This window comes from Mucilaginibacter sp. SMC90 (genome assembly GCF_022811725.1).
Taxonomy (GTDB): domain Bacteria; phylum Bacteroidota; class Bacteroidia; order Sphingobacteriales; family Sphingobacteriaceae; genus Mucilaginibacter.
On record NZ_CP094527.1, the window covers coordinates 2,997,561 to 3,055,231 of the forward strand.

The 57,671-nt window shown below is 41.6% G+C and carries 51 protein-coding genes (2 of these 51 cut by a window edge); 35 read left to right on the plus strand and 16 right to left on the minus strand.

Translation table 11 applies throughout. The features are described 5' to 3' along the window. Together MTO98_RS12765 and MTO98_RS12770 are read right to left on the minus strand one after the other, a co-directional pair. Positions 1-2: a 2-nt sliver of a M56 family metallopeptidase gene (locus tag MTO98_RS12765; RefSeq protein WP_243487039.1), read on the minus strand. It extends 1,972 nt beyond the left edge of the window; only 2 of the gene's 1,974 nt are visible here; only part of the start codon is in view: it crosses the left edge, with 2 bases visible at positions 1-2; its stop codon lies beyond the left edge, outside the window. Positions 3-13: 11 nt separating this feature from the next. Then, positions 14-370 carry a BlaI/MecI/CopY family transcriptional regulator gene (locus MTO98_RS12770; protein WP_243487040.1) on the minus strand — a complete coding sequence of 119 codons (357 nt, stop codon included), beginning with the start codon at positions 368-370 and terminating at the stop codon, positions 14-16. A gap of 218 nt (positions 371-588) precedes the next feature. On the opposite strand from MTO98_RS12770, the gene MTO98_RS12775 reads away from it, so the two are divergent. The 3 genes from MTO98_RS12775 (at position 589) to accC (ending at position 4,147) form a co-directional block, all read left to right on the plus strand. Next, entirely contained in the window at positions 589-1,431 is an 843-nt protein-coding gene (locus tag MTO98_RS12775) for an SDR family oxidoreductase (protein ID WP_243487041.1), read from the plus strand. Between the two features lie 115 nt (positions 1,432-1,546). Continuing rightward, positions 1,547-2,059 carry a c-type cytochrome gene (locus tag MTO98_RS12780; protein WP_243487042.1) on the plus strand — a complete coding sequence of 171 codons (513 nt, stop codon included), beginning with the start codon at positions 1,547-1,549 and terminating at the stop codon, positions 2,057-2,059. A 603-nt stretch (positions 2,060-2,662) separates the two neighbouring features. Beyond that, positions 2,663-4,147: an acetyl-CoA carboxylase biotin carboxylase subunit gene (gene accC, locus MTO98_RS12785; protein WP_243487043.1), complete on the plus strand. Its 1,485-nt coding sequence runs from the start codon at positions 2,663-2,665 to the stop codon at positions 4,145-4,147. Here the strand turns inward: accC and MTO98_RS12790 are convergent. Further along, positions 4,144-4,605 carry an NUDIX domain-containing protein gene (locus tag MTO98_RS12790; protein WP_243487044.1) on the minus strand — a complete coding sequence of 154 codons (462 nt, stop codon included), beginning with the start codon at positions 4,603-4,605 and terminating at the stop codon, positions 4,144-4,146. The genes accC and MTO98_RS12790 overlap by 4 nt on opposite strands. A gap of 85 nt (positions 4,606-4,690) precedes the next feature. On the opposite strand from MTO98_RS12790, the gene MTO98_RS12795 reads away from it, so the two are divergent. Together MTO98_RS12795 and MTO98_RS12800 are read left to right on the plus strand one after the other, a co-directional pair. Next, complete coding sequence (locus tag MTO98_RS12795) at positions 4,691-5,188, plus strand: SRPBCC domain-containing protein (protein ID WP_243487045.1); 498 nt, start codon at positions 4,691-4,693, stop codon at positions 5,186-5,188. A gap of 86 nt (positions 5,189-5,274) precedes the next feature. Continuing rightward, complete coding sequence (locus MTO98_RS12800; protein ID WP_243487046.1) at positions 5,275-5,859, plus strand: riboflavin synthase; 585 nt, start codon at positions 5,275-5,277, stop codon at positions 5,857-5,859. On the opposite strand, the gene MTO98_RS12805 is transcribed toward MTO98_RS12800, so the two are convergent. Beyond that, a complete protein-coding gene (locus MTO98_RS12805; protein WP_243487047.1) occupies positions 5,856-6,998 on the minus strand; it encodes a hypothetical protein in 1,143 nt (380 codons plus the stop codon). The two genes, MTO98_RS12800 and MTO98_RS12805, sit on opposite strands and share 4 nt — an antisense overlap. Before the next feature lie 112 nt (positions 6,999-7,110). On the opposite strand from MTO98_RS12805, the gene MTO98_RS12810 reads away from it, so the two are divergent. Beyond that, a complete protein-coding gene (locus MTO98_RS12810; protein WP_243487048.1) occupies positions 7,111-7,398 on the plus strand; it encodes a hypothetical protein in 288 nt (95 codons plus the stop codon). A gap of 127 nt (positions 7,399-7,525) precedes the next feature. Here the strand turns inward: MTO98_RS12810 and MTO98_RS12815 are convergent, their stop codons facing one another. Together MTO98_RS12815 and hscA are read right to left on the minus strand one after the other, a co-directional pair. Further along, the gene (locus tag MTO98_RS12815; RefSeq protein ID WP_243487049.1) at positions 7,526-8,518 is read right to left on the minus strand and encodes a hypothetical protein; all 993 of its coding nucleotides are present in this window, start codon (positions 8,516-8,518) and stop codon (positions 7,526-7,528) included. Positions 8,519-8,555: 37 nt separating this feature from the next. Beyond that, a complete protein-coding gene (hscA, locus tag MTO98_RS12820; protein WP_243487050.1) occupies positions 8,556-10,412 on the minus strand; it encodes a Fe-S protein assembly chaperone HscA in 1,857 nt (618 codons plus the stop codon). Positions 10,413-10,564: 152 nt separating this feature from the next. Here hscA and MTO98_RS12825 point away from each other — a divergent pair, with 152 nt between their 5' ends. The 5 genes from MTO98_RS12825 to MTO98_RS12845 all read left to right on the plus strand — a co-directional run bounded on the left by MTO98_RS12825 (position 10,565) and on the right by MTO98_RS12845 (position 15,248). Beyond that, on the plus strand, positions 10,565-11,515 hold the full coding sequence (locus MTO98_RS12825; RefSeq protein ID WP_243487051.1) for an aldo/keto reductase: 951 nt from the start codon (positions 10,565-10,567) through the stop codon (positions 11,513-11,515). A 267-nt stretch (positions 11,516-11,782) separates the two neighbouring features. Continuing rightward, positions 11,783-13,540, plus strand: coding sequence for an ATP-binding protein (locus MTO98_RS12830; protein WP_243487052.1), 1,758 nt, complete (start codon positions 11,783-11,785; stop codon positions 13,538-13,540). A 92-nt stretch (positions 13,541-13,632) separates the two neighbouring features. After that, positions 13,633-14,517, plus strand: coding sequence for a helix-turn-helix domain-containing protein (locus MTO98_RS12835; protein ID WP_243487053.1), 885 nt, complete (start codon positions 13,633-13,635; stop codon positions 14,515-14,517). A 4-nt stretch (positions 14,518-14,521) separates the two neighbouring features. Further along, positions 14,522-14,929: a DUF983 domain-containing protein gene (locus tag MTO98_RS12840; RefSeq protein WP_243487054.1), complete on the plus strand. Its 408-nt coding sequence runs from the start codon at positions 14,522-14,524 to the stop codon at positions 14,927-14,929. Between the two features lie 166 nt (positions 14,930-15,095). Next, positions 15,096-15,248: a hypothetical protein gene (locus MTO98_RS12845; protein ID WP_243487055.1), complete on the plus strand. Its 153-nt coding sequence runs from the start codon at positions 15,096-15,098 to the stop codon at positions 15,246-15,248. Positions 15,249-15,326: 78 nt separating this feature from the next. On the opposite strand, the gene MTO98_RS12850 is transcribed toward MTO98_RS12845, so the two are convergent. Next, positions 15,327-15,638 (minus strand): hypothetical protein, encoded by a 312-nt coding sequence (locus MTO98_RS12850; RefSeq protein ID WP_243487056.1) that lies wholly within the window; start codon positions 15,636-15,638, stop codon positions 15,327-15,329. Between the two features lie 369 nt (positions 15,639-16,007). Between MTO98_RS12850 and MTO98_RS12855 the strand changes: the two genes are divergently transcribed. The 6 genes from MTO98_RS12855 (at position 16,008) to MTO98_RS12880 (ending at position 20,541) form a co-directional block, all read left to right on the plus strand. Next, the gene (locus MTO98_RS12855) at positions 16,008-16,652 is read left to right on the plus strand and encodes an HAD family hydrolase (protein ID WP_243487057.1); all 645 of its coding nucleotides are present in this window, start codon (positions 16,008-16,010) and stop codon (positions 16,650-16,652) included. Positions 16,653-16,806: 154 nt separating this feature from the next. After that, entirely contained in the window at positions 16,807-17,781 is a 975-nt protein-coding gene (locus MTO98_RS12860) for an ABC transporter substrate-binding protein (RefSeq protein ID WP_243487058.1), read from the plus strand. Next, the gene (locus MTO98_RS12865) at positions 17,782-18,651 is read left to right on the plus strand and encodes an ABC transporter permease (RefSeq protein WP_243487059.1); all 870 of its coding nucleotides are present in this window, start codon (positions 17,782-17,784) and stop codon (positions 18,649-18,651) included. Next, positions 18,648-19,397 carry an ABC transporter ATP-binding protein gene (locus MTO98_RS12870; protein ID WP_243487060.1) on the plus strand — a complete coding sequence of 250 codons (750 nt, stop codon included), beginning with the start codon at positions 18,648-18,650 and terminating at the stop codon, positions 19,395-19,397. Before MTO98_RS12865 ends, MTO98_RS12870 begins: the two co-directional genes overlap by 4 nt. A 34-nt stretch (positions 19,398-19,431) precedes the next feature. Continuing rightward, positions 19,432-19,677 carry a hypothetical protein gene (locus tag MTO98_RS12875; protein WP_243487061.1) on the plus strand — a complete coding sequence of 82 codons (246 nt, stop codon included), beginning with the start codon at positions 19,432-19,434 and terminating at the stop codon, positions 19,675-19,677. Positions 19,678-20,019: 342 nt separating this feature from the next. Then, positions 20,020-20,541, plus strand: a complete 522-nt coding sequence (locus tag MTO98_RS12880; protein WP_243487062.1) for a hypothetical protein — start codon at positions 20,020-20,022, stop codon at positions 20,539-20,541. A gap of 323 nt (positions 20,542-20,864) precedes the next feature. Here the strand turns inward: MTO98_RS12880 and ctlX are convergent, their stop codons facing one another. Then, positions 20,865-21,788, minus strand: coding sequence for a citrulline utilization hydrolase CtlX (ctlX, locus tag MTO98_RS12885; protein WP_243487063.1), 924 nt, complete (start codon positions 21,786-21,788; stop codon positions 20,865-20,867). A 146-nt stretch (positions 21,789-21,934) separates the two neighbouring features. Next, positions 21,935-23,389, minus strand: coding sequence for an arginine deiminase family protein (locus tag MTO98_RS12890; RefSeq protein ID WP_243487064.1), 1,455 nt, complete (start codon positions 23,387-23,389; stop codon positions 21,935-21,937). Between the two features lie 248 nt (positions 23,390-23,637). On the opposite strand from MTO98_RS12890, the gene MTO98_RS12895 reads away from it, so the two are divergent. From MTO98_RS12895 to MTO98_RS12925, 7 genes are all read left to right on the plus strand, one after another. Then, positions 23,638-26,388, plus strand: coding sequence for a hypothetical protein (locus tag MTO98_RS12895; RefSeq protein WP_243487065.1), 2,751 nt, complete (start codon positions 23,638-23,640; stop codon positions 26,386-26,388). A 171-nt stretch (positions 26,389-26,559) separates the two neighbouring features. After that, the gene (locus tag MTO98_RS12900) at positions 26,560-28,701 is read left to right on the plus strand and encodes a DUF5703 domain-containing protein (RefSeq protein ID WP_243487066.1); all 2,142 of its coding nucleotides are present in this window, start codon (positions 26,560-26,562) and stop codon (positions 28,699-28,701) included. Positions 28,702-28,706: 5 nt separating this feature from the next. Further along, complete coding sequence (locus MTO98_RS12905) at positions 28,707-30,101, plus strand: GDSL-type esterase/lipase family protein (protein WP_243487067.1); 1,395 nt, start codon at positions 28,707-28,709, stop codon at positions 30,099-30,101. Between the two features lie 216 nt (positions 30,102-30,317). After that, positions 30,318-32,885 carry a kelch repeat-containing protein gene (locus MTO98_RS12910; protein WP_243487068.1) on the plus strand — a complete coding sequence of 856 codons (2,568 nt, stop codon included), beginning with the start codon at positions 30,318-30,320 and terminating at the stop codon, positions 32,883-32,885. A gap of 365 nt (positions 32,886-33,250) precedes the next feature. Beyond that, positions 33,251-35,503 (plus strand): GH92 family glycosyl hydrolase, encoded by a 2,253-nt coding sequence (locus tag MTO98_RS12915; protein ID WP_243487069.1) that lies wholly within the window; start codon positions 33,251-33,253, stop codon positions 35,501-35,503. A gap of 39 nt (positions 35,504-35,542) precedes the next feature. Continuing rightward, the gene (locus MTO98_RS12920) at positions 35,543-36,802 is read left to right on the plus strand and encodes a glycoside hydrolase family 71/99-like protein (protein ID WP_243487070.1); all 1,260 of its coding nucleotides are present in this window, start codon (positions 35,543-35,545) and stop codon (positions 36,800-36,802) included. Positions 36,803-36,991: 189 nt separating this feature from the next. Beyond that, positions 36,992-39,253: a glycoside hydrolase family 3 N-terminal domain-containing protein gene (locus tag MTO98_RS12925; RefSeq protein ID WP_243487071.1), complete on the plus strand. Its 2,262-nt coding sequence runs from the start codon at positions 36,992-36,994 to the stop codon at positions 39,251-39,253. A 365-nt stretch (positions 39,254-39,618) separates the two neighbouring features. On the opposite strand, the gene MTO98_RS12930 is transcribed toward MTO98_RS12925, so the two are convergent. Together MTO98_RS12930 and MTO98_RS12935 are read right to left on the minus strand one after the other, a co-directional pair. Then, positions 39,619-40,335, minus strand: a complete 717-nt coding sequence (locus tag MTO98_RS12930; protein ID WP_243487072.1) for a ZIP family metal transporter — start codon at positions 40,333-40,335, stop codon at positions 39,619-39,621. Next, entirely contained in the window at positions 40,335-40,898 is a 564-nt protein-coding gene (locus MTO98_RS12935; RefSeq protein ID WP_243487073.1) for a phosphatase PAP2 family protein, read from the minus strand. The genes MTO98_RS12930 and MTO98_RS12935 overlap by 1 nt, the downstream gene beginning before the upstream one ends. A 263-nt stretch (positions 40,899-41,161) precedes the next feature. Here MTO98_RS12935 and glmM point away from each other — a divergent pair, with 263 nt between their 5' ends. Together glmM and MTO98_RS12945 are read left to right on the plus strand one after the other, a co-directional pair. Next, the gene (gene glmM, locus MTO98_RS12940; protein WP_243487074.1) at positions 41,162-42,553 is read left to right on the plus strand and encodes a phosphoglucosamine mutase; all 1,392 of its coding nucleotides are present in this window, start codon (positions 41,162-41,164) and stop codon (positions 42,551-42,553) included. A gap of 119 nt (positions 42,554-42,672) precedes the next feature. Continuing rightward, the gene (locus tag MTO98_RS12945) at positions 42,673-43,809 is read left to right on the plus strand and encodes a cysteine desulfurase family protein (RefSeq protein WP_243487075.1); all 1,137 of its coding nucleotides are present in this window, start codon (positions 42,673-42,675) and stop codon (positions 43,807-43,809) included. 319 nt (positions 43,810-44,128) lie between these two features. Here MTO98_RS12945 and rpoN read toward each other — a convergent pair whose 3' ends face one another. Then, positions 44,129-45,604, minus strand: a complete 1,476-nt coding sequence (rpoN, locus tag MTO98_RS12950; protein WP_243487076.1) for an RNA polymerase factor sigma-54 — start codon at positions 45,602-45,604, stop codon at positions 44,129-44,131. A 176-nt stretch (positions 45,605-45,780) separates the two neighbouring features. Here rpoN and mscL point away from each other — a divergent pair, with 176 nt between their 5' ends. Continuing rightward, on the plus strand, positions 45,781-46,185 hold the full coding sequence (mscL, locus tag MTO98_RS12955; RefSeq protein WP_243487077.1) for a large-conductance mechanosensitive channel protein MscL: 405 nt from the start codon (positions 45,781-45,783) through the stop codon (positions 46,183-46,185). 124 nt (positions 46,186-46,309) lie between these two features. On the opposite strand, the gene MTO98_RS12960 is transcribed toward mscL, so the two are convergent. After that, the gene (locus MTO98_RS12960) at positions 46,310-47,188 is read right to left on the minus strand and encodes a ChaN family lipoprotein (RefSeq protein WP_243487078.1); all 879 of its coding nucleotides are present in this window, start codon (positions 47,186-47,188) and stop codon (positions 46,310-46,312) included. 370 nt (positions 47,189-47,558) lie between these two features. On the opposite strand from MTO98_RS12960, the gene MTO98_RS12965 reads away from it, so the two are divergent. The 5 genes from MTO98_RS12965 to tsaB all read left to right on the plus strand — a co-directional run bounded on the left by MTO98_RS12965 (position 47,559) and on the right by tsaB (position 50,017). Beyond that, entirely contained in the window at positions 47,559-48,134 is a 576-nt protein-coding gene (locus MTO98_RS12965; RefSeq protein WP_243487079.1) for an ankyrin repeat domain-containing protein, read from the plus strand. A gap of 285 nt (positions 48,135-48,419) precedes the next feature. After that, positions 48,420-48,578 carry a 50S ribosomal protein L34 gene (rpmH, locus tag MTO98_RS12970; RefSeq protein WP_083878950.1) on the plus strand — a complete coding sequence of 53 codons (159 nt, stop codon included), beginning with the start codon at positions 48,420-48,422 and terminating at the stop codon, positions 48,576-48,578. A gap of 77 nt (positions 48,579-48,655) precedes the next feature. Then, the gene (locus MTO98_RS12975) at positions 48,656-49,060 is read left to right on the plus strand and encodes a ribonuclease P protein component (RefSeq protein WP_243487080.1); all 405 of its coding nucleotides are present in this window, start codon (positions 48,656-48,658) and stop codon (positions 49,058-49,060) included. Between the two features lie 12 nt (positions 49,061-49,072). Beyond that, the gene (gene yidD / locus MTO98_RS12980; protein WP_243487081.1) at positions 49,073-49,315 is read left to right on the plus strand and encodes a membrane protein insertion efficiency factor YidD; all 243 of its coding nucleotides are present in this window, start codon (positions 49,073-49,075) and stop codon (positions 49,313-49,315) included. Positions 49,316-49,324: 9 nt separating this feature from the next. Next, the gene (tsaB, locus tag MTO98_RS12985; RefSeq protein WP_243487082.1) at positions 49,325-50,017 is read left to right on the plus strand and encodes a tRNA (adenosine(37)-N6)-threonylcarbamoyltransferase complex dimerization subunit type 1 TsaB; all 693 of its coding nucleotides are present in this window, start codon (positions 49,325-49,327) and stop codon (positions 50,015-50,017) included. Here the strand turns inward: tsaB and MTO98_RS12990 are convergent. Both MTO98_RS12990 and MTO98_RS12995 read right to left on the minus strand, forming a co-directional pair. Continuing rightward, the gene (locus tag MTO98_RS12990; protein WP_243487083.1) at positions 50,014-51,465 is read right to left on the minus strand and encodes a DUF5723 family protein; all 1,452 of its coding nucleotides are present in this window, start codon (positions 51,463-51,465) and stop codon (positions 50,014-50,016) included. The two genes, tsaB and MTO98_RS12990, sit on opposite strands and share 4 nt — an antisense overlap. 134 nt (positions 51,466-51,599) lie before the next feature. Next, positions 51,600-53,189: a hypothetical protein gene (locus MTO98_RS12995; protein WP_243487084.1), complete on the minus strand. Its 1,590-nt coding sequence runs from the start codon at positions 53,187-53,189 to the stop codon at positions 51,600-51,602. An 86-nt stretch (positions 53,190-53,275) separates the two neighbouring features. Between MTO98_RS12995 and MTO98_RS13000 the strand changes: the two genes are divergently transcribed. The 3 genes from MTO98_RS13000 (at position 53,276) to MTO98_RS13010 (ending at position 57,233) form a co-directional block, all read left to right on the plus strand. After that, positions 53,276-53,665: a DUF423 domain-containing protein gene (locus MTO98_RS13000; RefSeq protein ID WP_243487085.1), complete on the plus strand. Its 390-nt coding sequence runs from the start codon at positions 53,276-53,278 to the stop codon at positions 53,663-53,665. A gap of 6 nt (positions 53,666-53,671) precedes the next feature. Next, on the plus strand, positions 53,672-56,161 hold the full coding sequence (gene priA, locus MTO98_RS13005; RefSeq protein ID WP_243487086.1) for a primosomal protein N': 2,490 nt from the start codon (positions 53,672-53,674) through the stop codon (positions 56,159-56,161). Positions 56,162-56,258: 97 nt separating this feature from the next. Further along, a complete protein-coding gene (locus MTO98_RS13010; protein ID WP_243487087.1) occupies positions 56,259-57,233 on the plus strand; it encodes an integrase core domain-containing protein in 975 nt (324 codons plus the stop codon). A 143-nt stretch (positions 57,234-57,376) separates the two neighbouring features. Here the strand turns inward: MTO98_RS13010 and MTO98_RS13015 are convergent, their stop codons facing one another. Then, on the minus strand, positions 57,377-57,671 hold the final stretch of the coding sequence (locus tag MTO98_RS13015; RefSeq protein ID WP_243487088.1) for a prolyl oligopeptidase family serine peptidase. 2,516 nt of this gene lie beyond the right edge of the window; the window shows 295 of its 2,811 coding nt (coding positions 2,517-2,811); its start codon lies beyond the right edge, outside the window — the gene reads right to left on this strand; it ends in the stop codon at positions 57,377-57,379.

Here is a 57,671-nt window from a genome sequence, read left to right on the forward strand (position 1 = left end):
ATGATGGTAAGGTTTATTGTTTTTCAATGAGTTTAATGATCTCTTTCAGGTCTGTAGCGCTGATCTTCTTTTCGTTGGCAAAAAAGGTTACCAGATCTTTATAAGAGTTTTGAAAATAGTTGTTTACAAAGCCACTCATAAACCGCTTTTTATATTCCTCTTCCTGTATCGCGGGTAAGTAACGGAATGAGTTGCCCATTTTTTCGCTTTTCAAAAATCCTTTACGCTCCAGGTTTTTTATGGTTGAAGCAAGAGTAGTGTAGGGAGGCTTCGGTTCGGCCAGTTGATCTAAAAAATCCTTAATAAATCCAGGGCCCGACTGCCACACTGCCTGCATTGCTTCTTCTTCTTGCTGCGATAATTTTTCCATTGTATTTACGATTGTTTCGTAAATCTACGAACTATTCGTAGTTGTCCAAATTTATTTTAAGTTTTTAACAGAATTTAACAATCACCGGTTATAGGCCGGGTTAGATTTCAGGTGGGCTTTAAACAAACATTAATGGCTAAGTAAAAACTTCCTTACCCAGGTGCATAAGGTGCCGAAATAGGTATCTTGCCTGTTCAACAATCATCATTGACCGGCTTATGCCAATAAAAACAACAGTAATTACCGGTGCTACCTCCGGAATAGGAAAGGCAACTGCTATGGCACTTGCCGGGCAGGACCATGCAATTTACCTGCTGGTTCGTAATATTATTAAGGGCGAGGCAGTTAAACAGGAAATTGTTAACCATACACGTAATAAACATGTTTACGTTATAAAGTGCGACCTGGCCGATTTGCAAAGTATTAGTGAAGCTGCAGCTGAGCTTTCACAAAAGCTGCTGGCCATCAACATTCTTATTAATAATGCGGGGGCAGGTTTTAGTGAAAGGCTGGTAAGTAAAGATGGGTTTGAAATGACTTTTGCTACAAACCACCTCGGCCATTTTTTATTGACTACCCGCCTGATGCCTTTACTTGAACGCGGACAGGCGCGTATTATTAACGTAAGCTCCGAAGGGCATAAATTAGGGAAACCCAACTTTGATGATTTGCAGTCGGCTCAGAAATACTCATCCGTTAAAGCTTATGGTATGGCCAAACTTTTTAATGTTTATTTTGCCCGGTCGCTTGCACAAAAATTTGGCGATAAAGGGATCCTGGCGTTTTCTCTGCATCCTGGTGCTGTAAACAGCAGTTTTGCTGATAAACTTAAGGGCTTTGATAAAATAGTAATGAAACTGGCCCGGCCATTTATGATTACCTCCGAGCAGGGGGCCCAAACATCAATATACCTTGCCACAGCGCCTAACCTTGATAAGTTTAATGGCAGTTACTTTAAAAAGAAGAAGCCTGCTAAAACAGCTGCTATAGTGCAAGATGCTGCTGCACAGGAAAAACTCTGGCAAATAAGCGATAAATTGATCGGTAAATCAGTTGTTTAGGTTTTTGTGACTGTTTAGCAATCATGAATTTACCGTGAATAATTCAATCATTTGCCTGAAAATGTTGCAACATTAAAATCAATAAGTTAATTTAGATGACTTAAACATGACAATAATGCCTGTAAACAAAAAATTATTAGTTACGCTCGGCCTTCTATCTATAGTAGTGTTTGGAGCCATGACCACCAGCAAACCGCAGGATGAAGGGTTTAAAAACCTTAAAGTATTGCCAAAAAATATTTCGGGCGAGAACCTGCATAAGGTTATGGAAGACTGGGAGCATTCATTAGGAGTGCATTGTAATTTTTGCCATGCCCGTAATGAGGAAACTAAAAAGATGGATTGGGCAAGCGATGCTAAACCTGAAAAGGCAATGGCGCGCGACATGTATAAAATGATGAATAAAATTAACGAAAAGTATTTTCATGCTAAAAAAGACTCGTTAGGCATGATCATGCAAAGTGGCGTTAACTGTAATACTTGTCACCGCGGTACAGCTCACCCTGAAGTAATGGTACCAGACGGAAAAGGCCCCGGTGCTCCCGGAGTAGGTCCTGGTCCGGGTGGTCAGCCAGGTCCGCCCGCAGGTGAACCTGCTCCCGGCAGCCCTGCACCAACCAAGCCATAAATGATATGACTATTTATAAAGCAAAAATGCCTTTGGTAAAACCAAAGGCATTTTTGCTTTATAGAGCTGCTCGTTATCAATAAAAAAATATATCGTAAACTGCGCATTTAACTATTAGAAGTGTATTCCTTTTGGGAATAATTTTAAGTTGTGTTCATGAAAAATTCATGCTTTGTAACTATTTTTATACAAAAACAATATTCGTTGGTTGAGTGTAAAAATTATTGATTGTTGATTTATGATCGGCATTGTCATGTTATTTTATATAAAACTGATGAGTTGATTGTAACAACCTTTAATAACTATCACTATCATAATTAATATATGACTGCCGAGTTTAAAATCAAGCCACAGGAGCCGGCTAATACATCAACAAATTCCGGCGAATTAACCTGTCGGAACTGCAAAGGCCGTTTGAGCCGTATCAAGCGGAGCAGCTTTGCCAAATTCCTTTTGTTTGGTTTACCCTTCAAAAAATATATTTGTTATAAATGCTCGCGTAAAACCTACAGGTGGGTGTCTAATTAATAGTAAATATTCCTCACGTTTTTATAAGTATTTGCCATATAGTAAGTTTTTGGATAAATCAATTACATTTGTTTTATGCAGAAAATACTGGTTGCCAACCGTGGTGAAATAGCTTTACGAATCATGCGCTCGGCGCGTGAAATGGGTATCAAAACCGTTGCTGTTTATTCAGATGCGGATAGGGATGCCTTACATGTACGCTATGCCGATGAAGCTGTGAATATCGGCGAAGCCCCCTCCAGTCAATCCTATCTTGTTGGCGAAAAGATCATAGCTGCCTGTAAGCAAACCGGTGCCGAAGGAATACATCCCGGATATGGGTTTTTAAGTGAAAATGCTGGTTTTGCAAGGTTGGTTAAGCAGTCGGGACTTATCCTTATCGGCCCTTCTCCTGAAGCTATGGATATAATGGGTAATAAGTTATCTGCTAAGGCAGCTGCACTTAAATACAATATCCCAATGGTACCAGGTACAGAGGAAGCCATCACTGACATCAATGAGGCCAAAAAGCGTGCTATTGAAGTTGGTTTTCCTATATTGATCAAGGCGGCGGCAGGCGGCGGCGGTAAAGGTATGCGTATTGTAGAAGGTGTTGAAGATTTTGAAGAGCAGATGCAGCTGGCGGTATCAGAAGCCACATCTGCCTTTGGCGATGGTTCTGTTTTTATTGAGCGCTATGTTTCTTCTCCTAAGCATATCGAGATCCAGGTGCTCGGCGATACGCATGGTAATATCGTACACCTGTTTGAGCGCGACTGCTCGGTGCAGCGCCGTCATCAAAAAGTGGTTGAGGAAGCGCCGTCTGCAATATTAACGCCCGGGATCAGGGAAAAAATGGGGCGTTGTGCTGTTGATGTAGCGCGTTCTGTTAATTATACAGGAGCGGGTACGGTGGAGTTCATTATGGATGAAGCCCTTAATTTTTATTTTTTGGAAATGAATACCCGCCTGCAGGTTGAGCATCCTGTAACTGAAATGATAACAGGGATCGACCTGGTGAAGGAGCAGATCAAAATAGCAAGAGGGGAGGCCATCAGTTTTAAACAGGAGGATTTAACAATAATTGGCCATGCCGTTGAACTGCGGGTTTATGCCGAAGACCCTGCCAATAACTTTTTACCCGATATTGGCACCCTGCAAACTTATATTACGCCTCAGGGCCCTGGGGTGCGTGTGGATGATGGCTTTGAACAAGGTATGGAAATCCCGATTTATTATGATCCGATGATAGCCAAATTAATAACTTATGCCGATACGCGTGCTGAGGCTATTGCGCGCATGATAAGGGCCATTGATGAATATAAGATCACAGGCATTACAACTACCTTGGGTTTTGGGCGTTTTGTGATGCAGCATGATGCTTTTACTTCAGGTAATTTTGATACCCATTTTGTAAAAAAGTATTTTACGCCCGAAGTGCTGCAGGAAAACAATGAAGATGAGGCAATGGTGGCAGCAATGGTGATGGAGCAGCTCCTGAGCAAAAAAAAGGTTTCGATCAACACACCCGCTGAAGGAGGCAGTTCAAGTAATTGGATAAAAAACAGGAAACTGATTTAAATATCATTTAATGCTGCCAGTTCATCTATTAAGGCTGCCTGAGCTGGATTGATCTTTATTTTTGCAACTGTTATATCAAACCATTCAGCACGATCAACTTCATCAAAAGTTTGTTTTTTGCCCGAGCGGGGCGGCCATTCTATTTCAAATGTATTGCTCCTGATCTTCTCCGGATCTATGTTGCCTTCAACTGCCCAGGCCAAAACGGTTTTTCCCCCTTTTTGTTTAATAGGGCTTAGCGCTGTAAAGTTCCCCGATATCTCATGCCCGGTTTCTTCCTGAAATTCACGTTTCGCCGCAACGAGTGCATCCTCATCGCTAAGGTACTCGCCTTTGGGCACCGACCATGAGCCATCGTCCTTGTTTTTGAAGAAAGGCCCGCCCGGATGCACAAGAAATACCTGTAATCCATCGGGTGCCTTGCGGTACAACAGGATTCCGGCGCTTTGTTTTGACATGTTTAAGATTTAAAGGCAAGTTAATGAAAGCCTTAATTATAATTGTTATTTTTGATTAAAACACCCAAACCGATATACAATTCTTATGGCAGACGACAGATGGAGCAAATTTAAGGTGACAGCTGATGTTGACACTGATGTGCGCACTATGTATGAAGCATGGGCCACACCCGAAGGCCTGGAAACATGGTTTTTACGCAAAGCAGATTTTTTTGCCATAGCCGGACGTCAGCGCGAACCGCAGGAGTTTATTAAAAAAGAGGATACTTATACCTGGTATTGGCATGGGTACGATGATACTATTATTGAAAATGGACAGGTGTTAGATGCAAACGGGGCCGACTTTTTGAAATTTACCTTCACGGGCGGCACTGTAGTTAGTGTTTCTTTAACCTGTAAGTTAGGCGTTGTTATTGTTGAGCTGGTACAGGAAAATATCCCTGAGGAAACCGACCCTGAAAAGAACCTTTATGTACAATGCCAGCTCGGCTGGACGTTTTATCTCGCTAACCTGAAATCAGTACTGGAAGGCGGCAAGGATCTCCGCAATAAGCGTAAAGATTTATTCTCGAGTTTCAAATAATTTCATTTCCTGCTGACAAACCATACTATAAAATATTTTAGCTTTGGTGCCAATCAAAATAGCCCCATCAATGGGCCGGGAGGTATATGTTTACAGGAATTATAGAAACTTTGGGTAAGATCACCGATCTGCAACAGGAAAAAGGCAACCTTAATATTACTGTCGAGTCGGCTATATCGCATGAACTTAAGATTGATCAGTCAGTAGCGCACAATGGCGTTTGCCTCACGGTTGTTGCATTAGCTGATGGTTTGCATGTTGTTACGGCCATTGAAGAAACGCTTAATAAAACCAATCTTTCCCAGCTCAAAGTAGGCGAGCCGGTAAACCTGGAACGCTGCATGCAGATGAATGCAAGGCTTGACGGGCATATTGTACAGGGCCATGTTGACCAGGTAGCTATTTGTACCGCTTTTAAAGAGCTTGACGGTAGTTGGGAGTATACTTTTGAATACGATATATCAAGCGGTAACGTAACGGTCGAAAAAGGTTCTATCTGCGTAAATGGTATCAGCCTTACTGTGGTTAACTCACACGCCAACGGTTTTTCTGTAGCCATTATTCCATACACATTTGAGCATACCAACCTGCACAATGTGAAGGTTGGCAGCCAGGTTAACCTTGAGTTTGATATCATTGGCAAATATGTTGCCCGGTTAATGCAACGCTAAATCCCTAATGATTTAATTCGCTCTTTGGAGTACGCTATGTAAGTTTTCTGAGAGTCCTTTGGTTTACTTGCCAGGTATTTTTTATAGTATTTTATGGCTATTGCTTTGTTTTTTAGCTCGGTATCATAAAGGGTGGCAAGTGCATAGTAAGTAATTGGATCGGGTTTATAAAGTAAACTTTTCTGGTAGGCTTCAACGGCGCTTTTCAATTGGTGCAGGCGGTCGTACGAGTCGCCTTTTTCGCTGTAGTAGGAACTTACCCCGGTCGATATTGCTTCTTCAATGGCTTTGTCTAAATAAGTAATCGCTTTTGTATTGTTATGTAAGGCTTTGTAGCTCATAGCCGTGTAGTAATACGAAGCCTCGGTGCCGGTATTGCCGTCTTCTAATATTTTGAAGGTTTTGATACAATCAGGATAGTTGGCAGTCATGTAATAGGAGGTAGCCAGCATAGATACGATACTGCCAGCCTGTTCGCCGGCATCCATCAGTTTTTTTGTAATGGTAATGGTTACCGGGTATCTTTTTAATGCGTATGATGCCTGGGCTTTTCCTTTCAGGAGCAGCAAGTTGGCTGTATCAGCAACAAGCGCTTTGTCAATTATATTTTCGGCATTGCCATATAGTTTGAGGTTGATGTAAAAGGAAGATAGGTCATACGCCACATCGGGATTAAGCGGATTAATTTTGTTAGCCTTTTGCAGATATACAATACTACCTTCTATATCGCCTAAATTTTGAGACAGATCTGCCAGTTGCTTGTATACATCAAAATTGGTTGTATCCTTCAGGAGGATCTTTTTTGCGTATGTCAGCGCCTTTTTATTATTACCACGCCTTTTAACTATCTCACTCATGTTATACAGATTAGTGAGGCTGGTGGTATCAGTTTCATAAATACGCTGGTAATAATTTTCTGCATCGGGAAGGCGTGAAGCCATTTTTGAGGTATAGGCCAGTTTGGCCAATACCTTAACATCAGTAACAGGTTCAGGATATGTTTTTTTAAGATAATCGGCAGCATCTGCAAAGCGCTGGTTTTGGTAATAATCAAGTAGGAGCGAATCATTTGCAGCTTGCTGAGCGCGTAATTGCAATACTGATAAGGAAAGGAATAGGAGTAAACAGAGCTTTTTCATAACTAAATATTTAGTTTAACTAAATTATTAGTTATGGGGCGTAATTCCAAATCTGAAACAATTTTTTATTAGTGTGGTTAGGTTTATATAGTAATAATTAAAACCACACATTATGGATAAGTTAAAGAAGTTTGGACTGATGGAAAAAATTGTCCATGAATTGGAAGACCTGAAAAATAGCCAGCAGGCTATCATCACCAAATTGGCTAAAATAGAAGTTGATAATATTGATCTCGGTGATAAACGCCTTGAAAAGGACTTGCCCGATATGCACCAGCGTGTATCAGAAAACCTGGATACAATTGCAGCCATTCTTGAGGATTTTGCCAATCAAACCGCAAGCTACAGCGACAACAACAATATAGCAGCCCTGAAAGAGCAGGAAGCTTTAGGAAAATAAGTTATAAAAAGGAAGCTTTTTAAAACGTCATTGCGAGGTACGAAGCAATCCCAAACTATACAGAGTTGCTCTGCTAATTGGGGATTGCTTCGTACCTCGCAATGACGTTTTTGTATATAATATTTATTTACTGATACTGAATGTAAATAGGAGCAGGCTTTAAGCTTAATACTTCTTTCGGGGTAAGCATCCGGTGCGGCTCATTCTTTATATCGTTTTTATAAAAAAGCTTAAATCCTGTAAACTGAACGGGTTCTTCAGAAATGAAATATTTATAAGTGCCTCTTTTGAGTTCCGGACCGCCCCATCCATCCATATCCATAACCACCTGCACTTCGGGCCTTAGTTTAATATCTTTATAATTGGTCACCATACGTTTTGTAAAACGGTGAACAACAAATATTTTCGGTGGCAGGTCATTCTTTTTTACCAATTTGGCTAAGTAGCCAGTTACGTAATTGATATCATCGGCATCAAAGGTGCCTATGCGTTTGCCGGGTACACTGCCTTCTTTCATAGAAAACTCGGGGTCGATACCTAAATGAACATTGGGCATCTTCATATATTTTTCTAATAAAGGCAATTCGGTTTGTACTGTGCTGAAGCCAACCTGTATATCTAAAAATACAAGGGCATTAACGCTTTTTGCCCAACTGATCACGGTATCTATCTGGCTAAAGGGCATCCGCAGGTTATGTAAACCGTTGCGACCGGCATCAGCCTGGGCCGTAACACATATATAATGTAAGGCTGGTACTACGTTGGTAGCAGTATCGGCTTTCTCCCAGTTTTTAACCTCTTCCTTCAATTTATTAAGCATGGTTTTGCGCGGGTATTGACCGAGCACGCCCATGTTTTTTGAATAAAGGTTGCCGTAAAAAGCCACGATCCGGTTAAATGGCAATATAGCGCCAGGAAGGGGATAATCTTTGCTTTTTACGGGCCAGCGTCCGCTTTTGTCGCCGTTGGCCAGTTTTTTCATCAACGAATCGTACTTTAAAGTATCCAGCATTGATGTTTTTGCAGAAGTATCCCGGAAATGTTTGCGGGTTGTAGCACAGGCCGTATTGGTTACGGCGATAAAAATTAACAGGGCTAAAGCAGATCTTGTCCTTTTCAAATTTTAATATTTTCGGGTTGATGAGCAATATCCGTGCCTATTCAATGCTCTTGCCTTTCATGGCGGTGCTTATTGCCTGATCCATCAATCGTTCGGCAAACGGACGGGTAAACTCGTTAACTTCGTCAATGTTTTTTAAGATCAGGTCTTTATCACCGCTGGTTAAAGCTTCTTTCAATTTAGCAAGCAGTTTGGTGGTATCGCTTATTTCGGTGATAGAAACGTAGCTGGCGTTCTTTTTCAAGAAGCCTTCAACCGTATAAACCATCTGTTCGCCTTCGGTACGTGCCTCAATAAGCATACGCTGGCTTACATCGTCTTTGGCATGAGTGATGCTGTCCATCAGCATTTGTTCCACCTGTTCGTCCGTAATACCATAAGTTGGTTTTACTTCAACTTCCTGTTTTACACCAGAGCGTAGTTCAATGGCCTGTACGGTAAGGATCCCATCTGCATTCAACAGGAAATTGATGTCAACTTTAGGAAAGCCGGCCGGCATCGAAGGAATGCCTTTCAAATCAAATTCGGCCAGTTTACGGTTTTCTTTGATCAGGTCACGTTCGCCCTGGTAAACCGAAATTTTCATATTTACCTGTCCATCTATTGATGTAGTATATTGCCTGCCGCCTTTGGTAGGAACTTTTGAATTACGGGGGATGATCACATCCATCAGGCCACCCATGGTTTCAATACCTAAGGATAGCGGGGTAACATCAAGCAACAATATATCTTTACGGTTACCGGCTAAAATATCGGCCTGTATAGCGGCACCCAAAGCAACTACCTCATCAGGGTTTACGTCGTCATGCACCGGGCGACCGAAAAACTCGGCAACCTTACGCTTAACCAGGGCAGTACGCGTTGAGCCGCCCACCATAACTACTTCGTCAATCTGGTCGATGGTTAATTGAGCATCTTTAAGCGCGTTTTGGCAGCTAGTGATGGTTTGATGTACTTTAGGTAGTATTAATTCTTCAAAAGTAGTACGGTCAAGCGTACACCATATGTCGCCTATTTTATCGTTCACAAGGCTTTGATGACTGAATGCTTTCTTGGCTTCTTCGGCTTTAAGGCGCAGTTGTTGTGCCAGCTCGGTATTGGCAAGTACTTCGGCCTTGTTAAGCTGGTTTTTCTCAATCCAGTAGTCAACAATTATGCGGTCAAAGTCATCACCGCCTAAAAAGGTATCGCCGTTGGTTGAAAGCACTTCAAAAATGCCGTTCTGGATTTGCAGTATCGATACATCAAATGTACCGCCGCCAAGGTCATAAACCGCAATGGTTTTTGTTTCTTCGGGGTTTAAACCTATACCATAAGCCAAACTTGCTGCTGTTGGCTCGTTAACTATCCGTAAAACATCAAGTCCGGCAAGTTTGCCGGCATCCCTTGTTGCCTGGCGCTGCGAATCATTAAAGTACGCAGGCACAGTGATCACAGCACGGTTAACCGGAGTTTTAAGGGCATGCTCGGCACGGGCCTTAAGTTCTTTCAATATCTGGGCCGATAACTCGATAGGAGTGTAAAATTTATCGCCTACTTTAATTTTAACCAGGCTTTCGGTATCGTCGTCAATTACCTTGTAGCTAAAAAAGTCTTTATAGTTTTCAATATCGTGGTAACTGCGGCCCAATAAACGTTTAACCGAAAATATGGTGTTTTGCGGATCGGTTATCAGAAACTCTTTTGCCTCGTTACCAACTAATACATCGTCTGTACTGCCAAAATGCACTACAGATGGCACCAGTACGCCCTTGCCGGCATCATTAATTACCTGCGGGTTTTTATCGGGGTTGATAAATGCTACCAGCGAATTGGTAGTACCCAGATCAATACCTACAATGATCTCTTCTTTTTGTAATGAGCCTGTTGCCAGGTTGATAGAAACTTTAGCCATTATATTAAGTTAACAGAGGGCAAATGTACTTAGTTTTAAGCGATGCATTGTCGTTTTTAATTCAGTTTTGTTACAAATATGTGGCGGGTTATTTCATTGTGCTGACAAACAAATGCTGCTTAATTCATCTTTTTATAAAAAAATAATATCATATGGAAAAGCGTGAATTAGGCAAATCCGAACTATCTGCAGCGCCACTGGTTTTTGGTGGTAACGTTTTCGGCTGGACAGTTAAAGGCAATGATACTGCTGTTTTACTGGATGCGTTTTTAGATGCCGGTTTTAATACAATTGATACTGCCGACGTATACTCCCGTTGGGTTGAGGGTAATAAAGGGGGAGAATCTGAAACAGAAATAGGTAACTGGTTAAAGCAAAGCGGCAAGCGCGATCAGGTGATCATTGCTACCAAAGTAGGTTCGGAAATGGATTCGGCAAGGAAGGGTTTGAAAAAGGATTATATTATTAAAGCTGCCGAAGATTCATTAAAAAGGTTGCAGACCGATTACATAGACCTGTACCAAACTCACTTTGATGATCCGTCAACGCCGGTTGAAGAAACCCTGCGCGCTTACGATCAGTTAGTGCAGGATGGAAAGGTGCGTGCTATCGGAACATCAAACATGTCTGTTGAGCGTTTACATGAATCGTTAAAGGTGAGTGTTGAAAAAGGGTTGATCTCCTACCAAACCCTGCAACCGGAGTATAACCTGTTTGACAGGGAGAAGTATGAAACTACTTATGAACCGTTTCTTAAGGATAAGAACATTGGCGTTATCAGCTACTTTTCATTAGCAAGCGGTTTTTTAAGCGGTAAATATCGTTCAGAAGCTGATTTGCAGGGAAGCAGCCGGGCCGGTATGGTTAAGAAATACCTTAATGAGCGTGGCTTTAGGATATTGAAAGCGCTTGATGATGCAGCTGCTCAATATAACGTTAGTCAATCGGCAGTTGCCTTGGCCTGGTTAATTGCAAGGCCAAGTGTTACGGCACCCATAGTAAGTGCTACCAATATTGACCAGCTTAAGGAATTTACACAAGCGGCCAACTTAAAACTGAGTGATGAAGCCATCGAAGCACTCAATACCGCCAGCGCTTATTAAATATCCGCTTATGATTTTAACAGCACACTTTTCAAATGAAGGGTGTGCTGCTTGTTTTTAGCTGCCCGGCTTACAAGAGAAACCCTGATTTTCATTGCTTAATAATTACATCGTTTTTGTTATTTAATTATTAAATAACAATAGCTGTTTTTTTGCTTTTTTTAAACACTAAAGTTTTAAAGATTTCCTGAAAAATACTTTATTTACTAAACAGAATCCCTTGTTTTTAAGTATAAAGGGTTCTCTCTAATTAATTTTTTATTTTAAATGGAAAAGCTAAAGCAGATTATTGGCTATGGCAAGCCTGATTTGTCGCTGGAAAATAAGCTGTTTAACGCGCTCTCATTATTCATTTGCGTCAGCAGTGTTTTTTCGCTGATCTGTAATTTGTTTTTAGGCTTAAGTTATAAACTTGAGCTTGTTCAGCTTTTTGTAATCCTGATGTCGGGCTGGGCTTTTTACCGGAGCAGGTTTGTAAAATATAAGGATGATGTTGCGGTAATTTATATTTGCTTTGGCCTTACTGCCATTATCCCCGGGTGGTTTTATAATGGTGGTATTAGCGGATCGACAACCCTTTCCGGAGTCTTTTTTGTTGTGCTTATAACCCTGCTTTTAAAAAAACGGCATCACTATATTTTTATCGGCGCTTTAATAGCCATATTTATGGGTTGCTACTTTGTTGAAAAGCAGTTTCCGTACTTGGTGCAACCTTACAGTAGTATTTCGTCTAAAAAATCAGATCTCATAACATCCGCAGTAACCAACGTTTTAATTGTTGGGCTACTGGTTGGTTTTATCAAAAAAAGCCACGAAACCGACAAGCGGGACCTGATACGCAAGAGTGAGGAACTACAAGCGTCACAAATTGAACTTTCAACTTCGCGTGATCAGGCCGAGGCGGCTACGTTTGCCAAGTCGAACTTTTTGGCCAATATGAGCCATGAAATCCGTACGCCACTCAACGGTATCATTGGCACTGCTCAGCTGCTCTCCCGAACCAATTTGCAGCCTGAGCAGCAGGAATTGCTTCAAACTTTACAGTCGAGCAGCAATTTGTTGATCAACATCATCAGCGACATACTTGATATCTCCAAGATCGAAGCCGATAAGCTAATGCTTCACCCGGTTTCAACACACTTGCGCAACTGCATAAAAACAGTAGTTGAGATAACCGAGCCTGCTATTTCCACACTGAACAAACCCTTAAACTTAATTTATCATGTTGATGATAATGTTGCAAGTTATGTAATAGCCGATGAGGGTAGGCTTCAGCAGATCCTGGTTAATTTAATTGGGAATGCCATTAAGTTTACAGACGAAGGTTCGGTAATATTGCGGGTTAGCGCATCGGGTGTCACCAACAATATACAGGAGATAACTTTTAGTATAAAGGACGACGGAATTGGAATAAGTGAAGAGGCTTTGACGCAATTATTTAAGCCTTTTACACAAGTAAATACCACAGCTTTGCGCAAATATGGCGGTACGGGCCTTGGTTTATCTATTTGCAAAAAGCTTGTTGAAATGATGCACGGCCGGATCTGGGCAGAGAGCAAGGAAGCCGAAGGCTCATTGTTTAGCTTTACCCTTCCTTTACAGGTTACCTACAGCATTTCCGAGCTGGAAATACAAACCGGCGAAAAGCATGTGTTTCAATACCGGCCTTTACGTATTTTGTTGGCCGAGGATAATAAGATGAACCAGCTGATAGCGAGTAAGATATTTAAAAAGGTTGGTTACAGCATTGATATTGCCGAAAACGGGCTGGCGGCTGTGAATATGGTTGAGCAGTGTAACTACGACCTGATATTTATGGACATTCAAATGCCCGAAATGGACGGTTTACAGGCTACCCGTCATATTTTAAAGAAACATGGTAAAGATGCCCCGCCTATTATAGCCATGACGGCTAATGTGCTTAGCGAAAATGAACGGGAATGCACCCAGGCTGGCATGAAAGATTTTGTGAGCAAACCTTTTACTTTTGAGCGCCTGGAAGATATCATCCAAAAATGGACATGATTTATAAGTCAAAAGCAATAATCGTTGATTAGTACCATACAAAATAAAAATAGTACCATTAGCAGCAACGCTATTGTGTGTAGTTTTGTATCATGTTACAAAGCATTCCAACAATTGACATTTGCACACTGGCTGATGATATAAAGCAGGATGAGATCCTGATCAGCAGGTTTGCCGCCTATCTGGATGCCCACAAAAACCTTTTCTTCCCGCATCGCCATTCTTTTTTTCACCTGGTATTGTTTACCGATGGCGGCGGATCGCATACCATTGATTTTGAAAGTTTTGATGTAAAGCCGGGCCAAATCTACTTTATGGTTCCTGGGCAGGTGCATTCATGGGAGTTTGAGGGTTTTATGGATGGCTATATTATCAATTTTTCAAGTTCATTTATTCAATCGTTTTTATTGCGGTCGGGGTATTTTGACAATTTTACTTTTTTAAATGGTAACCCAAAAGATGAGGTAGTTGATTTACCTGCCGGGCAACTGCCTGAAATAATATCTCTTTTTGAAAGGATAGTAGCCGAGGTTGAAAAACCCGCTGTATTGGGTAGTGATATGGTGAAATTGCTTATGCTTCAGGTTTTTATACTTATAAACCGTTGCCAGGGCAAGAATGATGATTTTGGAAAACAAGGCTACAATCATACGCTGATCCGTAACTTTCAAAAACTTATAGAACAGCACTATATTGATGTAAAGCTTCCTAAAGACTATGCCGATTTACTTTACATTACCCCTAACCATTTAAACGCAGTGTGCAAGGATGTGCTTGGCCTGTCGGCAGGCGAGGTGATCCGCAACCGTACGCTGCTTGAGGCCAAGAGGTTATTAACCAACCCAAGGCTCAATATAAGTGAAATTGCTTTTAACCTTAATTTTAGCGATAACTCCTATTTTACCAAGTTCTTTAAAAAAATTGAGGGTATTACGCCCGAAGAGTTCAGAAAGAAAACCTTAAACAATAAATCATAATTTTATGGAAACCCCTAAATATAAATTATCCGCATGGTCTGCCTTTGCAAACGCTAAATGTCCGCGTTGCAGAAGGGGTGATCTCTTTATCACCGGCATGTATGAATTTAAAGGCCAGGAAATGCATAAAACCTGCTCGCACTGTGGTTTGGTGTATGAGCGTGAGCCGGGCTATTTTTATGTAGCCATGTTTGCCAGCTATGCGCTTAATGTTGCCGAAATGGTTACACTGGCGGTTGCGATCAGTGTTTTAACAGGCAGCAGCAACCCCTGGTTATATGTAACTATCATTTTGGGTGTGGCCGTTATCCTGGCTCCCTTTAACTACAGGTATTCAAGGGTGATGCTTTTACACTGGCTTACACCAGGCTTGCACTATCATCCGGAGATGAGTGAAGATAAAGCAAAATAATTTAACTGACTGAAATACATAGCAATGCCCTTGATTGAAAAATTAAGGGCATTTTCATTTAAACCAAAGGGGTGTTGCCATAGTCATAATTACAACAAGTTTGATTTACACAAATTTAATAAGTGTTTGAAATTAAGCTGTTTGTAATTACTTAAAATCTATTATCATGAAAGCAAAACTTCAATCTCTGAAAGCCGATCTATATAATGTATTTGTAGTTGGTAATGCCGATGACAGGCAGTTGGCAAAAGCATATTTCCTGTTAGCCATCCCTTTGTTTGCTATATTTTTCGGTTGGGGCTCATTTCCGAAATTCTAACCATAAAAAACAGTCGGTACATTTCTGTAACGACTGTTTACAACTGTTCTTTAACTAATTAACTAACTATAAACTAACTTATTTTTCATTTTGGTTTAAGCCAGCGTAATCTGCAGCCACAAGTAATTTCTTAAATGGCTTGTAGAGCTTTTTTTCAGGCTGAAGATTACTGGTGGTATGCCTGCTTAAGGCGTCATAGTGATGCATATCTGAAAATATAAGCCTGGTATTAATTTCCGAATTGTATAACGAATCATTATCTAAATTAATACCACTGCGCTGAGCAGGGTTGTTAAGTTTTTCTTCGGGTGTTGATGCAAATAAATTGGCGCAGGCTATTAAAACGAGGGATGCCGCAACCAAAACAAGAAAATGGTAGAATAATTTCATAAGCAAGGTATAAGTTTTTAAAAATGTTTCAGTGATTACGGAAACAGATTATACTCCAAAAGTAGCCAACGCTTTAAAAAAAATAATCAGGGATTTCACCGTTTTGCGTACGTAGTTTTACGCAATTTATAATAGATTTGGGTGAATAATTAAATGTAGAAAGAAAAATTGATATAACATTATAATATCTGTAAAATTTTTCTTTTGTTAACTTTACTGAGGTATAACTGTGATAAAACTGTACAACACTACACAGTTTTTAATGTTGAATTTACTTAACGCATTTTTGAGCGATATTGAGATATCTTCATAAATTAACACCAATGTGATATCCGGCAGGGGGTAAAAAGTCTTACTTTTGCCGGCAATATGAGTAATTCGCTTAAAAATAAATACGACAGCATAATTTTTGACCTTGATGGCACGCTTTGGGATAGTACTGCTAACGTCGCCCTTGCGTGGCAGGCGGCTATAAGTAAGGTTGATTACATTAAAGAAGAAATGACACAGGAACGCGTGCGTTCTATCACGGGTATGACCTATGATGCCATTTTTGATAAATTATTCCCCGAACTTACCGACGAGCAACGTAAAGAAGTGCAAACCCTTTGCGGTATTAGCGAGCTGGAGATATTGCACACAAAAGGAGGGGAGCTTTATCCTGAGTTGGCAGAAACACTTAAATACCTTGCAGCAAACTACAAGCTATACATTGTAAGCAATTGCCAGAATGGTTACATCGAGCTGTTTTTGGACCTGAACCAATTGCATGGCCATTTTCTGGGCCACCAGTGTTTCGGTACAAAAGGAAACCCGAAGGCAGATAATATCAAAGATGTAGTTAATGATCATCAGTTAAAAGCACCCGTTTATGTGGGTGATACCATGGGCGATTATAATGCTGCTAAACAAGCCGGGGTGCCATTCATATTTGCCAACTACGGTTTTGGTGTTGTGCCTGATGGCATGGTGGCAACTATCAGTAGTTTTGCCCAACTTAAAGAGCTGTTTTAAGTTTGTAATTTCTAAAATCAATTTCGGATAAAGGTATGCCTGCTATCCGGAATTGTAATGTGGTTTGCTGTATTGTTATAATCCAATTGTAAAACAATTAGAGGCTTTTACTATTGTACTTTCAGCTTTACAGCTAAAAATTTAATTTAGTAAAATGAAGTTTATCAAATATCTGCCATTAGCTTTAATTTTTATTTCCCTGGTATCATGTAAGCCTAAAACCAAAACAATGCAGGTGCCTGTAGTTGGTTTTGTTGATGCTTTTGAAGATGCTACCATTTCTCAAGCGCGCAAAGGTTTTACCGATGCTTTGGCTAAGAATGGATTTAGTGAAGAAAAGAAAACAGTGCAGATTGAGTATAGCAATGCACAGGGCGATATCCCTACACTTACGCAAATTGTTAACCATTTTGTTACCGATAGCGTTAACCTGCTGGCAACATGTACAACATTATCAACAGTAACAGCGCTTCAAAAAACTAAAAATATACCGGTTTTTGCAATGGTATCGCCAACTGCCCAGCGCATGAAGGTAGTTGATGCAAGCGGTAAAGCTCCGGCTAATCTTTTCGGCACGGTAGAGGACCTTAATTATATTGATACTTCTTTCAGCATTATCCCCAAACTACTTAAGCCAAAGGGCGCAAAGCTTGTAATTGGGATGATCTATAACCAATCAGAGCCCCAGTCGGCCGATGCTTTAAACCGGATCAAATCATTGGCTACCGGCTTAAATGTTAACATTGTGGCGCTTCCGTTAAACACCTCGGCCGATGCGCAGCTGGTAACGCAATCGTTATTAAACAAAAATATCGATGCCTTTTTTGCTAACCCTGATAATACAGTTTTTGCATCTTTTGAAACCATCCTGAAAAACTGCAATCAGAAAAATATCCCCATTTTCACCAGCGAAGCGGGTTTGGTACAGCGCGGTGCCGTAGCTGCCTTTGGTGCAGACATTTACCAGTGGGGTTACCAGGCCGGCGAACAGGCTGCCCAATATCTTAAAACTCATAAAACTGACGGCATGCAGCCCGAAATGGTGAAAATCAGGAAGAGGGTATATAATCCGGCAGCGGCTAAAAAATATAATATTACCATTCCGCCAAATTTCGAGCCTGTAAAATAGATGGATTTTTACCTTACCGCTTTACTGCAAGGCCTTTGCTTTTCGGCCATAGCGCTGGGGATTTATATATCCATGAAGATCTTTAACATTCCGGATATCACAACCGACGGCAGTTACACCCTGGGCGGTGTAGTTACCGCAGTGTTATTGACCAACCACCAGCCCACCTACATTATTTTACCTGCTGTGATTTTGGCGGGAGGAACAGCAGGTGCAGTTACGGGGATTATTCACACCAAGTTAAAGATCAATGCACTGCTGGCCGGCATCCTGGTCATGACTGCACTTTATTCTGTTAACCTAACTATTTTAGGCCGGTCGAATTTGCCGCTTATTAATTTGCCTTCATTATTTACTATATTAAATGTGGTGAAAGATCCTAATCAAAACACTTTTTGGATCCTTGCCATTTTTGTTATAGTTATTACTTTTCTTATTGGTTATCTGCTCAAAACAGATTTCGGCATAGCCATGCGTGCAACGGGCAACAGCGAATCCATGATCCGGTCGTTGGGGGTAAATACCGATAGAATGAAGATCACAGGTTTAGCGTTAGCAAACGCGCTTACTGCCTTAAGCGGTTATCTTGTAGCCCAGTTTCAGGGCTTTGCCGATATCAGTATGGGGATCGGGATTGTAATAGTTGGCCTCGGCTCGGTAATCATAGCCGAAACGCTCATAAATTGGTTAAAACTCACTTCGGTATGGTTAAGCCTTGTATTGGTGCTAACAGGTGCAGTGATATTTCAGTTGGTATTAGCGTTTACGCTATCGGTAGGAGTAGACCCTAAATTGCTAAAGATAGTTACAGCTGGCTTTGTATTGGTAATTGTGAGCCTGCCGCGTTTATCCTTATTAAAATCATCATGATAACGATAACCGACGTACATAAAATATTCAATAAAGGTAAAGCAAACCAGGTAAAAGCAGTTAATGGTGTTACGCTGGAGATCAAAAGCGGCGAGTTTTTGGTGGTGGTGGGTTCAAATGGCTCAGGTAAAACCACCATGCTTAATTTAATTGCCGGCAGCGTATTGCCCGACACGGGCACAATTAGTATTGATGATACCGACGTAACTAAGCTCCCCGATTACAAACGAAGCCAGTGGATTGCAAGAGTATTCCAAAACCCGTTGAGCGGTACTGCGCCAGATCTTAGTATTTTAGATAATTTCCGCCTCGCTTCGCTCCGAACCAAAGCAAAAGGGTTGTCAGTTGGGGTAAACGATGCTTTTAAGAAACAGGTGCAGGAAAAAGTGGCCAGTCTTGGCATGGGTTTGCAGGATAAGATAGACCAGCCTATGGGTACCTTATCAGGCGGGCAGCGGCAGGCGCTTACACTGCTGATGAGCGTTATGGACAGCTGCAAGGTTTTACTGCTTGATGAACCCACAGCAGCCCTCGACCCGCGTTCGGCCGAAGTAGTAATGCGGACAGCTGATACACTGATTAGCGAATTTGAATTGACCGCAGTATTCATTACGCACAATTTAAAGGATGCCTTTAATTATGGCACAAGGATAATACAAATGGGTGAAGGCTTGATTATTAATGATTTATCTGGAAAAGATAAAGCCGCTTTAAAACAAAACGACTTGTTTGACTGGTTTGCTTAAAAATTGGCAGAGTAATTGTATAAGTATTTGTACTATGAAAAACAATAATTTTGCAACCATATCGGATGCTTATCAGTTAGTAAGCGGCGCTAAAATAAAAGGGAAAAAACACGACGAAATATTTGAACTTGGTGCGTACGATGCCCTGAAAAGAGGCTACGTACTTTACCCGCTTGAACAAGGTGTTAAGTTTGATGACTTCAGCGTAATGATATCTGAAAAAGAATTAAAAAATAACTTCCTGATTGAGGCAGTTAAACAAAACGCCATAGCAGCTTAATTTCAGGCTGCTATTTTTTTACCCGTACTTTTTCTGGTCATAAAAAGGCAATAGACCTCATACACAATGCAATTGAGTTTGTGTATGCGTGTTATTTCTTGCTTTTCTCATGCAATAATTGTAGGTTTGCACATATAAAGTACAAACCGATGTTGTTTAATAAATCATTCTGCTCAGTAATTATGTGGCCCATGGGGTTGCAACAGAAGGGTTTTGCATCGATAATTCTCTTCTCAACTCCGGTATAGCGGTTTCGAAGTACCCAAACCGATCCTACATTTACCACATTTTTATAACATTAAGTCTTACTTAAACGTAAGCTTACTGAATTTGAAATTTTATATGGACAATTATTATTCAATTGAAGAAAAGTACCTCCAGGCTGTTGATGAACTATCGTTCGGCGAAACACCAAAGGGCTTAAATATATTAAACCAGATCGTAGCAGATGAGCCATTTTTTGCAAGGGCTCATTACCAGTTAGGCATGATCCATTATTACAAGATCCAGGATTACCAAACCGCGGGCTATCATTTTAAAACCTGTATGGAACTGGAGCCATCATTTCCGGATAACTATACTCATTATCTTGATTTGGTAGTTTTTTTGGGTATGGAAAAATCAGTTGCAACTATTTCGGCCCAGGCTTTGACAACTCCCGGCGTAAATAAGGCTCGCATTTTTGATTTGCTTGGTTTGTTTTACGAAAAGCAAAAGGACTGGAATAAAGCCTTGCGCTATTATCAGGAAGCTTTTATGGAGGTTACGGAAAAAGATGATCGTAAAGATATCGAAGACAGTCTTAAGCGGGTGCGATCAAAAATGAAACAGAAACAGGCTTATACCTACTTTATTACCGAATAATATGGTAAACTGTTATTTGGATAATTAAAGAATAGGCCCCTGAAGAAGGGGCTTATTCTTTAATAAAAAAATCTAAATTAATAACGTATGTTTAAAGATACGTTATTTGTGTAAGTTGTTGTTATACAGTTAAGATACAATTTTTGTGAAAAGTGTGCAGAGGTTGGAAATGGCGTTGTTGTAATTAAATTGCTGCTTTAATATATAGATGATGATGAACCATGCCTAAATATTTAGCGAAACAGGCTTTGTTACTTGCTGTTATAGCCATAGTTGTTTTTCTATTCAAGTATTTGGTGGCGCTGTATGCCATTAACAGATAATTAAATCTGAATGCCCGGTAAATGCACTTCGGCCATCATACACCTTGCGCTGCCGCCACCATTTGTTTCAATGGTATTAATGTCAGCATAAACCAGCTTGCCATACTTTTGTAAAGCCGAGCGCTGGGTATCGTTCAAGGCATTAAAGGCGTTTTCAGACATCATGATCAACGTTTCTCCTGCTTTATTTTTTACTTCGAGCATGTTGCCCGCAAATCGGTTCATCTGCTCAAAGGTAATCTCGATAACTTCTCTGTGTGATGATTTTAATAATTCTGTAACCGTTATCCTCTCATGCGGATTGGGGATGCTATTTAAACAGATCACGGCAAACCCACTGCCAATACACATCAATACATTAGTGTGATAAATGGCTTTACCCTTTTCATCAACAGCTTCAAAGCTGACGGCCTGATAGCCTGATTGCTCACAGAAATAGTTAAGTACATCTTTATCTGTGCGGGGCGAAAGGCAGGCGTATGCTATTTTATTGTCCCTGTCAAGCACCATGCTGCCTGTTCCCTCTAAAAAGCGGTGTTCATGCTCAAAGCGGCTCAGGTCAATTACGTGTGCCACTTTAAATTTATCTTCCAGATCGGTTATGATATCTTCCCTGCGCTCAAGCCTGCGGTTTTCGGCTTGCATAGGGTACAGGAAAACACCGCCATCGCTATGAAACGACACCCAGTTGTTTGGAAATATCGAATCAGGCGTATAGGGCTGGGGGGTATCATCTATAACTGTAACATCCACACCGTTATGACGCAAAACGTTAACCATTCCATTAAACTCGCTCAATGCTTTTTCCTGTACACCATTCTTTTCGGTATCCCGATTTTGAAAAGCGTTGCTTGCAGCAGTTTCCTCATTAAACCCGAAATTAACCGGGCGGATCATTAATATATGTGATGTTGACTGACTCATAATTTTTGTCTGAACCTTGATTTATGGGATTAATGGATTAATAGGATTTTTGTTTGAACAGGATTTAGGATTTTGCTTTAAGCGGGATTTATAGAATATCTGAATTTTATTTATCTGATCAAATCCCATAAATCAAACAAATCCGTTTAATCCCGGTTCAGAATATTGTCCCTTAATATCGGCATGCTCATACAATGAAAACCACCGCGGGCACGGGAAAGTTCTGCCGAGGGCATTAATATCAGTGTATTGGTTAAGCTTTGTGGATCAAGCTCATTGCTCTCAAACTTTTGAATTAAATCTGCTACCCTGATCACATCAAAACCTGCTTCTTTAAATGCTTCTACAGTTTTGTCATTACGGTCGTATCCAACAACTACGCCTTCTTTTAACGCAAGCAGGTTGCAGGAATCTGTCCATTGCTCGCGGGCATCAAAAGGGAATGTATTATTGCCCGAGTAAATAAACTTTGTTTTTGTGCCGCTTTTGAGATCGTTTTCACTAATATCTGCAAGTAAATCTTCAATACAGCCAAATAATTTCGGTTTTTCATCTTTTTCAAACTGAACAATTTCTGCCCGTTCTTTTTGTTTCTTATCGGCAAACCATGATATAGGTTCACGTTCTTCAACAGGTGCTTCCGCAGCAGCAAGTGATCGCAGTAATACCCAGGTATCGCGCTTTACTTGTGTAAAAACGGTATCAATATGCATGTAATCACGCTTATTGGGGATCTTTACTATGGTTACTTTTTTCACCACATCGTGTTCAAAAAGTAGCCTGATGGCTTCGTTGGCACCGCTGACAGAGGTGCGTTCGCTGCAGCCAATCACCAAATGATCGGGGCTAACCATCATCACATCGCCTCCCTCTAAAGTTGTGCGGCCTTCAGCATCTTCGCCCGGGCGTAAAAAATGCTGGGCTGTTTCGGGGATCTCTAAAATATTATCGCGATAAGCTTCAAACAGCGGGTGGTTGAAAAAGATGTACCGCATCAGCAGCGTTTCGCGGAAACGGGCCTTTTTTGCAGGTTTATTGAGCAGCATGTGCTTATTAACCGCTATTCCCAGATCTCTCGAAAAAATAAGATTGGGAATAGGTGCAAAGATCATTTCTTCGGTTGTTAACGATCCTGAAATAAAGATCTTGGCCAGCTCAACCGGATCGGTATCGGTAAGCTGCTGCTGTAAACGGTAATTGCAGCTTTCAACGGCGCATACCGAAGCCACCAGTTTTTTGCGGATATCCGGCTGCTGTAATATATCAGCCAGCAGGGTTTGTATTTCGATTACTTTATCTGATGAATGAAAGCCAGCGTTGTCGGGCTTAAAAAAAGAGCGGTTAGTGGTTTCATCATCAATTTGATTTAGCTTACCTTTTATTTTGTCAGGGTCAAGAAAATAAAGCAATAGTTTTACGTAATAGTCGTATTCGTTTCTGCGCACAGTATCCAAATGAATTATATCCTCAAAAAGCCAGTCCTGTGCCTTTGATGGTACAACTTTGCCCAGTCCGCTATCCGGACTATGAATAAGCAGGGTGCGCAGTGTGCCAATTTCGGAAGTTACATCTATTTTAAAATCGGAGTTGGTTATTGTCATAAAACACTATATCGTACACAAATCTATCAGAAATTAAATTACAAAACAGGGCAACTGCCGGTAAATTTAGGTACAGCTTAAATAAGCGTAAAAGTTGTGGTAACTGGTTGATGTTTAAAATCATGTTATGAAAGTGATATAAATTGTTTTAATTTTATTTCTATTGCCTAACCTGCTATTTCCTGCCTATGCCAAAGTCTGCCATCCCGTATATTCTTAAATGTTTATCATGCTGTATGTTAGCGTCTATGGCTTCAGCGTCACTTTTTGCACAGGATTCGCCCAGGGCTTTTATTAATAATATCATCTTAAAGGCTGATACTTTTGCCAGGGGCAGGGCTGTTGAAAAAATATACCTGCAAACAGATAAACCTAAGTATGAAGCTGGGGACACATTGTGGTTTAAAGGCTATTTGCTTGAAGAGCCTGATTTGCGCGCAGTTACCAAAAGTGGCGTTTTGTATGTTGAATTAGCCAATGACAGTAACCGTGTTATAAAACGCCTGATGCTGCCGCTTTTTGAAGGACTTGCATTCGGCAACATAGCGCTGGACAAGCGGGAGGTGCTGCAAGGCGGTTATTTTTTGCGGGCATATACTAATTGGATGCGCAATTTTGATGAGTCGTATATATTCAAAAAACATTTTTATATAGGTAATGCCGTAAACAACGCCTGGCTTATAAACTACAAGGCGTTAGCAAAAAAAAGTATCGATAAAGAGAAGGTGCAGCTTAATTTACGTGTTACAAAATTTGATACTTTCCCTGTTGGCGTTCGTGAAATGCAGTTGCGCTTAACAGATGGTAAGCGAACATTGCTTAAAAATAATGTCAATACAGATCTGGATGGAAATATCGATGCAAATTTTGATCTGCCCGAAAAAGCTAACGCCGCAAACTTATCGCTGATAATGCAGGACCTCCGCAAAGGAGAAGATAACCGCAGGTTGGTGATGCCGTTGATCCTTAACCGGCCTGATCATATCGATGTTCAGTTTATGCCCGAAGGCGGCGAGCTTGTTGCCGGCTTACCGGCGCAGGTTGCTTTTAAAGCCATAAATGAAGACGGCTTCGGAGTCAATATCTCGGGGAAGGTTTACAACAACAATCAACAGGAAGTTGCTGCATTTACTGGCGCACACAAAGGCATGGGCGTATTTAATTTACAGCCACAACCCGGCGAAGTGTACACTGCTAAAATTAAATTGCCTGATGGTTCATTTAAAACTTTCCCGTTACCTGCTGTCAAAAACTCGGGCATCACGCTTGAGATCAATAATCCGTTAAACGCCGATTCGATAGCGGTGATGTTAAATGCAACGCCGGATATTATTGCTGCCGGTAATGTTTATTACTTGTTAGCCCAGGTACGTGGTTTGGTTGCTTACGGTGCCTCGCTGCATTTTAAAAATGGCGGCGTTATTATGCGGGTTAGCAAAAAACTATTTCCGGGTGGTATTCTTCGCTTTTTATTGATTGGTACCGATAAAAAGTTACTTAATGAACGGAAAGTATTTATTGAGCATCATGATAATCTTAATATCAGTATTAAAACTAATAAACCAGTGTATGCTCAGCGTGACAGTATAGCAGTTGATATCGAGGTTAAAACTGCAGATGGCACTCCGGTACAGGGAAGCTTTTCAATGGCCGTGACAGATAACGCACAGGTGAAAACGGATAGCTTAACTCATAGCAATATAAGAAGCTACATGTTGCTTACGTCTGATTTAAAAGGAGCCATTGAGGAACCGGGCTATTACGATGCTGCCGAAAAAGATGCCGCTAAATGGCAGCATTTAGATTACTTGCTTTTAACGCAGGGCTGGGTTGGATATGATTGGAAGGATATGTGGTTACCTTTACCGCCAGCTAAATATAAAGCCGAAAAGCAATTTTTAGTAACCGGTCGTGTAACCAATATGTTTAATAAGCCGGTTGCAAACTCTGGCGTTACCTTGTATTCAAAAAAGCCCCTGATTGTTACAGATACCGTAACCAATAAGCAGGGTGAGTTTATGTTTAAAGATATTTTTCCGGGCGATACAGCGGTGTTTTTTGTGCAGGCCAGGAATAAAAAAGGCAAAAGCTTTAACGTAGGTATTGAGATGGATGAATTTAAGCCACCCGTATTTGCCGCTGTAAATGACAGAACAATACCCTGGTTCCTGAACATTGACACCAGCAACATGATAAAGGTGAAAAAACAGGTAAGCTTAAAAGATGCGATGGCTAAAATTACCGGCGGTAATATATTAAAAGAGGTGGTAATAAAAGATAAACGCATCATTAAGGACTCCAAAAATTTGAACGGCCCGGGCGAAGCAGATTTGATCATTGACGAGGAAATGCTTCAGAAGACAGGCCGGACCTCGCTTGGCGACCTTATTACTAAAAATGTAAAAGGCTTTAATTCTTTTACTGATAAAACCGGCTTCACTTACTACAGGTTAAATACCATGGTATTGCATTTGATCATTGACGGTATGGATGTAGATTTTTTCAAGCCGGAAGGTATTTCTCCTTATCAGTATTTCAGGGAGTTTTTTGACTACTGTGATGCGGAAGAAATAAAAGGTATCGAGGTTATGAAAATGCCAAGAAATACTTCCAGTTATACTCGCCGATACGTTCAAAACCCGATGGCGAAGCCTGATGAAAATGCTTTTATTGAAATAACCACACGTAGCGGCCACGGGCCTTTTGTGAAAAAAACAGTAGGGACTTATGTGTTCCGCCCGATGTCTTTTTCTTTGCCTTTAACGTTTTATACTCCTAAATATAAACCAGGCTCTGCGCCCGACATGACCGATATCCGTTCTACGATATATTGGGGCCCGCATATAATTACTGATAAAAGTGGTAAGGCAAGGGTTAGCTTTTACGCTGCAGATAACCCCGGACACTATGATTATGTAGTTGAAGGAACCGATTTGGAAGGTAGTTTTGGGGTTAAAAGGGGCAGCATAACAGTTAAGAAAAGCAATCTTAATCAGTGATAGCCAGATAACAGTTTTTTGTACGGTGGTATTAATCAGGTGTTTATTACAATCGATTGCAATAATGTTTTACAGTTAATGCTTTTTTAATGTTTTATTAAGTTGTATCGGTTTATTTGTGCTATCAATTAACGACAAATACGGGTATAGACCATCCCGTTACATAAACCTATGAACACAAAAAAAGTTGGGTTGATACTCGCAGCGTTATCCCTTGTTTTTGCCACAACACTTTGCAGCGGGCAATCTGGCAACAATTCGCAATTAGATCACTATAATGTTGAGTGGGATACGCCCGGCCCAACATCGGCACAGTCCATGCCTTTGGGAAACGGAGATATTGGCCTTAATGCATGGTTCGGGAAAAACGGCGATCTTGTTTTTTACATCAGCAAAACAGATGCCTGGGGTGGCGAGCTTGATGCCGAAAAGGACGACTGGATGAAGCAGGGCGGGGTTTTGATGAAACTGGGAGCGGTAAGGGTATCTATAAATCCTGGTCCATTAAAAAACGAAGCTAAGTTTAAACAGATCTTAAAGCTGCGCAACGGCGAGATCTGGGCTCAGGCTGGCGAAGGAAAATCATCGGTTCAGTACCGTGTTTGGGTTGATGCTAATCACCCGGTTATCAGGGTTGAAACTAAAAGCACAACAGCAGCTATTGTTAATGTAAAACTGGAAAACTGGCGCGCCGGTAAAACTGATACAGTGCTAAATGAGCAAAAGAACCGAATAGCCTGGTATCATCACAATTCGCCAACAACCGATCCGCATTTGACAAACCTCACTTTTGGTGCAATAATTAAAGGGAGTGGTTTATCCAATCAGGATGATGTAACTTTAAAATCGGGTAAAGTAACGTCGCAGGTAATCTCTGTTTATCCATTAACAGATGTTGCAGGTAGCGGCAGTCAATGGCTTGATAAGTTGACGCAAAATGTCAAAGCTATTGATCTTTTAAGCCTGGAACAAACCCGCTTAGCGCATCAAAAATGGTGGCAGCAGTTCTGGAACAGGAGCAGCGTATTTGTTACCGGCGATGACCTCGCCGAAAAAGTTACACAGGGATATATCTTGCAGCGTTTTGTAACCGCCTGCGCCGGCAGGGGAGCTTACCCTATCAAATTCAACGGTTCCATTTTTGCGGTAGATAATCCGGCAAAAAATGCCAATGCAGACTTTCGCGCCTGGGGAGGACAATACTGGTTTCAGAATACACGGGCAATGTACTGGCCACGCCTTATGGCCGGCGATTTTGATATGATGCTGCCGCTGTTCAGGATGTATGCTAATATTTTACCCGCCAATGCTAAACAGGTTAATGAGTTTTACAAACACGGTGGCGCTTACTTTGCCGAAACAGCACCTTTTTGGGGTGGCTTAAGTTACATGGGGCCCGAGGTAAAGGCCAATTACACTAATCATTATTTTACCCCGGTATTGGAATTAAGCATGATGATGCTTGATTACTATGACTATACAGGTAATATTGATTTCGCGAAAAAGACATTGCTGCCTGTTGCTTCTGCGGGTTTGCAGTTTTTTGATGAACATTTTAAGCGGGACAGTACAGGTAAACTTCTGCTCGATCCGGATAATTCGATAGAGATGTTTTGGAAAGTGCACGATCCTGCACCTGATATTGCCGGGCTGCACGCTGTACTAAGCAGGATGATCGGGTTGCCCTCAACAGTTGTAGATGAACACACCCGGCAACACTGGCAGAAACTTTATAGCGAATTGCCTCTGTTGCCAACGGCATACCACGAGGGTAAAACTGTACTGCTGCCTTACGCCGGTCCGCAAATTGCCCAATCATTTAATAGCGAAAATCCAGAACTGTATGCTGTATATCCTTTCAGGCTTTATGGTTTAGGCAAGCCAGGTTTGGATGTAGCTGTCAATACCTTTAACGCCCGTAAGCAGCGCGCCAAAGGCTGCTGGGTACAGGACCCCATACAGGCGGCTATGATTGGTGATGCCGAAGCGGCGAAAGATTATACCAGTTTTGCCCTTACCCGCAAAGATCCGGGCCTGAAGTTTCCCGCATTTTGGGATAAGGGAAACGACTATATGCCCGACGAGGATAATGGGGGCAATGGTGAAAACGGTCTGCAGCTCATGTTAATGCAAACCGATGGAAAAAAAATCATGTTGCTACCTGCATGGCCCGTTGGCTGGAATGCCAGTTTTAAACTGAATGCCCCTTATAAAACCACTGTTGAGGGTAAAGTAGTTGATGGGAAACTAACCGACCTGAAAGTTACACCGGCCAATCGCCTGGCTGATGTTATCGACATGAGTAAAAAGTAATAACCATGAAAAAGATCCTAAATATATTGATAGCGTTTTGTTTGATAAATACCGCGAACGCGATAACCAGGGTAACCTGCATAGGAGCAAGTATTACTTACGGTGCTACGCTGCCCAACCCGGCCATGCAATCGTACCCGGCACAGCTGCAGAAACTTTTGGGTAAAAACTATTCGGTGGGCAATTTTGGGGTGAGCAGCGCTACTCTTTTGCGCAAAGGTGATCTTTCATACTGGAATACCAAAGCGTATCAGCAGGCGCTGCAAAGCAAACCTGACGTGGTATTTATTGATCTGGGAGGTAACGATGCCAAACTTATAAACAGGGTACATCTTGACGGGTACGAAAAAGATTATCACGACCTCATTCAATCTTTTGCTCAATTACCCTCGCATCCACGCATTGTGTTATTGTTGCCAATCCCCTCATTTCAAGCGGATACTAACCAGATCTATGATAAAGTGATTGTTAATAGTATCATCCCAAAACTAAGGAATGTGGCCTATAACGAGCACCTGGAAGTAATTGATATGCACTCCATGTTTGTTAACCATGAAAGCTGGATGCCTGATAAGATCCATCCCAACATTGAAGGGGCAGCTATAACGGCCAAAAGATTGTATGACGTTGTTGTACAGCCGCGTGATAATACTTTCGATGTTTTTAGCCGTATAAACCAGCAATTTAAAGAAACTAATTTTTACGGATACCCCTGTGCCGAATTTACTTTTGACAACCGCGATTGCAAAGTGGTAAAACCAAAATGGACAGCCAAAGGCCATCCCTGGGTATGGCGTGCGCGTTTTTGGGGGCATGAACCTCAAACAGATATAGCGCTTTTGGAGCGCGGTTTCCATATAGTTTATTGCGATGTAGCTGAGTTGTTGGGCAACAATGAAGCAATTGATTACTGGAATGATTTCTATAAAAAGCTCACTAATGCAGGCTTGGGTAAAAAAGCAGTGCTCGAGGGTATGAGCAGGGGAGGTATTTATATGTACAATTGGGCTGCTGCCAATCCCGGCAAAGTGGCCTGTACCTATGCGGATAATGCTTTGCTTGATTTGAAATACTGGCCCGATTCAGCTATTTTGAAAATCGATTTCAATTTAACTTCTGCAGGTCAAATTGGTTCATTGAAAGTAAGCCCTATTGATAAGGTGCCACAAATTGCAAAAGGCAAGTTCCCTATGCTGCACCTTTCTGCAGATGACGATGAGGCCGTTGATCCTTCAAAAAATACCCTGTTGTTTGAGCAAAAGGTTAAGGCGCTTGGAGGTTCAATTACCGTAATTCATAAACCCGGCTTTAAACATCACCCGCATAGTTTACCTAATCCGGCTCCAATAGTTGAGTTTATTTTGAATGCCACAGGTTACGAAATCCCAACTCCTGATTAATGTTAAATTCTATTGTACACTAAGTATAAGTTAACTAACTTATTGAAGCTTAAATAGCTTGTTGTATCGCAGGATTATAATGTTATAATCCTTGAAACTAAGCTGTATTTATTGTAATTTTAGCCAATCGAGCCAATTAAAAAGCACTTGATTTGGGCCTAAATTATAAATACCGGGCGGTACATGGGTTGTAGTGCTTAAGGTGTACTTATCAACATGAGATTTTTTTTACCGGGGATAATTATTACTGTTTTATTGAATTTTCTGTTCATGTCGCCTGCTTGTGCACAATCGTACGGGCTGGGGTTCTATAGTCATGAGGTTGTACAGGATAAACGCACCGGGTTGGATCTTGCCCTGAAGAACCTTTCACCAAAAGATAAATTTGAGGTTTCATTCGATCTTTCTTTTATACCTAACAGGGTTATTTACTTCGGTTATATTTTACGGTTGATAGGTGATGATAACCAAAATGTGGACCTGGTGTACGACAACCAGGCTAATACCAAACATTTTAAGATCATTATTGGCGAACGCTTATCGAAAATATCATTCAATATTGACGACAAGCTGCTTTTTGAACGCTGGAACAATTTAAAGATCCAGATAGATTATAAAAACGACAAGATCACCGTTGTTTCGGGTAACCAGTCTCTGAGCGAAACGGGGACCCATTTAAAAGCAAGTTCAAACTATAAGCTGCTTTTTGGTGCCAATGCCTATAAACAATTTCAAACTACCGACTTGCCCCCGTTTAAATTACGTGATGTACAGGTATCACAAAATGCCGTGCAAATAGCAAACTGGCCGCTTAACGAGTGGCAGGGCACCGTGGCCAACGAAACGGAAAATAGAAACAATGGCTCGGTGAATAACCCGCTTTGGATCAAGGCCCGTCACCGCAACTGGCAGCTGGAAAAGGAATTTACCGTACCGGGAGATGCCAGTTTAGCCTTCGATGCCGCAAACGAGGACGTATTTGTTATCACTGCCGATTCATTGATCACCTACTCGATCAATAAAACGCCTCAATTAAAAAGCAAAGCATATAATTCCGGTAAACAGATGATGGTCCCCGGCGATCAGGCTTTGTATGCCAATAATAAGCTCTATTACCTGTTTATGGATCAAACTGCTGTTGGTACGTTTGATTTTGTAACTGGTAAGTGGGACAAAGGCTACAGCAACATTGCAACCAATAACGGGCACCTTAATAAATTTTTCAGTAAAACAGATACCGCTATTTATACCATAGGGGGCTATGGTCAGTTGGTTTATAAAGATAGTGTTCGGCGTTTTAGTCTTGATACCAAACAATGGGAAACGGTAAAATCTAAAGGAGATACTTTTACTCCGCGTTACCTTGCCGGCCTGGGAGCCAATGCCACCGGCGATACGGTTTATGTAGTTGGTGGTTATGGCAGTGCATCGGGCCAGCAAATTGTGAACCCGCGCAACCTGTATGACATGGTGCGTTATACGGTTAAAGATAAATCCTTTAAAAAGCTTTTTAATATTGATGTTAAGAACGAAGATTTTGTTTTTGCAAACTCCCTCGTTATCAATTCAAAAGATAAAAGTTACTATGGCCTCATCTTCCCTCAGCATAAATTCAATTCTAATTTGCAGCTTATAAAAGGATCATTGGATAAGCCGGCTTATGAAATGGTAGGGGATACCATCCCATTCCGCTTTCATGATGTAAACGCTTATGCCGACCTGTATTATTTGCCGCACAGTGCTAAGTTTTTGTCGGTGACGTTGTTTAAGGAAAATGATCACACCCGGGTTAAGGTGTATTCGATGCTTAGCCCGCCCGAGCCAATTACTACTGATATGCTATCGGAGAGCAATATGGGATACCTGCTTTGGGCTGGCGGTGCTTGTGTATTATTTTTAGGGATAGGTGCATTTATTGTTATCAGCCGCAGTAAAAAGGCCGCTTCACAACCTTTGCCAGAAACTCAAAAAAATATTCCTGAAATAGCATTGCCGGTTATCGAAACGCAGGATTTAACAGTACCCGGGATCAAAGAAGAAGGTGAAAGCCGCTTACACGTTAATAAGAACGCCATATTTTTATTTGGCGACCTGCAATTGTTTACTCCAGATGGCAATGAAATAACCAAGTATTTTACGCCATTATTAAAAGAGTTGTTTTTGGTGATCCTGATGTATTCGGTGAAACTTGATAGGGGGGTGAGTTCCGAAAAACTGAACGAGATACTTTGGTTTGATAAATCGGAAAAAAGTGCGCGGAATAACCGGTCGGTTAATATTGCTAAACTAAAAACCCTGCTGGATAAAATGGGACACTGCCATTTATCTAAAGATACCGGCTACTGGAAAATCGAGGTGGATTATAACGAGATCCAGGTTGATTATCATAATTACCTCAACATCGTATCCAACAAGAGCAAGCTCAACAAACAGAAGATCATCCAGCTTACCCATATTACTCAGCGTGGCAATTTTCTGTCGAATATTGAGTACGAATGGCTCGATGCGTTTAAGTCGGAAGTATCCAATGAGATTACCGACTCATACATTCAGTTTGCTAATTCTATAAAAGTTACCGACGATCCGGAGTTTTTGATCAAACTGGCCAACGATATTTTCTACTTTGATCCGGTAAATGAAGAAGCCATGATCCTGAAGTGCAAGGCACTGGCACACATCGGTAAGCACTCATTGGCAAAAAACACGTTCGAAAATTTCAACAAGGAATATAAAGCAATTTACGGCGAAGCTTTTGAACGCGATTTTCATTCAATTCTTGAATAAAATCTGTTACAATTGATATTTATTGGATTAATTAATCAAATTTTAATGATTAATTAAGTTGTATGAGCAATTTTGAGGCTATTACCAGTTAATCAATTTTAATAAACACGAGGCACCTACGGAGCCTAAGTCCGGATTGTTTTTGCTATAAACACGAAACTCCCATGGAGTTAAAAAAGACGAGCTCTAACTCCGTAGGAGTTCCGTGTTTATAGATAATGTTAAAGGGACGTTAAGGCTCCGTAGGTGCCTCGTGACGACAACATTGAAAGCGATTTTTCTGAGGTTATAACCAATTAATAAGTCTGTCGCTTGTATTTTTACAGAGTCAGCATAAAATATTACTAAGAAATAAATTATTACCCATGTTAAGTCCATTTCCCCGGTTGTTTAAACCGCTGCTTTTATCCACGGTAATTAGTATCAATAGTTTGTGTTCGGCGGTATACGCCCAAACAAAAGACGAAGGCGCTCTTCAGTACATCGATCCGCACATCGGTAATGTGGGGGCATTGCTTGAGCCCACCCGGCCTACTGCACATCTGCCTAACCAGATGATCAGGATGTTGCCTGTTCGTCATGATTATATTGATGATCAGATCTCCAGCTTTCCGCTCAATGTGGTATCGCACCGTTTGGGAGAGGTGTTTTCGGTTAAGCCGGATAATAATGCCTTAGCCCCGGCTTCGTGGAACGAACGCATGACCTATGACCACGATCTGGAAGTTACCCGCCCATGGTATTATTCAACTTATTTGATTGATAAAGATATCACCGTTGAGTTTGCACCCGGCAAAAAGGTTGGGGACTATAAATTTACCTTTCCGGCTAAAAGTGCTGCTAAAAGCATTTTGTTTGGACTATACAATGAAGGTACCGCCAATTTAACTTTTACAGGTGGCAATGAGCTCACTGGTTTTGAAACCTATCATGATGATATAAAAGTTTATGTATATGGTAAGTTTAACGCCAAGGGAACCACGGGCATAGTAAAAGATAATGCCCTGGTTAAGCAGGTATCAGCCGATGGGAAGAACCTGAAATCATACATTACTTTTGCAGCCGGTACACCAGATGTAATAGAGTTTAAGTATGCCATATCCTACGTAAGCCCGCAGCAGGCTAAACAAAATTTTAACGATGAGTTTAACAATGCCGGTTTTGAAACATTGAAAGAGGCGGCTAAAGCAACATGGGCAAAAGTAGTAGGGCAAATTGAAACCGAAGGTGGCACAGAAGCTCAGCGCAGGTCGTTTTATACGGCTTTGTACCGCTGCAATGAGCGCATGGTTGATATTAACGAAGACGGGCATTATTATAGCGGCTACGATAAAAAAATCCACGACAGTAACCGTCCGTTTTATGTTGACGACTGGGTTTGGGATACTTACCTGGCGCTGCATCCGCTCCGTACCATCCTGAACCCTAAGTTGGAATCTGATATGCTGAACTCATATGTTAACCAGTATGAGCAAAGCGGTTGGATGCCAACCTTCCCGGTTTTGTTTGGCGATAACCCATGTATGAATGGTTTCCATTCAACCGTGATGTTTTTGGATGATTACCGCAAAGGCATCCGCGGTTTTGATGTGGATAAGGCATATGAAGGCGTCCTGAAAAATGCCAACGAGGCCACCATGCTGCCTTGGGAAAATGGCCCTAAATGCGAGCTGGATGACTTTTATCATACCAAAGGATATTTCCCCGCTTTGAAAAAAGGCGAGAAAGAAACCGTAAGCCTGGTACATGGTTTTGAAAAGCGCCAGGCCGTAGCGGTTACCCTCGGTGGCAGTTATGACGATTGGGCTGTTGGTCAATTAGCGGGCGAACTGAAAAAGACTGCCGATGAACAAACCTTTGCCAAACGCGCCCTCAACTATAAAAACCTGTGGAACGATGATAAACAGATGTTCATCCCTAAAGATAAAGACGGCAACTGGATCGATATCGACCCCAAATTTGACGGTGGTTTGGGCGGTCGCGAATTTTATGACGAAAACAATGGCTGGACTTACCTGTGGCAGGTACAGCATGATATTCCTGGTCTGTCAAACCTGATGGGCGGCCAGGATAAATTCCAGGCCAGGTTAGATCAGTTATTCCGCGAAAGTCTTGACCGCAGCAAATACCAGTTTTGGGCTAAGTTTCCTGATGCTACTGGTTTAGTTGGTCAATACTCCATGGGTAACGAGCCGAGTTTCCATATCCCTTATCTGTACAACTTTGCAGGTGCACCATGGAAAACCCAAAAACGGGTAAGGTTCCTGCTTGATGTTTGGTACAAGGATAACATCTTCGGAATCCCCGGTGATGAGGATGGCGGCGGTATGTCGGCTTTCGTGGTATTCTCGTCAATGGGTTTTTACCCTATTACACCCGGCAAACCTGTTTATACCATAGGCAGTCCGGTTTTTAGCAAGGTTACCATCAACCTGCAGAATGGCAAGCAATTTAAACTGGTAGCCAACAATTGTTCGGTAGTCAATAAATATATTCAAAGTGCTAAGTTTAACGGGGAGGTGCTTAATAAACCGCTGTTTACCCATGAACAACTCATGGCTGGCGGCACGCTCGAACTGGAAATGGGACCTAAACCAAATAAAAACTGGGGTATCTGATCTAAGCAAAAAATCAACACATATTAAAATTTTATCCTGATGAAAAAACACGTTTTTAGCATCTTGCTGCTACTGCTATGCGCTGTTGCCAACGCGCAATTGAGGCACAGTAAAACATCGGCTTTTAAAAGTTATAAAGGTTTGATAATGGCCGGTTACCAGGGCTGGTTCAACGCGGCTGGCGATGGCGGCAACCGCTGGTGGAACCATTATGTTTCGCATGGTAAATTTGAACCGGGCTATACCAATATCGATCTGTGGCCCGATGTAAGTGAATATCCTAAAACCTACAAAACGCCGTTTAAGCTGGCCGATGGCAGCGATGCGTACCTGTACAGCTCATACGATGCCTCATCAACCGAAACGCATTTTAAATGGATGCAGCAATACGGCATCGACGGTGTTTTTGTACAGCGCTTTATTGGCGATGTGCAGCGCTGGCCGGGTAAGCACCATAATGATGTGGTTTTAGGCAACGCCCTTAAATACGCGCAGAAATACCACAGGGCTATTACGGTAATGTATGACCTGTCGGGCATGAACGCGGGCGGCGATTCGCTGGTGATCAAAGATTGGAAACACCTTATTGATAGTATGAAGGTTACCAACCGGGGTAATAACCAAACCTGGTTGTATCACAATGGCAAACCACTGGTGGCTGTATGGGGGATCGGTTTTAATGATCATCGCCGTTACGGTTTAACTGAAGGCGAAAAGATCATTGATTTTTTAAAGAACGACCCGGTTTACGGTGGTTGCGCCATATTGCTCGGCGTGCCAACCTACTGGCGCGACTTTAGTAACGATACAGAGAATGACCCACACCTGCATGACCTGTTGCGTAAGGTGGATATCGTTCATCCATGGTTTGTGGGTAGGTTTAACGAAGAAGCGTATCCTGCCTTTCAGCACCGCATTACCGACGACATTGCCTGGTGTAAAGCCAATAAGGTTGATTATGTGCCAACGGTGTTCCCGGGTTTTAGCTGGCATAACATGAACCCGAGGGCAAAGCAAAACCAGATTCCGCGCAACCGCGGTCATTTTTACTGGAAACAGATCAACGGTGCCATCAACAGCGGCGCCGAAATGCTGTACGTAGCCATGTTTGATGAGGTTGATGAAGGGACGGCTATACTTAAAGTATCAAAAAATCCGCCGGTTGGCTTAAGTACATTTGTTACGTTTGAGGATGATATCCCCAATGACTACTACTTATATTTAACGGGTTACGCTGCTAAAATGCTGCGTAAACAGCTGCCTTTAACAGCAAACGTGCCGCCGCCGGTAAAGAAGTAGCCTTCATAATATTCAGTCTGTAATTTAATTGACATTAATGGCGGATAAACTCCCGCTGTTAATGTTTTATTAATCAGTTATTATTTTCCGCGCATAGTTTTAGCCTCTGATAAACCGGTATCCCCAATTATTTTATGGAGATAAACAATCGATTGTACCGGCATTAATAACCTTACCAATTATAAATTTATGAAGCAAAAGAACGCCTATGTATCGGTTCTTTTAGTAACGATTTTATGTTCATTTAATACCCCTAAACCTATTGTTAAGCTTCCGTACAAGGATGCGTCGCTGCCGGTTGAAAAACGTGTTGCCGATTTACTTGGCCGCATGACCACTGCCGAAAAGATCCGGCAGCTGGATATGTACTGGGGGCACGAGGTCGCCAATATGCAGGGGCATGATGCTGTTTCCATGTCGGATAGTGTCAGGATCAATATCGGCACCGAGGGCATTGGCTCTGTGCATGACCTTTATCCTTTAACTGCTGATGTAAGCAACCAGATCCAGCGCTATGCTATTGAGAAAACACGGTTAGGCATCCCGGTACTTTTTATTGAAGAGGGCCTGCACGGTTACGAAGGTTTGGGAAGTACCACCTTCCCGAGCCCGATGGCGTTGGCCGGTGCCTGGGATACTACCAATGTTCGCAAGGCTGGTCGTATCATAGCGACCGAGATGCGCGCTCATGGTGTGGCCATGGTATTAGGCCCGGTGCTCTGCCTCCCGCGCGACCCACGCTGGGGCCGGGTTGAAGAAACCTACGGCGAAGACCCTTTTCTTTCGGCTGCTAACGGCGTTGCCATGGTAAAAGGATTGCAGGGCAATAAGCTGAGCAATCATAATTCAGTTTTATCCGAGCCTAAACACTTTGCCGTACATGGCATTCCAGAAGCTGGCAGCAACACTGCGCCTGTTAATATGGGCGAAAGGGAAGCCCGTTCATCCTTTTTATATGTATTTGAGAAAGCTGTTAAAGAAGGTGGTGCCATGGGCATGATGGCGGCTTATAGCGAAATTGATGGCATCCCCTGTGTAGATAATAAATGGTTATTAAAAGATGTGCTGCGCGGTGAATGGGGCTTTAAAGGCTTTGTTTTGTCTGACCTGGGTGCTATCAAAATGTCGCTCAACAACCACCAGGTAGCAACTGACGCGGCCGATGCATTGGCTCAAACCTTTACTGCCGGCATGGATATGCAGTTTTATGATTTTCCGCATTTGCCTTTTCATGATGCTATGAATAAAGCGTTGGCGAGTAAGAAATTATCCATGACCGATTTAAACCGCGCTGTATCAAATGTACTGCGGGTAAAGTTCATACTGGGACTGTTCGACAATCCTTATATAGATGCCGATCTGCTAAAAAAAGTAAATCATACAGAGGAGAGCCGTACTGTTGCAATGAAACTGGCGCAGGAAGGGATCAGTCTTCTGAAAAATGAGAATAATGTATTGCCGCTTGGACCTGGTGTACACTCGGTAGTGGTTGTCGGGCCGTTGGCTGAAAGCACCTACCTGGGTGGTTACGCCAACAAGCAAGGCAAAGGCGTTGCCATATTAGATGCTTTGCGGCAGAAGGCCGGGAGTAACCTCGATATTAAATTTGAAACCGCTTATACGGCTGATACATCAGCTGCAAAGCAAACAGAATATTTGGAAAAGGCGGTAAGCACGGTTAGCAAGTCGGACGTGGCAGTGGTTGTTTTGGGCGAAGATATTAACGAGGTGGGCGAAGGGAAAGACCGCGCCAACCTTGACTTGAACAAACAGCAAAGCCGCCTGATTGAAGCCATATACAAAACCGGGAAGCCAACAGTAGTGGTACTGTTTAATGGCCGACCGCTATGCATTAACTGGGTTGCCAAAAAGATCCCGGCCATTGTTGAATCATGGTTTTTAGGCGAAACCGGCGGGCTGGCCATTGCCGATGTGCTGTTAGGCAAAGTAAATCCATCAGGTAAACTACCGATGACTTTCCCCCGTTCGGTAGGGCAGGTGCCTTTTTACTATGATCATAAGCCAACATCGAGGCATGTATATGTTGATCAGGATACTTCTGCGTTATTCCCATTTGGCCATGGATTAAGTTATACAACTTTTGAGTATTCAAACCTCAAAATCACTCAGTCGCAAATCCCGCTAAATGGTTCCGCAAACGTTAGCGTTAATATTAAAAACACGGGTAAAGTTGAAGGCGAAGAAGTGGTGCAGCTTTATTTGCGAGATGTTATCGCCAGTGTTACTACACCTGTAAAATCGCTTAAAGGTTTTAAGAGGATTAGCCTTAAGCCGGGAGAGAGCGGAACCGTTCAGTTTAAAATAGACAATAAAGAACTGATGCTCTGGAACCGCCAGATGAAACAGGTTGTTGAGCCGGGCGAGTTCAAAGTAATGGTTGGCAGTTCGTCTGAAGATATCAGGCTGAGAGGAAGCTTTTATGTGAAATAAAATAGATATGCAGATGTGCAAATTTCAGATGTGCGGATGTTTGGAATAAGCATATTTACAATATCCCGGAGCATACCAAACATGAGTCCGGTGTTAGTTGATGATTACCGATAGATATTTTGGTAACCGGTGTGCCTGGGGTGAGATACAGGTGCACCTTTTTTGTGTAGTGAATTTATCTTTTTTTGACAATTCCCTCCCTTGGGAGGGGCGCATAAGGATTGCGTGTTGGCAGGGAGGGGTTTATACGCCTTTGTAACGACAAGGCATCGCTGAAACCCCTCCCTCCACCTTCTCAAGGGAAGGAATCGCGCAATCCCTGCTTTTATTTAGCTGATTAATTGCGTTGATTTAAGGGCTGGTGCCTACAACTCCTTCAAAAAGCCCAGCAAGGCAATCGCAACACCAGCCAATACAGCTATCATCTTACGCATATTAAAACGATGATCTGCACTGGATTCAAAAAGAATGGTGGTTGAAATATGCAGGAAGATCCCGATAACCACACCCATGATCCGGTTAAAATAATGTTGCAGGTTGCCGATGTTCCCGTTGCTCAGGGCATCGCTGAAAAAATATCCGGCAGGGGCCATTATGGCAAATATCGCCACAAAAAATATGGTTTTATTTTTACCCTGCTTATTGGTAAGTAGTACTGTAGCCAGGGCAAACGCCGCAGGAATATGATGAAGGGCTATGCCATAAACTAATTGGTCCTGATTGCCCTGGGCAAGGGGCATGCCTTCCAAAAAAGCATGCAGGCAAAGACTTGCCATAATGCCTATCGGAAAAACAGCCAGGTCATGCGGATGCTTGTGCATGTGGCCGTGTTCAATCCCGTCCGAAAATTGCTCAAGCACGATCTGGAACAGAAAACCGATCAAAATAAACACCCCTACATAGTTGTCATTACCATGATAAGCATCGGGTATCAGGTGTAAAACGGTGATGCCAAACAGGTAGGCCCCACTGAACGACAGCACCAGTTTCAGCGTTTTGTGGTTATCGCCTTTAAATAAAAATACAGAAGTACCGCCAAAAAAGGCGGCAAAAAAAAGCAGCAGAATTTTCCAATATCCCATTAAAAGGCAGGTTGTAATTTTTTAAATAATAATGAAAGCAGCCATCCAACAAACGCGCCATATAATGCACCGCAAAGTACATCTATCGGGAAATGCACACCCACGTATACCTGTGCAAAGCAAATGCTGCCAGCCCATAATATAGCCCAAAACCAAATCCATTTCCATTTACGGCCAAATACAAAACATAAAAATATGGCCATAGCAAAATGGTCGGTGGCATGGGTTGATGGAAAGCTGTACCCGCTGCCGCAAGGCACACGGCTGATGTCAGTCACTGATACTATAGGGTCGCGGCAGGGGCGAAGGCGTTGTATACTGTGTTTGATAAGAACCCCACTGGTAAAATCAGCAACACCCGCTGATGCTGCCAGCAATAGGATGATTATTGCACCTGTTTTTTTATATCGCCATAAACAAAAAGCGATGATGAATACATAGAGGGGGATCCAGAATTTTGGATTGCGCAGCAAAGGCATGATCCAGTCGAAAAACGAATTGGATAGGTTGTGGTTAATAAAATAAAATAAATGCCGGTCGAGATTTAAAAGATAGTCGGGCATTGGTTTACGATAGATACTTGTTTACTTAATTTTCAAAGTTATCAAATAGCTTAAAAAAACCTCAAGACTTTTAATACTTAGGCTATGTATTATCCCGTTAAGCTTAAAATAATGCGCAGGAATGACAATTAAGGCCGCCTTATACGGTATTGACAGTTGTAAATTAACCACGGCCTTATGTGCAAGCGTTTGCGCAATTACTTAAAACAATATCATTTGTAGTTTTATATTTTTTACTTTTACCACACCAAAAACATCGCATTTTGACATTAATTAAATCTATTTCAGGTATACGTGGCACCATCGGTGGTGCTGTCGGCGACGGATTAACACCGCTTGATATTGTAAAGTTTACTTCGGCCTATGGCTCATGGGCTGTTAAAAAATCAGGAATTAAAAAGATTGTAGTAGGCCGTGATGCCCGGTTATCGGGCGATATGGTAAATAACCTGGTTATTGGCACGCTGCAAGGTTTGGGTATTGATGTAATTGATCTTGGTTTGTCAACCACGCCTACTGTTGAAGTTGCGGTTACCGGCGAAAAGGCTGCCGGTGGTATCATTCTTACTGCAAGTCATAACCCCAAGCAATGGAACGCACTTAAGTTACTTAATGCCGATGGCGAATTTATCAGTGATGCCGATGGCAAAGAAGTATTAACAATTGCCGAATACAGCGATTTTAAATATGCTGATGTAAATGACCTGGGTAAAGTTACCCATGATGATACCTGGCTGAAAAAACACGTTGACCAAGTATTGGCGCTGCCATTAGTTGATGTTAACGCTATCAAAAAAGCTAACTTCAAAGTAGTAATTGATTGTGTAAATTCTACCGGCGGTATTTTTGTGCCCGCTTTGCTGAAAGCTTTAGGTGTTGAAACCGTTCACGAGTTGTATTGTGAGCCCGATGGCAATTTCCCTCACAATCCTGAGCCGCTTCCCGAAAACCTGATAGCTTTATCAAAAGAGGTTGTAAGTAAACGTGCAGATTTAGGTATCGCTGTTGATCCGGATGTTGACCGCCTTTGCTTTGTTTGTGAAGATGGTAACATGTTTGGCGAGGAATATACCTTGGTGGCTGTTGCTGATTATGTTTTGAAAAATAATGTTGGCAATACTGTTTCCAATCTTTCATCAACCCGTGCATTACGTGATGTTACTGAAAAGGCTGGCGGCGAATACCATGCAGCTGCGGTAGGAGAGGTGAATGTTGTAAACCAGATGAAAGCGGTTAATGCAGTTATCGGCGGTGAAGGTAACGGCGGCGTTATATACCCTGAATTACATTATGGCCGCGATGCTTTAGTGGGCATTGCCTTGTTTTTAACCCATTTGGCTAAGTATGGCAAGTCGGTTTCAAGCCTGCGTGCGTCATATCCGGGTTATTTTATTTCAAAAAACAAGATCACTTTAACGCCCGAAATGGACATAGATGCCCTTTTGGCAAAAGTTGAAGAGAAGTATATCAAGCAGCCTCACTCAACAATTGATGGCTTGAAAATAGAATTTGATAAAGAATGGGTACATTTGCGGAGGTCAAACACCGAGCCCATTATCAGGATCTACTCCGAAGGCAATTCTGAAACTGTGGCAAACGGTTTGGCCAATAAGATCATTGCCGATATTAAGGAGATCTTACAGCTGAAAGGTTAATTTACTGGTATTAAAAATAACAGGCAACCGGCGGTAAATATCGTTGGTTGCTTGGCTATATAATAAAACCGGGCATGTGTTTGAAGTTACTGATCCATTAATTTATAAATTTAAAAAGAATGCGCGTTTATTTTGATAATGCCGCCACCACACCGCTTGACCCTGATGTAATGAAGGAGATGTATAAGGTGATGGAAAGCCAGTTTGGCAATCCATCGTCAATACATGCCCACGGCAGGGAAGCCCGTACCTTAATTGAACGTTCGCGTAAAACGATTGCGGGGTTATTGCATACCTCGCCCGCCGAAATCTTTTTTACATCAAGCGGTACCGAGGCCGATAATACGGCCATCAGGTGCGGTATCATTGATCACAAAATCACCCATGCCATTACCAGTCCTACTGAGCATCACGCAGTGCTTCACACGCTGGAAGCAATGGAAAAGGCAGGTATTATTAAATTGAGCCTGGTAAATATCGATAGCAAGGGTGTTATTGATTACGATCATCTGGAAACATTATTGAAAGAAAACGAACGCAGTTTTGTTTCGTTAATGCACGCCAACAATGAAATTGGTACCCTGTCAAACATGGAGCGCATTGGCGACCTTTGCGAAACCTATAATGCCATTTACCATTGCGATACTGTACAAACCATGGGCCATTATCAGCATGACCTGAGTAAGCTAAAAGCTCATTTCCTGGTATGTGCAGGCCATAAACTGCATGGCCCTAAGGGAATAGGTTTTCTGCATATAAACCATAAAATAAAGATAAAGCCTTTTATTTACGGCGGAGCCCAGGAACGTAACATGCGCGGCGGTACCGAAAATATTTACGGTATAGTAGGTTTGGCCAAAGCACTTGAACTGGCTTACGGCGAAATGGAGGAACACCAGAATCACATTCAGGGTTTAAAATCATACATGATGGAGCAACTGATTGCCAATGTTCCGGGTGTGAGTTTTAACGGTGAAACTGATGCTGAAAAAAGTTTATATACTGTATTGAACGTAGCTTTCCCTGAAATGGAAATGAGCGATATGTTGTTGTTTAACCTTGATATTGCCGGTATTTCTGCTTCGGGTGGTAGTGCTTGCAGCTCAGGCAGCGATATCGGTTCACATGTATTAACGGCTATAGGAGCCAGCTCATCAAGGCCATCGGTACGTTTCTCGTTCTCAAAATACAATACAAAAGAGGAAGTTGATTTTGTAGTAGCCAAAGTTCGTGAGCTTTGTGCTGTGAATGTATAAGCTTAAAAAGTACTAAAAGTAAAAGCCTTAAGAACTCAGTTCTCAAGGCTTTTACTTTTTAACGAAAACCGTCATTGCGAGGAACGAAGCAATCGCGAACTATACAGGGCGGACCTGCAAATAGGGGATTATTAATAATTATAATTTGATTTTTATAGGTATTAATGAGCTCCCTTTGGTCGGTTGTCGTCGTACCGCACAATGACGGTTTAGAAAAAATGATTAAAAGCAAAAGCCTTATGAGATAAACTCGTAAGGCTTTTGTTTTATAAAAGAGCGGGGGTTTCTAACCTCCAATCTCTTACCACTAATCACTAAACTATAACTCTTTCCTTAACCTCGCTACCGGGATGTTCATCTGTTCGCGGTACTTGGCTACGGTACGTCGGGCTATGTTATAGCCGGCGTCTTTAAGGATCTCAGTCAGTTTTTCATCGGCAAGCGGATGGCGTTTATCTTCCTGGCCAATATGCTCTTCCAATATCTTTTTAACTTCTTTATTGGATACCTCTTCGCCGCTTTCGGTTTGGATGGCCTCAGAGAAGAATGATTTTAACAAAAACGTACCGAATTCGGTTTGCACATATTTGGAGTTGGCTACGCGCGATACCGTCGAGATATCCATGCCAATACGGTCGGCAATATCTTTCAGGATCATCGGCTTTAGGTTTTTGTCATCGCCGGTAAGGAAAAACTCATATTGGTACTGCATAATGGCATTCATGGTTTTAAGCAGCGTTTGCTGGCGCTGTTTAATAGCATCAATAAACCATTTGGCCGAATCGAGCTTTTGTTTTACAAACTGAACTGCTTCTTTCAGTTTTTTATCTTTTTGGGAAGCCTTGTCATAGTGCTGAAACATTTCCTGGTACGAGCGGCTTACCCTAAGTTCGGGTGCATTTTTGGAGTTAAGGGTAAGTATTAACGTGCCGTCATTGTTAGTGATATGAAAATCAGGGATCACCTGCATTTGCTTGGTGTTGATCTCGTTCGAGTCGCCGGGTTTGGGGTTAAGTTTTAAAATTTCATTAACAACACCACGCAACTCAATCGAGTTCATGTTTAATGATTTTTCGAGCTTGTCATAATGTTTGCGTGTAAACTCATCTAAATAGTGTTCAACAACCTGTATCGCTTTTTTAATTATAGGATCGTTAACATCTTTTTTACGAAGCTGTATCAGCAGGCATTCCTGTAGGCTGCGGGCACCTACGCCAGGAGGGTCAAAGCCCTGGATTACCTTTAGCATGTCTTCAACTTCTTCATCCTCGGCCAGCACATTTTGTGAAAACGCGAGGTCATCTGTAAGCGACATGATAGGCCTACGCAGGTAACCATCATCATCAAGGCTGCCTATGATCTGTTTGCCGATCATGAAATCTTTATCACTTAAAGGCAGTAAATCCAATTGGGCTTGCAGGCTTTCAAAAAAGGAGCTTTGCACAGCAATGGGGATTTCCTTGCGCTCATCCTCGTCATCGCCATTTTGATCATAGCGCGATCCGTAATCATTTACGTTATCTTCCTGCAGGTAGTCGTCAATGTTAAATTCATCCATTTCGCCCTTTTCCTCGTCGCTGTTGAAATTATCATCGTCGGGGTCGCGGTCCGGGTATTGTTCTTCGGGTTCGTTTAGGTTGGTAAGGCTCAGATCTTCAAGTGCCGGATTTTCTTCCAGTTCTTCTTTTATCCGGGTATCAAGGGAAACAGTAGGCACCTGCAGCAACTTTATAAATTGTATTTGCTGCGGCGAAAGTTTTTGTAAAAGTTTTTGTTGAAGGTTCTGTTTAAGCATATTTAAGATGTAGCCAAAAATACATCAAATTAATATTAACTAAAAATTACTTGAGGTATCTGCTGTAAAGTTGTTAAATGTTTTAAATACACCAATTGTTTTTACTTCAACAAAAAAACTATATAAATAGATTGTTTGTGTAATATTATTAACTTTAAGTAACCAAACTTTAATTTATGGCAATTGTAAAAGAGTTTAAAGAATTTGCAATGCGGGGCAACGTGGTTGACCTTGCTGTAGGTGTTATCATCGGTGCTGCATTTGGTAAAATTGTTACCTCGCTTGTGTCTGATATCATTATGCCCCCTATAGGTATGATAACCGGGGGTATCGATTTTAAAGACCTTAAATATGTGCTTAAGCCCGCGGTTGATAAAACACCGGAAACAGCCATCAATTATGGTTTGTTCATCAATAATGTAATTGACTTTTTAATTGTTGCTTTTTGTATCTTTTTAATTGTGAAAGGTATTAATTCACTGAAGAAAAAAGAAGAAGCCGCTCCTGCAGCACCTCCCGAACCAACTAAAGAAGAGGTTTTACTTACCGAGATTCGCGATTTGCTTGCTAAAAAAGCCTAATGCAATTGAGTTCATGGATCATAGTTGATGGTTCATGGTTGATAGTTCATAGATCATAGTTTCTACCTTATATTGCTATGATCTATCAACTATGGACTATTTCTTGTCAACTATGTACTATCAACTAAAAAGTTTTCGGCAGCTTAGGATCGGTTAGGATAATATAATCGGCCATGCCCGCAAATTTACTCCAGTTGGGGTTGTCAAAGCTCTCATCGGCATAGGTAGCTATGTTAAGGGTACGTGCTTTAGGCGCATATCTTTTTAGCTGGGCTACTGCGCCCAATTTTTCTTCGCTGTGAAAACCGCCGTTTAGTTGCAATATTTTAAAACCGGCATGTTGTTTCAGAAATTTAGCTATCGACCAACCCATGGTAGCATCCCAAAGATTTTGCGACTGATAGATCTGCATGCCCGGCATCGACGCGTGCCCACCCATTATTTTAGCAAATTTATCATAATAGGGGCCGGATGCTGTATCAATTGGCAGGGGTGCCAGATAGCTTTTGGCCTGTTTGTCAAGCTGCTTTAAAACATCAAGCCCGCTGCGTGTAACCATATTGGTATAGCGGGTAGGGGCGTTGGCCGCTATTACCGGCAAGTGGTTGGTTTTAGCCAGTTCAATCATTGGTTTGTAGTCCTTATAGTTAGGCCAGGTGCGCGCATCGGTCACCAGGTTTTTTTCGCGGATAAGCCCGCCAAGGTATTCATCCAGCACCAACTGACAATCGGTTTGAAACATCTCCATTGAAAGAGCCGTTTTTTGCGGATACTTTTCTGCCAGTTTTTTGAATAAGGCAAATTCAAGATAGTGAGCTGTTGAATCATTATGTTCTTCACCAAAAAACAGAACGTCGGCATTGGCCATGTCATTAATAATATCATCGGGCATAACAAGTTTTTGTGCCGATGTGCTGTAAATTTTATAATGATTTGCAGGTAACTCCTGTGCTGCGCCTACAGCTGATAAACCTGTTAGTAAAATGGAAAGGATCAATTTCATTTGTTGTGCTAAAATGTTGAAGTTACGCTTTGATTGGTGTTGCAGAGCTATTTTGTTTAATGTTTTCAATGTTGGATTGTCATAATAATGTCAGCTGATATTCTTTAAAGGTTTATGCTGCTAAACTAATAATTAACTCCTGTTTTAACTGTTTGTTTAGGCCCCGAACTACCGCGAGTTTCTTTTAGTTCATTTCGTTCATTTTTTCTGAAAATTATGATACTATAAATTTAAATGCTAAGAAAATGGCGGTTTTTGTAGCAGTGCCGCATCGCCGCCAGGCGGGATGTTAGTTAAAATCATGGTAACGTTTTTTTCGTTAATTGCAAAAACATATTAATCGGCCTCGGCCATAAACAATTGATTTTTAATGAAAAAGAAACTTACCCTGCTGTGCCTGATGCTTGCATGTTCATTGCCAATCTTCGCTCAAAACATTTTTACCGCCATTCAAACCAATGATATCCCCGGGGTTAAATTTTTGCTGAACAAGAGCGCTAATGTAAATTTGAAAGACCAAAATGGCGATACACCATTACTTGTTGCAGTAAAAAACAACCAGGGCAGGATCATGAACCTGATACTGCAAACCGATGTTAAAGTAGATTATAAGGATAAAGAAGGCTATACAGCTTTAATGATTGCCAGCAAAAACGGCAACGCAGAAATGGTTGAGCAATTGCTGCACTATTATCCTAACATTAATATTCGTAACAGCAACGGTGCTACCGCCCTTATATTAGCTGTAAACGGAAGCAATGTCGGCGTAGTGAAAAGCTTGCTTGAACATGGTGCCAACACCAAAATTAAAGACAAAAAAAACAAAACTGCCGCTGATTACGCAAAAGATACCGATAAGGCCGAAATAGTATCGTTGCTGAACAATACTTACCAGGTAACCGCCAGTTTGAAAAACGGCGGATCATACGCTATCCCTTTTCAATAAATATAAAAAGATAGCCCGTTAATGAGGGATGATTTCTGAAATTATTGTCCCGGAAGATAAATCATTGCGATACGTGTTCCGGGATTTTTAATTTAACGGCATCATGTAACCAATCAAAAATATAGCAGATCAATTAGTTATTATCAATTAAAAACCGCTAATTTGCTGTTATTGAGCTTATGTGCAAAAGTTATTATAAATAACAAAAATAGTATTTGAATTATTGGATAAAATAACTACATTTGCGCTCTTGTTTTAAAAAGACGAATAGAATAAAATATAGCCATGAAAAGAACGTTTCAGCCTTCTCAAAGAAAAAGAAGAAATAAACACGGTTTCCGTGAACGCATGTCAACTGCTAACGGTAGGAGAGTATTAGCAGCCAGAAGAGCTAAAGGCAGAAAAAGATTAACTGTTTCTGACGAAGGCAGGCACAAAGCATAATTGAGGTTGCCCTGCCCTTATTTATAAGGGTTTGGAACCGCTTATCTGCTTTATCCTTCGGTTCAAAAATGGCAACTATGTATACTTTTAAAAAAGAAGAACGGTTATGTAATAAGAGGCTTATTGATAAGCTTTTTCATAACGGCTCTTCTTTTTTATGTTATCCCTTCCGGGTATCCTGGCTTGTTAATCCTGAGCCTCAGCTTCATCCTGCACAAATTCTTTTTTCCGTTCCTAAAAAGCGTTATAAGCACGCTGTCGACCGTAATTTATTAAAGAGGCTGATGCGTGAAGCGTACAGGCTTCATAAACAGCAACACCTTTATAGTATGCTGCAACAGGCCGATAAAAGGATAATTGTTTCGGTAGGGTATGTGGGCAAAGAAGTTGAACCATATCTTTTCATCGAAAAAAAAATGCTGAAGCTATTTGCTCAGCTTGGTAACGAATTAAATGCCGCTGTATCTGTTACAGCCAGTTAATGCCAGGAGGGGATGGAAATAATTACCAGGTTTTTAAAAGCAATAGTTGGGGGGATATTTATCATCCTAATCAGGTTTTACCAGTATTTTATATCTCCGCTTTCGGCTGCATCATGCCGGTATACTCCAACCTGCTCACAATATGGTGTTGAAGCCATCAAAAAGCATGGCGCTTTTAAAGGTGGCTGGTTAACTATTAAACGCATAGCCAGTTGTAATCCATGGGGAGGCCATGGTCATGATCCTGTACCATAAATTTGTAATATGAGCCTGATACTTCAAATTGAAACAGCAACAACATCTTGTTCGGTAGCCCTTGCCCGTTATGGCGAGGTTTTAGGTTTTAAAGAAATAAACGCCCGTAATGTTCACGCCGAAGTGATCACTTTATACATAGACGAGCTCCTTAATAGTACCGGCGTAAATTATAATGACCTTGATGCCATTGCAGTAAGCAGCGGCCCCGGTTCATATACGGGTTTGCGTATAGGAGTATCTACCGCTAAAGGATTATGTTTTGCACTTGATAAGCCGCTTATTGCCGTTGAAACCCTTGAGGCTATGGCTTATGGTATTATCAATAACCCCGGTTTTTTTGAAGAGAGCAAAACATTGCTATGCCCAATGATAGATGCACGGCGAATGGAAGTTTATACAGCGTTATTTGATAATGAGGGCAATAGGGTACGCGAAACTGCTGCTGATATTATTGATGAAAATAGTTTTGCCAATTATTTAAAAGAAAACAAGATCATCTTTTTTGGCGATGGTGCCGAAAAATGCAAAAGCGTTTTAAGCGGTAACCCTAATGCTAAGTTTTTGGATGATTTTGCAAACTCCGCAACTTACCTTACTCAAAAAGCGGCTCAGAAATTTGCTGATGCTGCTTTTGAAGATGCGGCATATTATGAGCCTTATTACCTTAAAGATTTTATAGCGGGGAAAAAGGCGTTTTAGTTATTGGTTTTAAAGATACGGCCAAACAAACGCCCGAAGAATCCTTTTTCACCCATCGGGATGTAGCTGGAGTTCATAGGATGTTCAATTGTACGGCCAAATTTTAATGAAAAGCCCAGGAATATATCTGCTCCTGTGTAATTGCCTATGTGGTTTATTTGCGTATTATTACCAATTGACGCAAAGGCAAACCGGCCGGTATTTATCAGGCGTTCGGAGCCGATAAAAAATTCGGCATTGGGCGATTTTACCATGATTTGCGCACCTATATTGAATAATTTATAATCATCATAAGTGGTTGTTAAAGTTGCAATAAGATTGTTTTTTTGCACCGAGTTAACCCAGGCACCCGTAAAACCCGAAAAAAACATTTCCTTTTGAGCTACAAGCGTTGGGAAATACCTGAATGTTTTTTCGTCATCAAGCCAGTAGCTTTTGGATACGCTCAATTCGGCCTTTGCATTGGTTTTTGTGTTGAAGGACGTAACTGCTCCATTAGCCCTGAATAAGTCATATACAGCATTATAAATATTCTCTTCGCGGTGTTCGGACGTAATATCTTCAATGTTTGTTGTATTGTCAAAATCAGTAATGGTTGATCGTTTGTTCCAGTGAATGAAACCAAGGTCTTTTACATTACCTTGTATCAGGATCCCGTCCTCTGTACGGAAAGTTGCACCCATTGATATGGAGGCACCGGGGTTACGAAACGTTGGCAAAAAATCGCGGCCATTTAACCTGCCGGGTACGTAACTCCTGTAGTACCGCCCCTGCATATAAACATCAGCATTGTCGTTGCTGGGATCCACCAGGTCCCGGTTAATTTGCAGGCTTGACTGTTCTACATCTATTTTATTATACTGTATACCCGAAAGATAGCTCAATTTAAAGCCTATAGACAGTTGTTTGTTAACTTGCTCCCGGTAGGTATAACTTAACTGATCATACATTTGCAGTAAATAATGATTGTTAAATATATTGTCGTAGTTGTTGTAGGCAAAATTTGAGGGGCCGTCAAGAAAAGCAACAGATTCATCAGTAGCCAGGCCTCTGCTTTCCATCTTTGTTTGCGCCGAAAACCCCATTTCCACATTGCCGTTCAGGCTTGTAAAAAGCTTAAGCATTATAGCATAGGCATTGCCGTTAACATTAAAATGGTTTAATGCATTTTGGCCTATATGCAGGGACGACGTATTGTAATAAGGGGGACTTCCAAATGCGCGGCTTTTAAGGGGACGCTGCATATGGCCGGTTATAAAAAAATTGGCGTCGAAATTAGGCACGAAAAAATTGAAAGCTACTGCTCTGCTTGAGTCGGGAATGAAGGCTCTTTGCGATGGATTTTCAAATGAATCGTAAAGTGTGCCCGTGTTATATTGCGAAAATTGTTGAGCCGATACGGATAAAGAACAAAGGGTTAAAAAAAGAATAGTAAAGATCTTATTCATATTATAGCTCACATACCTTTATTCCAAAACAATTCAAAAAAACAGGCTGGAATTGGTGCCGGTAAAATTTATTACAAATTTCTATTTGTTTTGTTCTACGAAATCGGGCGGGTATGGTTGTGTCAATACACAATTTATTTTTTTTGCGAGCTTGTATCCGGAGCGTTTAAACGCATACAGAAATTAGTATAAAAGTTCTTATCAGATGCAGTGAGCTGGAAAGCAGCACCATAATAGTTTTTCCAGCCAGGGTTGTTGTTTTCAAAAGCATCGTAAAAAGGTTTTTTCAAATCGCGCTTTAACATGGGCTGCATGTTTTTAAAATTGATAAAGTATGCTACGTTACTTCGCTCGGCCAGCAGGTTATCAAATTGCGTATACTGATCTGTTTTACCGATAAACTTACGGTTGAAGTAGGTGTCATTATAACTCTCCAGCTCGGATACCGATGCCGCAAGGATAAGGTAATTGTCAATGATCATAAAATAAGGCTTTCTGAAAACGTTGAAAGCATCGCCCAATAAAAAGAAAGGCAGTTTTTCATAGTTAAACTGGCCTACTTTATCGGTAACCATATTACTTATATTCATCATTAACGGAAACAGCTTTGATCCGTCCTTAACAGATATGATAGCAAATTTTTCGAAATAACGGGTTGTTACTATGGCAAACTCATTACCAAGTAATTTTTCAAACTCCGGTTTTATAAACAAACCTGCATCTGATTTTACTTTGGTTAAAAGTTCAGTTTTTTCTTTACCCACGCCCGCTTTATCGTGCCATTGCGAAAGATCGGCTTCGAATTTTTTGGGATCTGAAATGGCAAAGCTTATGCTGTAAGCTGTTGTAGCTGGAAAAATATCTTTCAGATGATTTTCTACCGGTTGCTGGGCCGAAAAAATATTTAAATAGCTTGTTGCATTATTTTGTTTAGTAGTAAAACCGTTAAACATTAATGCGTCGCTTTTGTAATTTAGGTTTAACGCTGCATAGGCAGGCAGCATTCTGAAATTCTTGAACAGATCTGTAGTTTTATTAAGAAACAGCTGGTCAAAAAGCGGGTTAAGCTGATTGTAATTGATATAAAGGTTTGCAAGTGAGTTGGCGTTTTGCTGTTCGGGCAGCGGTACAAAGCCATTGTGTCCCTTATCCTGTTGGTAAATGGCGCTATGGTCAATAAGGTCTTTTGAAAAGCTTCCCGAAAAGATATTATCACCTCTCTGGATGATATAAAAATGTTTATCGATTGCTTTTATAAAAATATTAAAGCCTTGGCTGCCAGCTATCTGCATTGGTGATACCTGCATCGCGTTTTTTGAAGCGCCGGTTAAGTTGTTAAACAGGGCTGCCGAAAAGTTTTTTGAGGCCGATGTTGTTACCAGTAAGTTAATATCGTCATTATTGGCAGGGTGTAGTGAAATAAAGATGTTTTGCCCCGTAAAAAACTGGCTGAGCGGAGGCGCGGCAACTAATAGTTTGCGTAATGTATCAAGTTCCTGCAGTTTTTCACGGCCAACAAAAGCATTCAGGAGTTGGTTGCCCGCAAAAATTTCATAAAAGCCTTTTTCGTTAGTGAATTCAAAAACCGCTACGGCATTATCAGGAATAGCATGCATAACCTGCCCGGTACGCACTCCCGGCGGACTCAAATTTTTAAAATATAATACCGTTACAAGCACGGTAGCTATAATTAAAAATATAGTGGTTACTATCAGTCGTTTCATAGCAGGGGTGTGCAGCAAATATAGAATTTTACCCCACGGCGTTAAAGTAATACTTTCAATTGGTTAACTTAGCTTTTTATATCTGCATGAACAAACAAATAATTATTACTGCTTCGTTTTTGGGTATGCTGGCAGTTATAACCGGTGCCTTTGGTGCACATGGTTTAAAAGCTGTATTAACACCTTCGCAACTTGAGGTTTGGCATACTGCTGTTCAATATAATTTTTACCATGTATTTGCCTTGTTATTTCTGGCTGCTTTTGCAGGTAAAAGGGACGGGGGGCTGATATCTGCTGCTCATTATCTGTTCACCTTTGGTATCATTCTGTTTTCAGGATCGTTGTACCTGCTATCGTGCCGTGATTTGCTTGGCTGGAGCTGGCTTGTATATATGGGCCCAATTACGCCTATAGGTGGTTTATTGTTCATATTAGGCTGGCTTATGCTGGCGTTGGCTGCTATCCGCAACAAATAATACTGCATGTTAGAGTTTGCCGAAATTGAACATACCGACCGTGAAACACTTTTTGCCGAAGTGATTTTACCATTGGCTATTTCAAAAAACTACACTTACCGGGTTCCGTATGATCAAAACGATGCTATTGCCATAGGCAAACGGGTTGTTGTGCAGTTTGGTAAAAGCAAACTTTATACGGCTATAGTTAAAGAGATAGGTAAACGCGCTCCCGAAAAATATGAGGCAAAATATATCATCGAGATACTGGATGACCGCCCTGTTGTAACCCCTAAACAGCTTGAGTTTTGGCAATGGCTGGCAGATTATTATATGTGCAATATCGGCGAGGTTATGAACGCGGCACTGCCGTCGGCTTTAAAGCTGGCCAGCGAAACCCGTATTGTACTTAACCGGGAATCTGAGATAGATAAGACCGAGCTTCATGACAAGGAGTTTTTAATTGTTGAAGCCCTCGAAATACAGCCTGAGCTCACCATAAGTGATATCACTAAGCTGCTGGGGCAGAAAACTGTGATGCCGATATTGAAAATGATGTTTGAGAAAAACATCATCAATATTTCTGAGGAGGTAAACGAACGTTATAAGCCCCGCAAACGCACTTTTATTACACTTAACCCAGTTTACAATAACCAGGATAATTTACGGGAACTGTTCCCGATATTGGAAAAACGTGCCCCTAAACAGGCCGATGCCTTGCTGGCTTATATCAAACTGTCGCGCCATTCAAAAAGCATCACCAAAAACGAACTTATTGAAGAGAGCGGAGCTGGTGAATCAAGCATTAAATCGTTGATTGAAAAGGAGATATTCTTTTCGGAAGACAGGAGTGTTAGCCGTCTGCATTTTGAAGAGGAGGATGAAGTTGGCGATAATTTTGAATTAAGTGAACAGCAAACAACCGTACTTCAAAGTATCCGCGAGCAGTTCAGGGAGAAAGATGTGACCCTTTTACATGGTGTAACCTCATCGGGTAAAACACAGTTGTATGTAAGGCTGATAGAAGAGATTATACAAACCGGGAAACAGGTGCTTTACCTGCTGCCTGAAATAGCGCTCACAACCCATATTATTGAACGGCTCAGGATGTATTTTGGCGGCGATATCGGCGTTTACCATTCGCGTTTTAATGATAACGAAAGGGTGGAGGTTTGGCAGAAGGTTTTAAGCGGCGAGTACAAGATTGTACTCGGTGCAAGATCATCCGTATTTTTACCTTTTGCTGATTTGGGTTTGATCATTGTTGATGAAGAGCACGAAACTTCCTACAAACAATTTGATCCTGCACCGCGCTACAATGCACGTGATGCCGCTATCTTCCTGGCTAATATGCACCAGGGTAAGGTGCTGTTGGGCTCGGCTACGCCATCGTTTGAAAGCTATTATAACGCCCGTATGCATAAGTACGGTTTTGCTGAACTAACTGAGCGCTTTGGTGGTGTTGAACTTCCAGACGTACAGGTGGTTAGCATTGCACAGGAAACCAAGCAGAAAACCATACAATCACACTTTACAAGTGTATTGATGGAGGGCATAAAACAGGCGCTTGAAAATAAGGAGCAGGTAATTTTGTTCCAGAACCGGCGCGGGTATGCGCCTATCCTGATGTGTAAGGTTTGTGCTTATACCCCAAAATGTATTAATTGTGATGTAAGCCTTACCTACCACAAAAGCAGCGGTAAGCTGCATTGCCATTATTGTGGTTATAAGGAAGATACGCCATCTATTTGTCCTGCATGCGGATCAACCCATTTGGAGTACAAAGGTTTCGGTACCGAAAAAATTGAAGACGAGCTAAGTGTTTTACTCCCCGAAGCCCGGATAGCACGGATGGATTTGGATACAACACGTTCAAGAAACTCTTTGCAAACTATTCTGAATGATCTGGAGGAGAAAAAGATAGATATATTGGTTGGCACTCAAATGGTGGCCAAGGGACTTGACTTTTCAGACGTTACGCTGATAGGCATCGTTAATGCCGATAGTTTGCTGAAATTTCCGGATTATAGGGCCAACGAGCGTGGCTATCAACTGCTTGCACAGGTAAGCGGCAGGGCTGGCCGGCGGGGCAAACAAGGTAAGGTGGTGGTACAAACCTATGATATTTATCACCGGGTGCTAAAACAGGTGATTGATAACAACTATGCCGATCTTTATTTTACAGAGATGGAAGAGCGGAAGAACTTTAAATACCCGCCATTCTACCGTATTATTAACCTTGATATCAAGCATAAAAATCCTGATGTTCTCTATAACCAGGCCGAATATCTCGGCGCACGCCTTCGTGAGCATTTTGGTGAGCGGGTGATAGGCCCGGAGCAGCCGCTTATCAGCAGGATCCGTAATTATTACATCAAAAGTATCATGCTCAAGTTTGAGAAGGATGGCATCTCTATAGTAAAAGCAAAATCTGTTTTACGGGATGTGATCACCCAATATTATACAACCAAACTTAGCACGGGGAGTATTGTACAGCCCGATGTTGATCCGTATTAAAGTATTTAATTGAAAGCTTGTCAAAACCATGTCATTGCTGTAAAGGTTAGATAATTCGGAGACAGAATTAGCTTTATATAACTAAGCTAATTTTGTTATGCGAATAAACACTACTGACCTCACCTTAAAGCGAAACTATCTCAGTAAGTATCGTTTTTTAGTCAGCGAATATGAGCAGGTAAAGCGTGGGGAACACCCGGGTTTTAGGTTCGCTAAAGACTTTTATTTGGCTCATGATACCGACCGGAGAAGTTTTCTGAAGTATTACAATCGGTTTAAACAATCCGGTAATGAACTCGACTTATTACCTGGTAAACGTGGGCCTAAGTACAGTACACGGCGTCCTGATCCCCAGGATGAACAGCAAGTGCTCGATTTGCGTTCGCGAGGCTGCAATAAGTTCGAGATAGCAGACCGGTTTAAACAAAAAGCTAATAACTTTACCCCATCGCCTTCAGGGGTGTACAACATCCTGAAGCGACACAACAAGAACCGTTTAACTGTTACAGATAAGGAAGTAAAGCGAAAGATCATCAAGGAACGCATGGGCCAGTTAGGACATATAGACTGTCATCACCTGAGTAAAAGTGTGATCAGGGGACAAAACAGGAAGCTGTACCTGCTTTGTGTGTTGGACGATCATTCCCGTCTTGCCTGGGCAGAGGTGATGGAAGATATTACCGCCTTGACCACCATGTTTACTTCGCTGCGCTGTATGCAAGCCCTTAAGCGCGAATTTGGTATTCAGTTCGAAGAGATCATCGCTGATAACGGCCCTGAATTTGGCACCTCTACCAGCTTAAATAAGAAAAACCATCCCTTTGAACGAATGTTGGTGGAAACTGGTATCAAAAGAAGATATATGAAACCTTACCGCCCGCAGACGAACGGCAAGGTAGAACGTTTTTGGCGTACACTTAAAGAAGATCTGATCGAAGACACCGATTTTGACAGCTTCGAAGAATTGGAGGATGAATTGCTCAAGTACCTCGTTTACTATAACTGGGAAAGGCCGCATCAGGGTATTAACGGCAAAAAACCTATTGAAATGGCAGCCTTAAACAACAAATAAAAACACCTGATTCTGTCTCCGAATTACTAAACACTTACAATTGCGAGCGTAGCGTGGCAACCGCACGGAAGCATAGACACCCTGTATAGCATGCGATTGCTTCGTCGTTCCTCCTCGCAATGACATGTAGGGGCGAGATGTAATTACTTTTCCAACTCCAATCCCCAGTCTTTTCCTTTATCAACAGCAGGTACGCCCTTATCCATCCAAACAGGCAATGGCGCACCTTTTAAAAAATGATCAAAAAATTGTTGCTCACGTATGGTAATGTCTTTGCGGTTTTGACGCAGAACAAGGTTATGCGCTTCGCCATTATATTGCAGCAGCCAAACAGGTTTGCCCAGCCTGCGTAAGGCAGTAAACATTTCAATGCCCTGGTACCATGGCACGGCCCCATCTGCATCATTACTCATGATCATTACCGGTGTTTTTACCTTA

Coding starts and splice junctions, on each gene's coding strand:
- MTO98_RS12770 (WP_243487040.1), bottom strand. CDS start 370: ATGGAAAAATTATCGCAGCAAGAAGAAGAAGCAATGCAGGCAGTGTGG.
- MTO98_RS12775 (WP_243487041.1), top strand. CDS start 589: ATGCCAATAAAAACAACAGTAATTACCGGTGCTACCTCCGGAATAGGA.
- MTO98_RS12780 (WP_243487042.1), top strand. CDS start 1,547: ATGCCTGTAAACAAAAAATTATTAGTTACGCTCGGCCTTCTATCTATA.
- accC (WP_243487043.1), top strand. CDS start 2,663: ATGCAGAAAATACTGGTTGCCAACCGTGGTGAAATAGCTTTACGAATC.
- MTO98_RS12790 (WP_243487044.1), bottom strand. CDS start 4,605: ATGTCAAAACAAAGCGCCGGAATCCTGTTGTACCGCAAGGCACCCGAT.
- MTO98_RS12795 (WP_243487045.1), top strand. CDS start 4,691: ATGGCAGACGACAGATGGAGCAAATTTAAGGTGACAGCTGATGTTGAC.
- MTO98_RS12800 (WP_243487046.1), top strand. CDS start 5,275: ATGTTTACAGGAATTATAGAAACTTTGGGTAAGATCACCGATCTGCAA.
- MTO98_RS12805 (WP_243487047.1), bottom strand. CDS start 6,998: ATGAAAAAGCTCTGTTTACTCCTATTCCTTTCCTTATCAGTATTGCAA.
- MTO98_RS12810 (WP_243487048.1), top strand. CDS start 7,111: ATGGATAAGTTAAAGAAGTTTGGACTGATGGAAAAAATTGTCCATGAA.
- hscA (WP_243487050.1), bottom strand. CDS start 10,412: ATGGCTAAAGTTTCTATCAACCTGGCAACAGGCTCATTACAAAAAGAA.
- MTO98_RS12825 (WP_243487051.1), top strand. CDS start 10,565: ATGGAAAAGCGTGAATTAGGCAAATCCGAACTATCTGCAGCGCCACTG.
- MTO98_RS12830 (WP_243487052.1), top strand. CDS start 11,783: ATGGAAAAGCTAAAGCAGATTATTGGCTATGGCAAGCCTGATTTGTCG.
- MTO98_RS12835 (WP_243487053.1), top strand. CDS start 13,633: ATGTTACAAAGCATTCCAACAATTGACATTTGCACACTGGCTGATGAT.
- MTO98_RS12840 (WP_243487054.1), top strand. CDS start 14,522: ATGGAAACCCCTAAATATAAATTATCCGCATGGTCTGCCTTTGCAAAC.
- MTO98_RS12845 (WP_243487055.1), top strand. CDS start 15,096: ATGAAAGCAAAACTTCAATCTCTGAAAGCCGATCTATATAATGTATTT.
- MTO98_RS12850 (WP_243487056.1), bottom strand. CDS start 15,638: ATGAAATTATTCTACCATTTTCTTGTTTTGGTTGCGGCATCCCTCGTT.
- MTO98_RS12855 (WP_243487057.1), top strand. CDS start 16,008: ATGAGTAATTCGCTTAAAAATAAATACGACAGCATAATTTTTGACCTT.
- MTO98_RS12860 (WP_243487058.1), top strand. CDS start 16,807: ATGAAGTTTATCAAATATCTGCCATTAGCTTTAATTTTTATTTCCCTG.
- MTO98_RS12865 (WP_243487059.1), top strand. CDS start 17,782: ATGGATTTTTACCTTACCGCTTTACTGCAAGGCCTTTGCTTTTCGGCC.
- MTO98_RS12870 (WP_243487060.1), top strand. CDS start 18,648: ATGATAACGATAACCGACGTACATAAAATATTCAATAAAGGTAAAGCA.
- MTO98_RS12875 (WP_243487061.1), top strand. CDS start 19,432: ATGAAAAACAATAATTTTGCAACCATATCGGATGCTTATCAGTTAGTA.
- MTO98_RS12880 (WP_243487062.1), top strand. CDS start 20,020: ATGGACAATTATTATTCAATTGAAGAAAAGTACCTCCAGGCTGTTGAT.
- ctlX (WP_243487063.1), bottom strand. CDS start 21,788: ATGAGTCAGTCAACATCACATATATTAATGATCCGCCCGGTTAATTTC.
- MTO98_RS12890 (WP_243487064.1), bottom strand. CDS start 23,389: ATGACAATAACCAACTCCGATTTTAAAATAGATGTAACTTCCGAAATT.
- MTO98_RS12895 (WP_243487065.1), top strand. CDS start 23,638: ATGGCTTCAGCGTCACTTTTTGCACAGGATTCGCCCAGGGCTTTTATT.
- MTO98_RS12900 (WP_243487066.1), top strand. CDS start 26,560: ATGAACACAAAAAAAGTTGGGTTGATACTCGCAGCGTTATCCCTTGTT.
- MTO98_RS12905 (WP_243487067.1), top strand. CDS start 28,707: ATGAAAAAGATCCTAAATATATTGATAGCGTTTTGTTTGATAAATACC.
- MTO98_RS12910 (WP_243487068.1), top strand. CDS start 30,318: ATGAGATTTTTTTTACCGGGGATAATTATTACTGTTTTATTGAATTTT.
- MTO98_RS12915 (WP_243487069.1), top strand. CDS start 33,251: ATGTTAAGTCCATTTCCCCGGTTGTTTAAACCGCTGCTTTTATCCACG.
- MTO98_RS12920 (WP_243487070.1), top strand. CDS start 35,543: ATGAAAAAACACGTTTTTAGCATCTTGCTGCTACTGCTATGCGCTGTT.
- MTO98_RS12925 (WP_243487071.1), top strand. CDS start 36,992: ATGAAGCAAAAGAACGCCTATGTATCGGTTCTTTTAGTAACGATTTTA.
- MTO98_RS12930 (WP_243487072.1), bottom strand. CDS start 40,335: ATGGGATATTGGAAAATTCTGCTGCTTTTTTTTGCCGCCTTTTTTGGC.
- MTO98_RS12935 (WP_243487073.1), bottom strand. CDS start 40,898: ATGCCCGACTATCTTTTAAATCTCGACCGGCATTTATTTTATTTTATT.
- MTO98_RS12945 (WP_243487075.1), top strand. CDS start 42,673: ATGCGCGTTTATTTTGATAATGCCGCCACCACACCGCTTGACCCTGAT.
- rpoN (WP_243487076.1), bottom strand. CDS start 45,604: ATGCTTAAACAGAACCTTCAACAAAAACTTTTACAAAAACTTTCGCCG.
- mscL (WP_243487077.1), top strand. CDS start 45,781: ATGGCAATTGTAAAAGAGTTTAAAGAATTTGCAATGCGGGGCAACGTG.
- MTO98_RS12960 (WP_243487078.1), bottom strand. CDS start 47,188: ATGAAATTGATCCTTTCCATTTTACTAACAGGTTTATCAGCTGTAGGC.
- MTO98_RS12965 (WP_243487079.1), top strand. CDS start 47,559: ATGAAAAAGAAACTTACCCTGCTGTGCCTGATGCTTGCATGTTCATTG.
- rpmH (WP_083878950.1), top strand. CDS start 48,420: ATGAAAAGAACGTTTCAGCCTTCTCAAAGAAAAAGAAGAAATAAACAC.
- MTO98_RS12975 (WP_243487080.1), top strand. CDS start 48,656: ATGTATACTTTTAAAAAAGAAGAACGGTTATGTAATAAGAGGCTTATT.
- yidD (WP_243487081.1), top strand. CDS start 49,073: ATGGAAATAATTACCAGGTTTTTAAAAGCAATAGTTGGGGGGATATTT.
- tsaB (WP_243487082.1), top strand. CDS start 49,325: ATGAGCCTGATACTTCAAATTGAAACAGCAACAACATCTTGTTCGGTA.
- MTO98_RS12990 (WP_243487083.1), bottom strand. CDS start 51,465: ATGAATAAGATCTTTACTATTCTTTTTTTAACCCTTTGTTCTTTATCC.
- MTO98_RS12995 (WP_243487084.1), bottom strand. CDS start 53,189: ATGAAACGACTGATAGTAACCACTATATTTTTAATTATAGCTACCGTG.
- MTO98_RS13000 (WP_243487085.1), top strand. CDS start 53,276: ATGAACAAACAAATAATTATTACTGCTTCGTTTTTGGGTATGCTGGCA.
- priA (WP_243487086.1), top strand. CDS start 53,672: ATGTTAGAGTTTGCCGAAATTGAACATACCGACCGTGAAACACTTTTT.
- MTO98_RS13010 (WP_243487087.1), top strand. CDS start 56,259: ATGCGAATAAACACTACTGACCTCACCTTAAAGCGAAACTATCTCAGT.